44 protein-coding genes and 2 tRNA genes (1 of these 46 running past the window's edge) are annotated in these 57,671 nt (G+C 61.3%); 35 read left to right on the top strand and 11 right to left on the bottom strand.

The genetic code is table 11. The features are described from left to right. The 4 genes from AAAX34_RS02270 to AAAX34_RS02255 all read left to right on the top strand — a co-directional run. A protein-coding gene (locus AAAX34_RS02270) for a U32 family peptidase (RefSeq protein ID WP_349109850.1) crosses the window boundary here: on the top strand, positions 1-1,065 show its 3' portion. Its footprint begins 906 nt before the window's first position; only the last 1,065 of its 1,971 coding nucleotides appear in the window; its start codon lies off the left edge, out of view; it ends in the stop codon at positions 1,063-1,065. A gap of 97 nt (positions 1,066-1,162) precedes the next feature. After that, entirely contained in the window at positions 1,163-2,374 is a 1,212-nt protein-coding gene (gene tyrS, locus AAAX34_RS02265) for a tyrosine--tRNA ligase (protein WP_006235283.1), read from the top strand. Between the two features lie 364 nt (positions 2,375-2,738). Next, entirely contained in the window at positions 2,739-4,559 is a 1,821-nt protein-coding gene (locus AAAX34_RS02260; protein WP_349109849.1) for an adenine deaminase C-terminal domain-containing protein, read from the top strand. A 198-nt stretch (positions 4,560-4,757) separates the two neighbouring features. Then, the gene (locus AAAX34_RS02255) at positions 4,758-5,552 is read left to right on the top strand and encodes a Cof-type HAD-IIB family hydrolase (protein ID WP_349109848.1); all 795 of its coding nucleotides are present in this window, start codon (positions 4,758-4,760) and stop codon (positions 5,550-5,552) included. A 107-nt stretch (positions 5,553-5,659) separates the two neighbouring features. On the opposite strand, the gene AAAX34_RS02250 is transcribed toward AAAX34_RS02255, so the two are convergent. The 3 genes from AAAX34_RS02250 to AAAX34_RS02240 form a co-directional block, all read right to left on the bottom strand. Beyond that, entirely contained in the window at positions 5,660-6,502 is an 843-nt protein-coding gene (locus AAAX34_RS02250; RefSeq protein ID WP_349109847.1) for a Cof-type HAD-IIB family hydrolase, read from the bottom strand. 85 nt (positions 6,503-6,587) lie between these two features. Next, on the bottom strand, positions 6,588-8,006 hold the full coding sequence (locus AAAX34_RS02245; RefSeq protein ID WP_349109846.1) for a citrate synthase: 1,419 nt from the start codon (positions 8,004-8,006) through the stop codon (positions 6,588-6,590). A gap of 77 nt (positions 8,007-8,083) precedes the next feature. Then, a complete protein-coding gene (locus tag AAAX34_RS02240; RefSeq protein WP_006235289.1) occupies positions 8,084-8,371 on the bottom strand; it encodes an ACT domain-containing protein in 288 nt (95 codons plus the stop codon). Positions 8,372-8,676: 305 nt separating this feature from the next. Between AAAX34_RS02240 and rpmE the strand changes: the two genes are divergently transcribed. The 16 genes from rpmE (at position 8,677) to AAAX34_RS02160 (ending at position 27,952) form a co-directional block, all read left to right on the top strand. Continuing rightward, complete coding sequence (gene rpmE, locus AAAX34_RS02235) at positions 8,677-9,102, top strand: 50S ribosomal protein L31 (protein WP_006235303.1); 426 nt, start codon at positions 8,677-8,679, stop codon at positions 9,100-9,102. A 310-nt stretch (positions 9,103-9,412) separates the two neighbouring features. After that, complete coding sequence (secA, locus tag AAAX34_RS02230) at positions 9,413-12,220, top strand: preprotein translocase subunit SecA (protein ID WP_349109845.1); 2,808 nt, start codon at positions 9,413-9,415, stop codon at positions 12,218-12,220. Next, on the top strand, positions 12,220-13,368 hold the full coding sequence (gene prfB, locus AAAX34_RS02225; protein ID WP_349109844.1) for a peptide chain release factor 2: 1,149 nt from the start codon (positions 12,220-12,222) through the stop codon (positions 13,366-13,368). Before secA ends, prfB begins: the two co-directional genes overlap by 1 nt. A 165-nt stretch (positions 13,369-13,533) precedes the next feature. Continuing rightward, the gene (locus AAAX34_RS02220) at positions 13,534-14,424 is read left to right on the top strand and encodes a YitT family protein (protein ID WP_138113002.1); all 891 of its coding nucleotides are present in this window, start codon (positions 13,534-13,536) and stop codon (positions 14,422-14,424) included. Positions 14,425-14,631: 207 nt separating this feature from the next. Further along, on the top strand, positions 14,632-15,462 hold the full coding sequence (locus tag AAAX34_RS02215) for a transketolase (protein ID WP_349109843.1): 831 nt from the start codon (positions 14,632-14,634) through the stop codon (positions 15,460-15,462). Between the two features lies 1 nt (position 15,463). Continuing rightward, positions 15,464-16,405 carry a transketolase family protein gene (locus tag AAAX34_RS02210; protein ID WP_349109842.1) on the top strand — a complete coding sequence of 314 codons (942 nt, stop codon included), beginning with the start codon at positions 15,464-15,466 and terminating at the stop codon, positions 16,403-16,405. A gap of 525 nt (positions 16,406-16,930) precedes the next feature. Beyond that, on the top strand, positions 16,931-18,151 hold the full coding sequence (ftsE, locus tag AAAX34_RS02205; RefSeq protein WP_022094244.1) for a cell division ATP-binding protein FtsE: 1,221 nt from the start codon (positions 16,931-16,933) through the stop codon (positions 18,149-18,151). Further along, positions 18,138-19,058: a permease-like cell division protein FtsX gene (gene ftsX, locus AAAX34_RS02200; RefSeq protein WP_117769462.1), complete on the top strand. Its 921-nt coding sequence runs from the start codon at positions 18,138-18,140 to the stop codon at positions 19,056-19,058. Before ftsE ends, ftsX begins: the two co-directional genes overlap by 14 nt. A gap of 190 nt (positions 19,059-19,248) precedes the next feature. Continuing rightward, a complete protein-coding gene (locus AAAX34_RS02195; protein ID WP_349109841.1) occupies positions 19,249-21,384 on the top strand; it encodes an RNB domain-containing ribonuclease in 2,136 nt (711 codons plus the stop codon). A 176-nt stretch (positions 21,385-21,560) separates the two neighbouring features. Beyond that, positions 21,561-22,166: a recombinase family protein gene (locus AAAX34_RS02190; protein WP_035137411.1), complete on the top strand. Its 606-nt coding sequence runs from the start codon at positions 21,561-21,563 to the stop codon at positions 22,164-22,166. A gap of 107 nt (positions 22,167-22,273) precedes the next feature. Further along, a complete protein-coding gene (locus tag AAAX34_RS02185) occupies positions 22,274-22,852 on the top strand; it encodes a VanZ family protein (protein WP_349109967.1) in 579 nt (192 codons plus the stop codon). Between the two features lie 204 nt (positions 22,853-23,056). Continuing rightward, entirely contained in the window at positions 23,057-23,908 is an 852-nt protein-coding gene (locus AAAX34_RS02180) for a MurR/RpiR family transcriptional regulator (protein ID WP_138340407.1), read from the top strand. 10 nt (positions 23,909-23,918) lie between these two features. Then, positions 23,919-24,842, top strand: a complete 924-nt coding sequence (murQ, locus tag AAAX34_RS02175) for an N-acetylmuramic acid 6-phosphate etherase (RefSeq protein WP_349109840.1) — start codon at positions 23,919-23,921, stop codon at positions 24,840-24,842. A gap of 57 nt (positions 24,843-24,899) precedes the next feature. Next, positions 24,900-26,330, top strand: coding sequence for a PTS transporter subunit EIIC (locus AAAX34_RS02170; RefSeq protein ID WP_349109839.1), 1,431 nt, complete (start codon positions 24,900-24,902; stop codon positions 26,328-26,330). Positions 26,331-26,447: 117 nt separating this feature from the next. Next, positions 26,448-27,500: a MupG family TIM beta-alpha barrel fold protein gene (locus tag AAAX34_RS02165; RefSeq protein WP_349109838.1), complete on the top strand. Its 1,053-nt coding sequence runs from the start codon at positions 26,448-26,450 to the stop codon at positions 27,498-27,500. Positions 27,501-27,592: 92 nt separating this feature from the next. Then, positions 27,593-27,952: an arsenate reductase family protein gene (locus AAAX34_RS02160; protein ID WP_118226386.1), complete on the top strand. Its 360-nt coding sequence runs from the start codon at positions 27,593-27,595 to the stop codon at positions 27,950-27,952. 196 nt (positions 27,953-28,148) lie between these two features. Here AAAX34_RS02160 and AAAX34_RS02155 read toward each other — a convergent pair whose 3' ends face one another. Further along, entirely contained in the window at positions 28,149-28,559 is a 411-nt protein-coding gene (locus tag AAAX34_RS02155) for a hypothetical protein (RefSeq protein ID WP_349109837.1), read from the bottom strand. Positions 28,560-28,835: 276 nt separating this feature from the next. Between AAAX34_RS02155 and AAAX34_RS02150 the strand changes: the two genes are divergently transcribed. From AAAX34_RS02150 to AAAX34_RS02125, 6 genes are all read left to right on the top strand, one after another. Next, positions 28,836-28,909, top strand: a tRNA-Gln gene (locus tag AAAX34_RS02150). A gap of 17 nt (positions 28,910-28,926) precedes the next feature. Beyond that, a tRNA-Glu gene (locus AAAX34_RS02145) sits at positions 28,927-29,003 on the top strand. A gap of 94 nt (positions 29,004-29,097) precedes the next feature. After that, positions 29,098-30,015 (top strand): hypothetical protein, encoded by a 918-nt coding sequence (locus tag AAAX34_RS02140; protein WP_035137397.1) that lies wholly within the window; start codon positions 29,098-29,100, stop codon positions 30,013-30,015. Continuing rightward, the gene (gene smpB, locus AAAX34_RS02135) at positions 30,005-30,475 is read left to right on the top strand and encodes an SsrA-binding protein SmpB (RefSeq protein WP_006235325.1); all 471 of its coding nucleotides are present in this window, start codon (positions 30,005-30,007) and stop codon (positions 30,473-30,475) included. The genes AAAX34_RS02140 and smpB overlap by 11 nt, the downstream gene beginning before the upstream one ends. A 206-nt stretch (positions 30,476-30,681) precedes the next feature. Further along, positions 30,682-31,185, top strand: a complete 504-nt coding sequence (locus AAAX34_RS02130) for a flavin reductase family protein (RefSeq protein ID WP_117746556.1) — start codon at positions 30,682-30,684, stop codon at positions 31,183-31,185. 88 nt (positions 31,186-31,273) lie between these two features. Further along, the gene (locus AAAX34_RS02125) at positions 31,274-31,417 is read left to right on the top strand and encodes a rubredoxin-like domain-containing protein (RefSeq protein WP_035137395.1); all 144 of its coding nucleotides are present in this window, start codon (positions 31,274-31,276) and stop codon (positions 31,415-31,417) included. Between the two features lie 151 nt (positions 31,418-31,568). On the opposite strand, the gene AAAX34_RS02120 is transcribed toward AAAX34_RS02125, so the two are convergent. After that, on the bottom strand, positions 31,569-32,825 hold the full coding sequence (locus AAAX34_RS02120) for an Nramp family divalent metal transporter (protein ID WP_349109836.1): 1,257 nt from the start codon (positions 32,823-32,825) through the stop codon (positions 31,569-31,571). A 522-nt stretch (positions 32,826-33,347) separates the two neighbouring features. On the opposite strand from AAAX34_RS02120, the gene gltB reads away from it, so the two are divergent. The 5 genes from gltB to AAAX34_RS02095 all read left to right on the top strand — a co-directional run bounded on the left by gltB (position 33,348) and on the right by AAAX34_RS02095 (position 43,694). Continuing rightward, positions 33,348-38,045: a glutamate synthase large subunit gene (gene gltB, locus AAAX34_RS02115; protein ID WP_349109835.1), complete on the top strand. Its 4,698-nt coding sequence runs from the start codon at positions 33,348-33,350 to the stop codon at positions 38,043-38,045. 5 nt (positions 38,046-38,050) lie between these two features. After that, the gene (locus tag AAAX34_RS02110; RefSeq protein WP_349109834.1) at positions 38,051-39,532 is read left to right on the top strand and encodes a glutamate synthase subunit beta; all 1,482 of its coding nucleotides are present in this window, start codon (positions 38,051-38,053) and stop codon (positions 39,530-39,532) included. A gap of 353 nt (positions 39,533-39,885) precedes the next feature. Beyond that, positions 39,886-40,593, top strand: coding sequence for a hypothetical protein (locus AAAX34_RS02105; protein ID WP_349109833.1), 708 nt, complete (start codon positions 39,886-39,888; stop codon positions 40,591-40,593). A gap of 373 nt (positions 40,594-40,966) precedes the next feature. After that, on the top strand, positions 40,967-42,028 hold the full coding sequence (locus AAAX34_RS02100; RefSeq protein ID WP_349109832.1) for a hypothetical protein: 1,062 nt from the start codon (positions 40,967-40,969) through the stop codon (positions 42,026-42,028). 295 nt (positions 42,029-42,323) lie between these two features. After that, a complete protein-coding gene (locus AAAX34_RS02095) occupies positions 42,324-43,694 on the top strand; it encodes an amidohydrolase family protein (protein WP_349109831.1) in 1,371 nt (456 codons plus the stop codon). A 133-nt stretch (positions 43,695-43,827) separates the two neighbouring features. Here the strand turns inward: AAAX34_RS02095 and AAAX34_RS02090 are convergent, their stop codons facing one another. The 6 genes from AAAX34_RS02090 to AAAX34_RS02065 all read right to left on the bottom strand — a co-directional run bounded on the left by AAAX34_RS02090 (position 43,828) and on the right by AAAX34_RS02065 (position 51,098). Continuing rightward, positions 43,828-44,301, bottom strand: coding sequence for a hypothetical protein (locus AAAX34_RS02090; protein ID WP_196025247.1), 474 nt, complete (start codon positions 44,299-44,301; stop codon positions 43,828-43,830). 146 nt (positions 44,302-44,447) lie between these two features. After that, positions 44,448-44,720, bottom strand: a complete 273-nt coding sequence (locus AAAX34_RS02085; protein ID WP_022094020.1) for a metal-sensing transcriptional repressor — start codon at positions 44,718-44,720, stop codon at positions 44,448-44,450. Between the two features lie 39 nt (positions 44,721-44,759). After that, complete coding sequence (locus tag AAAX34_RS02080; protein ID WP_195234708.1) at positions 44,760-44,981, bottom strand: heavy metal-associated domain-containing protein; 222 nt, start codon at positions 44,979-44,981, stop codon at positions 44,760-44,762. 147 nt (positions 44,982-45,128) lie between these two features. Continuing rightward, positions 45,129-47,468, bottom strand: coding sequence for a heavy metal translocating P-type ATPase (locus AAAX34_RS02075; RefSeq protein WP_349109830.1), 2,340 nt, complete (start codon positions 47,466-47,468; stop codon positions 45,129-45,131). 411 nt (positions 47,469-47,879) lie between these two features. Further along, positions 47,880-49,964 carry a DUF6273 domain-containing protein gene (locus tag AAAX34_RS02070; RefSeq protein ID WP_349109829.1) on the bottom strand — a complete coding sequence of 695 codons (2,085 nt, stop codon included), beginning with the start codon at positions 49,962-49,964 and terminating at the stop codon, positions 47,880-47,882. 171 nt (positions 49,965-50,135) lie between these two features. Next, on the bottom strand, positions 50,136-51,098 hold the full coding sequence (locus tag AAAX34_RS02065; protein ID WP_349109828.1) for an FHA domain-containing protein: 963 nt from the start codon (positions 51,096-51,098) through the stop codon (positions 50,136-50,138). 588 nt (positions 51,099-51,686) lie between these two features. Here AAAX34_RS02065 and AAAX34_RS02060 point away from each other — a divergent pair. The 4 genes from AAAX34_RS02060 to AAAX34_RS02045 all read left to right on the top strand — a co-directional run bounded on the left by AAAX34_RS02060 (position 51,687) and on the right by AAAX34_RS02045 (position 57,551). Next, positions 51,687-53,963, top strand: a complete 2,277-nt coding sequence (locus tag AAAX34_RS02060; RefSeq protein WP_349109827.1) for a DEAD/DEAH box helicase — start codon at positions 51,687-51,689, stop codon at positions 53,961-53,963. A gap of 621 nt (positions 53,964-54,584) precedes the next feature. Continuing rightward, on the top strand, positions 54,585-55,346 hold the full coding sequence (locus tag AAAX34_RS02055) for a 4Fe-4S dicluster domain-containing protein (protein ID WP_349109826.1): 762 nt from the start codon (positions 54,585-54,587) through the stop codon (positions 55,344-55,346). Positions 55,347-55,579: 233 nt separating this feature from the next. After that, positions 55,580-56,692 carry an IS110 family transposase gene (locus AAAX34_RS02050; protein WP_349109825.1) on the top strand — a complete coding sequence of 371 codons (1,113 nt, stop codon included), beginning with the start codon at positions 55,580-55,582 and terminating at the stop codon, positions 56,690-56,692. A 556-nt stretch (positions 56,693-57,248) separates the two neighbouring features. Then, a complete protein-coding gene (locus tag AAAX34_RS02045; protein WP_349109824.1) occupies positions 57,249-57,551 on the top strand; it encodes a PTS glucose transporter subunit IIA in 303 nt (100 codons plus the stop codon). The last annotated feature ends 120 nt before the right edge of the window (positions 57,552-57,671 follow it).

The raw sequence follows: 57,671 nt of genomic DNA, 5'->3' as shown, positions 1-57,671 counted from the left end.
GAGCTGGGAAGGTCGTTTAACCGTGGGTTTACCGATGCGTACCTGCGAGGACGTTCGGGTGCCGAGCTTATGAGCTTTGAGCGTGCGATCAACCAAGGTGTGCGCGTGGGACGCCTGGTGGCCGTTGGCCACGAAGAGGTGACCGTTGAGCTCGATGCCGCCGTGGCGGCGGGTGACACGCTCGAGATTCGGTTCTATCCGGGTGCCGACGCGCGTCCCGATGTGCCCAAGCGCTGGCCGCAGGTGCCCTGTCCGGTGGATGCCGCGGCGGGGGAGCGCGTCGTCGTGCATTGCAAGCGTAAGGTGGACGCGGGCTGCGAGGTATACCTGATTCGCAGCGCCGGCGTGTTGGATCAGACGGCGGCGGTGTTGGAGCGCATGCGGGCCGAGGCAGATGCGATTGCGCCCGTTGCACGTGCCGTTGAGGTACTGCCCTTTGAGGGCGCCGTGGCTGTTGGCGACGTGCCCGAGGCGGCGTTGACGGAGCCGTCGGAAAAGGGGGCTTCCGCTCGCATGGTTTTTGCCTGGCAGCTGATGGATGCCGACCCGTGTGGCGAGCGCGATCTGTCCGATGCGACCGTGGTGCTCGACGAGGTCTGTCGCACAGCCGATGCCTCGCGTACACGCTCGCTTATGCGGCGTGCTGGGCGCGTCGTCTGCCGTAATCTGGGACAGGTAGCGATGGCGCGTGAGCTGGGCGTGGCGTTTGACGTTGCGGCACCGGTGTTTTGCGCGAACCGGGCTACGCTTGCCTGGCTACGCGGGCTCGGCGCGGGCCGTGTGTATTTGCCTGCCGAGCTTGCCGCCGACGACGCGGAGCGTGTTGCCGAGCTTGCCGCTTGCCCCGGTGTCTTGGGACCTGTCGACGCCGACCGTCCCGAGCTCATGGTGTGCGAGCACTGCTTGCTGACTGCCGAGGGCGCCTGCGCCACGGATGCGACGGGGCAGGTCCGTTGCCGTGACTGCTCGCGCCGTCAACGGGCGCGCTTTTTGGTCGAACGTGACGGCACGCGTTTGCCGGTCGTTATCGACGCGTGCGGCAGGACGAGGATTTTCCTGTCGTAGGTGTTCGGCCGCGCCGTTTTGGTTATTATTAGTGGGTTTATGAACTTCGAGCACCGCCGTATCCGGTGAGGGTGCTATAGCAAAAGGAGGATACCCAATGCTGTCTGTCGACGAGCAAATGCGTATCATCACCTCGGGCGCAGCGCAGATCGTCCCCGAGGCCGACCTTCGCAAGAAGCTTGAGAAGGGCGAGCCCCTCAACATCAAACTCGGCGTCGATCCCACCAGCCCCGACCTGCACCTGGGCCATGCCGTGCCCCTGCGCAAGATGCGTCAGTTCCAGGACCTGGGCCACAACGTCACCCTCATTATCGGTAACGGCACCGCACTGATCGGCGATCCTTCGGGCAAGAACTCCACCCGCCCGCAGCTTTCGCAGGAGCAGATCGAGGCCAACGCCGAGACCTACGTGAGCCAGGCCATGAAGATCCTGGATCCCGAGAAGACCACCATCGTGCACAACGGCGACTGGATCCTGTCGATGGACCTGGCCGGCCTGCTGCAGGTGTGCTCCAAGTTCACCGTCGCCCGCATCCTCGAGCGCGATGACTTTACCAAGCGCTACCAGTCCCAGACGCCGATTGCCCTGCACGAGTTCCTGTACCCCGTGATGCAGGCCTTCGACTCCGTTCAGATTAAGGCCGACGTGGAGATGGGCGGTACCGATCAGCTCTTCAACCTGCTCGCTGGCCGTGAGCTCATGGAGAAGATGGGCATGGAGCCGCAGATTGCGCTCACCATGCCGCTGCTCGAGGGCACCGATGGCGTCCGTAAGATGTCCAAGTCCTACGGTAACTACATCGGCCTGACCGACGCGCCCAAGGATATGTTCGGCAAGACCATGTCCATCCCCGACGAGATGATTGGCAAGTACTACCGCCTGGCGAGCTCGCTCACCCCGGCCGAGGTCGACAAGATCGACGCTGCTCTGGCCGACGGCTCTGCCGATCCCTATGAGCTCAAGCGCGCTCTGGGCCGCGACCTGTGCGACACCTACCACGGCGCCGGTGCCGGCGACGAGGCCCAGGCCGAGTTCGACCGCGTGTTCAAGGAGGGCCAGCTCGCCGACTTCCCCGAGAAGCATGTTGAGCTGACTGTTAACGACGAGGGCCAGATCTACCTCGCCGGCCTGCTCAAGGACCTGGGTCTTTCAGCCAGCGCCGGCCAGGCTCGTCGCGATATCGACGGCGGCGGCGTCAAAATCAACGGCAAGGCCGTGGCTCCCAAGAGCTATAACATCGATCCCAGCGCCCTCAAGCTGGGCGACACCCTCTCCGTGGGTAAGCGCAAGGGCTTCAAGTTGATTTAGTTCCGCCGTTCTACCGAACGGCGGACCGGCCGACGCTGCGCGGGCCGCATTTGGACAATCTGACGTTCAACTTCAAGGGCGTGACCAGAAAGTCAGCGCCCTTTCGTTTCACGTCACCTTGTCTCAAATGCGACCCGCTCGCTGGCGATGCCAAAACATCGGCGTTTTTGTTGTCGGGACGGCAGTTAGTAGTCGTCGAGTAGTCATTGGTGCTCAGCGGCAGTCCCCATTGCGCCAAGTGGCGTGTGCCGTTAAGCGGAGAGGCGTATTGTTGACCCATCGTTTGGGCATACAATGGCTATTGACTTGCTGCGGTGAAGGCCTGTCCGCTCCGCAGCTGTTTTCTACGGTTAAAGGAGTATGTATGTCCGTTGAGGTCATGAGGTCTGTGATCGATGCTGCCGAGGGGCGCGTGCCCGTCGACACGCTGTTTACCAATGCGCAGATCGTCGACGTGTATGGCCAGCGTGTGGCGCCCGGTAGCGTTGCCGTCAAGGACGGTGTGATCGTCGGCGTGCTCTACGATGGTCGCGACGATGCCGCTGGCGCCTACGAGGCAACTGAGGTCATCGACTGCCAGGGTCGCTATCTCGCTCCCGGTTTTATTGACGCGCATCTGCATATCGAGTCTTCGAACATCCGTCCTGCCGAGTATGCTCGCATGGCCGCGACGCGCGGTACTACCACCGCCATTGCCGACAGCCACGAGATTGCCAATGTTGCCGGTCTCGACGGCTTGCGCTTTATGATTGAGGACGGCCGCCGCGCACCCATCTCCATCAAGTACATGATGCCTTCGTGCGTGCCCGCGCTGCCCGACGAGCAGGCCGGTGCCGTTATTTCGGCTGCCGATATGCAGGCGTTTTTTGCCGAGCATCCAGGCGACGTTTTTGGCCTGGGCGAAATGATGAACCTGCCGGGCGTCTTTATGGCCGACCCCGAGACCTGTGCTCGCATCGACGCTGCCAACCAGACGCCGTCCAAACAGGTTGACGGCCACGCGCCGCTCGTTGCCGGTAAGGACCTCAACGCCTATGCCGCAGCGGGCATTATCGCCGACCACGAGTCGACGATTCCCGAGGAGGCACTCGACAAGCTGTCTCGCGGCATGTATGTGATGCTGCGTGAGGGCACGTGCAGCCACGACCTGGCCAATTTGTCCCCGATGCTGCTGGAGAATCCTGCCCGCGCCCGCCGCTGCTGCTTTGCGACCGACGACCGCGCTCCCTCCGATGCGCTTTCGACCGGCATGATCGACAATGCCTGCCGCGTGGCTATCGAGGCCGGTATCGACCCCGTGGTTGCCATCTCCATGGCGTCCCTTTCTACGGCTGAGGCATTTGGCCTGGACCACGGCTGCCGCGACCCGCACGAGCTCCGCGGCGCAATCGCCCCGGGCAAGCGCGCCGACCTGCTGGTACTCAACGACCTGACGTTTGCCACGGCCCCGCATCGCGTATATGCCGCCGGTGCTCTGGTGGCGCAGGACGGCACCTTTGTGGGCGAGATTGCACCCGAGATGGCCGAGGTTGCGGCCCTTGCCGATGAGCTGCGTGTTTCCGTTAAACTTCCGAAGCTATCGCTCGACGTGTTCGACTATGCCTTTAAGCCGGGCGAGGCCGTGATCGACGTGGTGCCGGGTAAGGCCATCACGGGTATGGCTCGTCCCGAGAGCGCCGAGGGCCTGCGCCGCATTATGCTGATTGAGCGCCACGGCCGCGGCGTGTCACTGCAGGCCGAGGGCGCCGACGGCGATGGTCCTGCGGGCCTGGGCCTGGTTGGCAAGCATATCGGTCGCGGCTGGGTGCGCGGCTTTACCATCACGGGCGGCGCTATCGCCTCGACGATCGGCCACGACTCGCACAACGTGTGCGTGGTGGGCGACAATGCGGCGGATATGATGGCTGCCGTTGAGGCCGTGGGCCAGGGCGGCCACGTGCTGGTGCGCAACGGCGAGGTCGTGGCTCGTATTCCTCTGGCGCTCGGCGGCCTGATGAGCGAAGGCACTGCCGAAGACGTCGCGGCGCAGCACGACGACTTTATGGTCAAGGCGCGCGCCATGGGTATTGAGCCGCCGCTCGACCCCATCATGGGCATCATTTTCCTGCCCCTGCCGGTTATCCCTACGCTCCGCATCCGCCCCGAGGGCATGTTCGACGTCACGACCTTCACCTACGCCGACTAGTCATCGGGGACGTTCTTAAACGACTGGCCGTCGGGGTGGCGTGTCGCCTGACGCCGCGACCGTAGGACCTCTGGCATGTGTGAGCTATTTGCCGGATCCTTGTAACGTTTACGCCCGCGGAGTCTTATCTGAGCTCCCTTTGGGTACGTTGGAATCGGATACGCGTTCGATTCCAACAAGCCCGAAGGGAGCTTTTCTATGTTTAAACTGATTGCATCCGATATGGACGGCACACTGCTTGACGAAAACGGCCAGGTGCCTCCCGAGACCTACGAACTGATTCTGGCGCTACACGAGCATGGCGTGCATTTCGCCGCATCGTCAGGTCGTCGCTACGATCGCCTGTGCGAGTTCTTTGCGCCCGTTCGCGACAAGATGGACTTTGTCGCCGCTAACGGCGCCCAGGTCTACGCCGACGGCAAGATGGTGGACCGCGAGGTGTATTCGCACTTGGCGATTCGAAAGCTCGCCCAAGCCGTCAGGACGTTTCCCAATCTGCATCTTGCGCTCTTTGACCGAACCAAGTCCTTTCTGCTCGATGACGAGTGCAAGTTCGTGCGCGAGGTCGATAAGGACCTTCCCAATGCCGAGCGCATTTGGGAGCTGCCCGATCCCAGCGTAAATATCATCAAAGCGAGTATCTTTTGCGACGACAGTGCGGTTATGGACAGTGCGTACGTGCTACAGCGCGAACTTGGTCAGCTCTTTACTTTTGCGCCTTCGGGCAACGCGTGGATCGATGCCATGCAGCCTGGTGTGTCGAAGGCCTCGGGTATCGCGCAGCTCGCGGAGCATTACGGCATTGGACGCGACGAGGTCATGGCGTTTGGCGACTCGATGAACGACTACGAGATCATTCGCTTTGTCGGCACGGGCTGCGCGATGGAAAACGCGCGTCCTGCGCTTAAGGCGGTGGCCGATCGCGTCGTAGGCTGCAACCGCGACCACGCCGTTCAGCATGAGCTCCGTCGCGTGCTGGAGAGTCTCTCCTAATCCGGCAGATGGGGACGTTCCCTTTCTGCCGACAGTGGGGGACAGTCCTTGCAGCTTTTTGCGAAGAGTGTCCCCAACGACTAGTCGTTTAAGAACGTCCCCAATGACTAGGCAAGGGCGGCCATGATGGTGCGGGCAACGCCGTCGTGGTCGTTGTCGTATTCGGTGATGGCGTCGGCGGCCTCGCGATCTTCGGGCTCGGCGTTGATCATGGCCATGCCATGGCCCGCTGCCTGCAGCATGGGGATGTCGTTGATGTTGTCGCCGAACGCCCAGGCGTCGGCGAGACGCTCGCCCAGATGCTCGCATAACCACGTGAGGGCCGTTCCCTTGGTGGCGCCCTCACCCATGACCTCGATATTCATGGCGTACGAACGCGTGACCTCAATGCCTCCGAGCGTGTCGAGCTCTGCTGCGATGGCGTCGCGATCGGCCGGGTCGTGCCAGTACATGGCGATGCGTTCGAGCGTCTCGACCTCGTCGATCTTGCTGTCGATATCCATGTCGATCGGTGTTCGTGTGCGCTTGAGCGAAGCCGCGATGTGGGGGTCACCGCCGCAGAACTCATCCAGGCGCCCGTAAAGCGAGCGGGGGAGGAAGCACTGTCCATCCGCGAAGATATCGAAGGTCACATCGTGGCCGGCGGCAATGCGATGGATGCGGTGGGCAATGCCACGGTCGAGCGGACGGCTCAAGATGCGCGTGGCGCACGAGGCGTCGGTGGGCACATCGTCGTCGAGCTGCCAGACGCTGGCGCCGTTGGCACAGACCGCGTAATGCACGGCGGGATGGGCGAGAATGGGCTCAAAGATGCCCGACAGCGGACGCCCCGTGCAGGGGACAAACTCGATGCTACGATGTGCGAGCTCGTCGAGCATTGCCCAAGTGGCGTCGCTCATCTGCTTATCGCTCGTCAGCAGCGTTCCGTCCATATCGGAAAACACAATCATTTGATGCAGCCCTTTCTACTGGCAAAAAAGCGTGGCCAAGGGCTTGGGTCCCTGGCCACGCTCAAGATCTATAACGGTCCGCGTCCTATCGGTCGGCGAGTGGCTTGTACTCCAGCGGCTCGATAACCGGGCGGTAGGCGGGGCGGATGATGCGGTGCGCGCAGAAGAGCTCTTCCATGCGGTGTGCCGACCAGCCGGCCATGCGGGCGACGGCGAATAGCGGCGTAAAGAGCGTCTCGGGCACGCCGAGCATCTTGTAGATAAAGCCCGTGTACAGGTCGATGTTGGCGCAGATAGGCTTGGTCATGCCGTGGTCGCGCATGACCTGGGGTGCCAGGCGCTCGATGCGCTCGATGAGCGCGAACTCTTCGCCCAAGTCCTTCTTGGCTGCCAGTGAGCGCGCGTAACGGCGGCAGACCTCGGCGCGCGGGTCGCTGAGCGTATAGACGGCGTGGCCCATGCCGTAGATGAGGCCTGTGCCGTCGAAGGCCTGCTTGTCGAGGATCTTGCCCAGGTAGGCCGCGACCTCGTCCTCGTCCTCCCAGTTGGAGACATGCGCGCGGATGTCCTCGTGCATAGACACGACCTTGGCATTGGCACCGCCGTGGCGCGGGCCCTTGAGCGAACCGATAGCCGCGGCGTAGGCGGAATACGGGTCGGTGGCCGAAGATGACAGCACGCGGCAAGCGAAGGTGGAGTTGTTGCCGCCGCCGTGCTCGGCATGCAGCATGAGCATAACGTCGAGCAGCATGGCTTCGTCGCGGGTGAACGCCATGCCGCCGCGCAGGACCTGCAGGATGGTCTCGGCGGTGGAAAGACCGGGCGTGGGGTGCGGCACGTGAACCTCGGAGCCGCGAAGCTTGGCGACCGAGGCCATGTGTGCGAAGGCGGCAATGCGCGGGAGACGTGCGAGCATGGAAATGGCGACGTCGATTTCGTGCTCAGGCGTGATCACGTCTGGTTCGGCATCGAAGGCGTAGAGCAGCAGTACGGCGCGCTGGAGCACGTTCATGATGCTCGACGACACCGTGGTCATAGGGAACTCTTTAACGTACTCGTCGCTCAGATGTCTAAAGGCGCCCAGGCGCTCGCAAAAGCCGTCGAGCTCTTCCTTGTTGGGCAGCGAACCCGTGATAAGCAGATAGGCGACTTCTTCGTAGCCGTAGCGATTCTCGGCCTGGGCATTGTTGACCAGATCCTCGATGCTGTAGCCGCGAAGCGTGAGCTTGCCCTGATCGGGCACGACCTTTCCGTCGACCTTGTTGTAGCCGTGCACATCCGAGATACGAGTGAGGCCCGCGACCACGCCCGAGCCGTCGGCATTGCGCAGGCCGCGCTTGACATTGTGCTCGACAAACAGGTCCTCGTCATAAGGGTCGGTCGGCAGGCCGTGGTAGAGGCTTTCGCTCTCAGACGAAATCTGGCGGCTTGCTTCGTAATCCAAAACCAGTCGGCTCAAGTGGTCATCGAAGCGGTAATAGATTTTCTTGGCGTCGTAGGCCATGCGCGCTCCTCTCCGGGCCGCATCGGGGTGGCTTGCATGGGCATGCGCGCGTCAGGCTATCCCCAGCGGCTTGCTCGCTACAGGCGGTACATAAAGTTAAAGACGTCCTCGCGCTGGATGGACACGTTGACGCCCGAAAGCTCGCCGGCCTCGGCCAGGGCCTTCTGCAGCTCGGCGAAGTCGAGCTTGGACTCGGCGGTATCGGCCAGCATGGTCATGGTGAAGATGTCCTCGATAATGGACTGCGTGATGTCGCGGATGTCGACGTTGGCCTCGCCCAGGACACGGGTGACGCCGGCGACGATGCCGGGGCGGTTCTTGCCAAGGACGGTGATGACGATACGGGAGGACGAGATCTCGGCCATGGGAAACCCTTTCGCGTGGTTGCGGCGCGCGGGGGCGCTCCGCTACGGTACAGTGTTCATCATTGTACCCGTCTGGCGCCAAAAGGGGTGTGCTTACTGCGGCGTTACACGTCTGCAACATGGGCGAAGGGGCGACAGGGTGCGTGTTCGCCGCGGTTGGCCACGCCGCGTTACGCAAAGACCGTGAACCTTTTGTGGGACGCGCGGCGCCGTGGTACCATAGCCAAGTTTGTTGTCTTGGTCGGAAACCAAGACGCCTTATGCGCTGATCGGTAACCAGCGCCTGACTAATAAGGAGTCCTACCATGAAGCAGGGTATCCATCCCCAGTATGTCGAGTGCACGGTGACGTGCTCCTGCGGCAACACCTTCAAGACGCACGCTACCGTGTCTGAGATGAAGGTCGAGCTTTGCAACGAGTGCCACCCGTTCTACACCGGCCAGCAGAAGTTCGTCGACACCGGTGGACGCGTCCAGCGCTTCGCCGACAAGTTCGGTGGCGCCGCTGCCGCTCAGCTCAAGAAGGCCGAGGAGGCCAAGGCTGCCAAGGCCGCCAAGGCTGCTGAGGCCGAGGCCGCTCGCAAGGCCGCCGCTGAGGCCAAGGCTGCCGAGAAGGCTAAGCGTGCTGCTAAGTTTGCCGAGGAGGCTGCCAAGCAGGCCGCCGAGGCTCCCGCAGAGGCTCCTGTCGAGGAGGCCGCTGCCGAGGCCGAGACCACCGAGGCTGCTGAGTAAATAGCTCGCCGCGGAATCGCTCGCATTCATGGCATGAGGGCCGTGCATCCATTTGGGTGCGCGGCCCTTTTTCTTTTTAAATTAGTGCAAACTAACCTGTCCCCATGGCACCACATGGCAGAGAGGCAGCGTTTGCCCAGATAGACCTGCCAAAATTAACTTGTCCCATTGTGGCAGGTTGGTCGTAGTTATTACGTGGCGGTCGAGCTCGACCGTATAGGCCGCGCCTTGTTTGGCTAAAGTACAATCATCTGTGTTTAACTCGCCCGCAGCTGCACGGCGTGGGCGATGGCCAAAAAAGGAAAACTACATGGGATTCATGTCAAAGCTGCTGTCCTTTGGATCCGATAAGGACCTTAAGCGCTACTACAAGATCGTCGACCAGATCAACGGTCTTGAGCCCCAGTTTGAGAAGATGACCGAGGAGGAACTCCGCGCCCAGACCGATAAGTTCCGCGAGCGTTACGCCAACGGTGAGTCGCTCGACGACATGCTTCCCGAGGCCTTTGCCACCGTGCGTGAGGCTTCCAAGCGCACCATGGGTATGCGCCACTTTGACGTGCAGCTCATTGGCGCTATGGCACTGCACGAGGGCCACATTGCCGAGATGAAGACTGGCGAAGGTAAGACCCTCGTCTCCACGTTGGCCGGCTATCTCAACGCTATTGCCGGCAAAGGCGTGCACGTCGTTACTGTCAATGATTACCTTGCCAAGCGCGACTCCGAGTGGATGGGCCGCATCTATAAGTACCTGGGCATGACCGTCGGTCTGCTCCAGAACAACATGCCGCTCGAGCTCAAGCGCCCGGCCTACCAGGCAGACGTCACCTACGGTACCAACTCCGAGTTCGGCTTTGATTATCTGCGCGACAACATGGTTACCCGTCCCGAGCAGCGCGTGCAGCGCGGCCACAACTACGCCATCGTCGACGAGGTTGACTCCATCCTGATCGATGAGGCCCGCACCCCGCTGATCATCTCGGGCGCCGGCACCAAGTCCGCCAGCACCTACAAGGACTTCGCGCGTGCCGTGCGCGGCCTTGAGCGCGGCGAGGACGTGTCGCATGACATGCTCACTGCCACCGAGGATGTGGAGCCCACGGGCGACTACGTCATGGACGAGGCCAAGCACACCATTGCCGCCACCGAGCGCGGCCTTAAGAAAATTGAGCGCCGCCTGGGTATCGATGACATCTATGCCGATCTCTCCGGCCAGCTGGTCAACCACCTGCAGCAAGCGCTGAAGGCCCAGTACATGTTCCACCGCGATAAGCAGTACGTGGTCACCAACGGCGAGGTCAAGATCGTCGACGAGTTCACCGGCCGCATCATGGAGGGCCGCCGCTATTCTGAGGGCCTGCACCAGGCCATCGAGGCCAAAGAGGGCGTGCTCGTACGCGAGGAGAACCAGACCCTGGCCACCATCACCCTGCAGAACTACTTCCGTCTGTATGACAAGCTCTCCGGCATGACCGGCACGGCACTTACCGAGGATGCCGAGTTCCGCGAGATCTACAAGCTGCCCGTCGAAGTCATCCCTTCCAACAAGCCCGTGCAGCGCGTGGATCACGAGGACCTGGTGTACCGCACCATTCAGGCCAAGTACAACGCCGTCGCCGACGATGTCGAGCGACGTCACGCCAAGGGGCAGCCGGTCCTGGTGGGCACCGTCTCCATCGAGAGTTCCGAGAAGCTGTCCGCCGCCCTTACCAAGCGCGGCATCGCACACGAGGTCCTCAACGCCAAGCACCATGAACGCGAGGCCCACATCGTTGCCCAGGCCGGACGCTACGGCGCCGTGACCATCGCTACTAACATGGCTGGTCGTGGTACCGACATCCTGCTGGGCGGCAACCCCGACGAGCTGGTGCGCGAGCGCCTGGAGTACGAGGGTCTGACCATGGAGGATGTGACGCCCGAGCAGCTCGAGCAGTTTAACGCCGAGGCCAAGGAGACTTGCAAGGCCGAGCGCGAGCGCGTGCTTGCCGCCGGCGGCCTGACCGTCATCGGCACCGAGCGCCATGAGTCCCGCCGTATCGACAACCAGCTGCGCGGCCGTTCCGGCCGTCAGGGCGATCCAGGCGAGACCCAGTTCTACCTGTCGCTCGAGGACGACCTCATGCGCCTGTTCGGCGGCGACAAGATGGACCGCGTCTCCAAGATGATGGTCACGGCCGACATGGGCGACGACATGCCCATCCAGCACAAGATCATCTCCAAGGCCGTCGAGAGCGCCCAGCACAAGGTCGAGAGCATCAACTTCTCCATGCGTAAGAGCGTCCTTGAGTACGACGACGTCATGAACAAGCAGCGCCAGGTCATCTACGCCGAGCGCAATAAGATTCTGGACGGCAAGGACCTGACCGACCACATCACCGAGGTCATGCACGACACCGTGTACCGCTGCGTGCAGGAGTTCTGCACCAAGGACAGCCACGAGGGCGAGCGCGATCTTGAGGGTTTGCGTAAGTGGGTTGTGGAGCTCACCGGCCACATCGATACGCCGAAGTTCCCCGACGAGGATTATGAGGCCCTGGCTGCCGATGTCCTGGCTTACGTAGAGAAGTGCTACAACATGAAGGCCGAGCGCTTGGGCGAGGACCTGATGCGCGAGCTCAACACCCAGGTCATGCTGCGCGTCATCGATACCCGCTGGATGAACTACCTGCAGGAGATGGACTACCTCAAGACCGGCATCGGCCTGCGCGGCTTTGGCCAGCGCGACCCGCTGGTCGAGTACAAGACCGAGGCCTACGGCGCGTTCCAGATACTCGTCGATACCATGTATGAGGATTACCTGCGCACGGTTCTGCGCATCGAGATCAAGGCTGCCCCGCGTGCCGTGGAGCACAAGGAGGAGCCCGCGCTCGAGGGCGCGCGCTTCTCCGGTCCTGCCGAGGTCGATGGTGACAACGGCGACTCGGTGCTGCGCAAGCAGGCGCAGGTGCAGGCCCGCACGGCTGTCCAAGGCGGACCGGCTGCCGTCAACAACGGTGGCAAGGTGACCACCTATCGCAAGTCCGAGAGCGACGATCCGTACGTCAACGTGGGCCGCAACGACCCGTGCCCCTGCGGTAGCGGCAAGAAGTTTAAGTACTGCCACGGCAGGAATCGTTAATGGCTGAGGCTTTAGAGGTAACGCCCGCCGAGCTGGACGCGTTCGCGGACCGGCTCGGCGAGGTCGAGTCGTATCTCCACCTGGACGAGAAGCGTACCCGCGTGTCCGAGCTCGAGGCCAAAAGTGTTGCCCCTGGCTTTTGGGATGACGCCGACGCCGCCCGTGCCACCATGGAGGAGATTGCGCGCACCAAGGAAGATATCGCTGCCGTGGACACCGCGCGCGGCGAGCTTTCCGATGCCCGCGCCGCGCTGGAGCTTGCCGAGGAGATGGGGGATGACCCCGACGCCGTCGCCCTTCGCGAGGAGGCTACAGCCACGGCTGAGCGCCTGGCCCGTGCCATCGATGAGCTTGAGCTTTCGAGCTGGTTTACCGGTGAGTTCGATCACGGCGATGCCATTGTGACCATCAAGCCCGGACAGGGTGGCCTGGAGGCCCAGGACTGGACCTTCATGCTCTTTAAGATGTACATGAAGTACTGCCAGCGTCGCGGCTGGAAGGTCACCATCAACGACTGTCCTGCGGCCGAGGTCATCGGCATTGACCGCGCGACCTTTACCGTCGAGGGCAAGGACGCATTTGGCATGCTGCGCGCCGAGGCCGGCGTCCACCGCTTGGTGCGCATCAGCCCCACCGACGACAAGAAGCGCCGCCAGACCACGTTTGCCGGCGTCGAGGTCATCCCCGTGCTACCCGATGATATCGACATCGAGATCAGTCCCGACGACATCCGCGTGGACGTGTACCACGCGAGCGGCCCGGGCGGTCAGGGCGTCAACACCACCGACTCCGCCGTGCGCGTGACGCATTTCCCCAGCGGCATTGTGGTCACCTGCCAAAACGAGCGCAGCCAGATCCAGAACAAGGCCGCGTGCATGCAGATTCTCAAGGCCCGTCTGTACGAGATCGAGCTCGAGAAGCGCGCCGAGGCGCTCGACGAGATTCGTGGACCCAAGACCACGATCGGTTTTGGCAACCAGATTCGCAGCTATGTGCTCTACCCGTATCAGATGGTCAAGGACCTGCGTACGGGCGTGGAGACCAGCAACGTCGAGGCCGTTCTCGACGATGGCGATCTGGATCCGTTTGTGATTGGCTACCATCGCTGGGCCACCGGCAACGCCGATGCAGAAGGCTCGGAGGTCTAAAACATCGGGCAGTTTCAAGCCGATGCTAAGCCCAACGGTTGGACGGGTTTGTATCCAGAATAAACCCTGCGCAGGGGTGGTTTTTGTCCGGCGAATCGGTAGAATCGAATACAAGAAGAAGTTCAAAGCGCATCCGTTTGGGTGCGCTTTTTTGAGGGAGGCAGCATGGCATATCGTCTGGACATCAAGCGCATTCTTTCGATGAACTTCTTTCACGATCTGCCCCAGATCATGTTGGGGTGCGCTCTGGCCGCTATTGCGACCGACCTGTTTTTGATTCCCAACGGCCTTGCTGCCGGTGGCGTTACGGGCCTTGCCACCATTATCCAGGCGGTCGGCGCGACGCGAGGCGTGTCGCTTCCCGTCGGTATCCAGACCATCGTGATGAATGCCTTGCTGCTGCTGGTCGTTATGCGCGAGGGCGGCATGTTCTACGTGGTGCAGACCGCGACGGGCTTTGTGCTGCTGGGCTTCTTTACCGATCTGTTCGCCCCGTTTGTAGCACCTCTGGCGGATGCGGACCTGATGCTTCCCGCTATGTGGGGCGGCATTATTACGGGCATCGGTTACGGCATGGTGTTGCGCGCCGGCGCCAACACCGGCGGCTCGGACACGATTGGCCAAATCATCTCGCGTAACACCTCACTGCCGGTGGGCTCGACCGTCATGGCGATCGATGTTGCCGTATGCGCGCTGTCGGCTCCGGTCTTTTCAATCGAAAACGCACTATATGCAGGCCTTTCGATGGTCATTAGCGGCTACGTGATCGATGCCGTGGTCGATGGTGGCAACAAACGCCGTATGGTACTCATCATCTCGGACAAGTTCCCTGATATCGCTGCCGATATCATGTATGGCCTGGGTCGTGGTTGTACCAAGTTTAAGGCGACTGGCATGTATTCGGGTGCCGAGAAGCCAGTGATTATGGTCATCGTGAGCCGTCGAGAGCTCAATACCCTCAAGACGATCGTGCGCGAGCGCGATCCTCATGCCATCGTGACGGTTGCCGACGTTACGGAAGCCTTCGGCGAGGGATTCAAGGACATTAGCGCGTAGGGTCGATCGCGTTCCATCCAAAAGACGTTCACATTGATAAACCGTTTCATCAGCGGTTCTGCCTGCTAAATTGTTCAAATAATGATAAAAACTCTGGTAAAGCCATCAGTTTCCAGCATAATGAATGACGTACGTGCATTGCGGCTGTGTTGGGATTACCTTCGGTGCCGTGCGCATTTTGTCTAATGAGGATGAAAGGAAGGCACAATGAGCGACGAAGAGCTCAAAAAGGTTGCCAACGAGGTAAGGAAGGGCATCGTCACCGGCGTGCACGCTGCCAAGTCCGGCCATCCGGGCGGTTCGCTCGGCGCTGCCGACATCATGACCTATCTGTACTTTGAGGAAATGAACGTCGACCCGGCCGATCCCCGCAAGGCCGATCGCGACCGTTTTGTGCTCTCCAAGGGCCATTGCGCTCCGGGCCTGTACGCCGTGCTCGCCGAGCGTGGGTTCTTCCCCAAGGAGGATCTCGAGACGCTGCGCCATATCGGCAGCCACCTGCAGGGTCATCCCAACATGAACGACACCCCGGGCGTTGACATGTCTACCGGTTCGCTCGGCCAGGGCATCTCCGCCGCCGTGGGCATGGCGGTTGCCGCCAAGCACTGGGGCGATACTTACCGCACGTACGCCCTGCTGGGCGATGGCGAGAGCGAGGAGGGCCAGGTCTGGGAGGCCGCCATGTTTGCCGGCAACCAGCAGCTCGATAACCTCTGCGTGATCGTCGACCACAACGGCCTGCAGATCGACGGCCCCGTCGAGGAGGTCAACGACCCCATGCCGCTCGCCGACAAGTTCCGCGCCTTTAAGTTCCACGTGGTGGAGCTCGCCGACGGCAACGACTTCGACCAGATCCGCGCCGCCTTTGCCGAGGCTCGCGCCACCAAGGGGCAGCCGGCCGCCATTATCGCCGAGACCATGAAGGGCAAGGGCGTTTCCTTTATGGAGAACCAGGTTGGTTGGCACGGCAAGGCCCCCAACGATGAACAGTTTGAGCAGGCCATGGCAGAGCTCACGGCCGCCGGAGAGGAGCTCTAGGATGGCAGACGTCAAGAAAATCGCCACGCGCGTAAGCTACGGCGAGGCCCTCGTCGAGCTCGCCAACGAGCACGATGACTTTGTGGTCCTCGACGCCGACCTGGCCGCCGCCACGCAGACCGGCAAATTTAAGGCCGCTTGCCCCGACCGCTTCTTCGACGTGGGTATCGCCGAGAGCAACCTGATGGGTGTTGCCGCCGGTATCGCGACCACCGGTCGTGTTGCCTTCGCGAGCACCTTTGCCATGTTCGCTGCCGGTCGCGCCTTTGAGCAGGTCCGTAACTCCATCGGCTACCCGCACCTTAACGTTAAGATCGGTGCCACGCACGCCGGTATCTCGGTGGGCGAGGACGGCGCCACGCACCAGTGCTGCGAGGATATCGCCCTGATGCGCGTCATCCCTGGCATGACCGTGATTGTTCCCGCCGACGACGTCGAGGCCCGCGCCGTGACGCGCGCCGCCTACGAGTGCGACGGTCCGGTGTACATGCGCTTTGCCCGTCTGGCCTCGCCGGTTATCAACGATCCAGAGACCTACAAGTTCGAGTTGGGTAAGGGTATTGTCATGCGCGAGGGCGCCGATGTGACCATCATCGCCTGCGGCCTGATGGTCGGCGAGGCTCTCGAGGCCGCCGAGCAGCTCGCTGCCGAGGGCATCGACGCCGAGGTCATCAACATGCACACCATCAAGCCCGTCGATGCCGACCTGATCGTCAAGAGCGCCACCAAGACCGGCCACGTCGTGACCGTCGAGGAGCACTCTGTGATCGGTGGCCTGGGCAGCGCCGTTGCCGACGTCCTGTGCGAGCAGTGCCCGACGCCGCTCAAGAAGATCGGTGTCAACGACACCTTCGGTGAGTCTGGCCCGGGTGCCGAACTCTTGCACAAGTATGGCCTGGACGCCGCCAACATCGTGGCGACCACCAAAGAGTTCTTGGGCTAAAGCAAGACGGATTTCAAGGACTGCTTCGCCAGAACTATAAAACTGTTTCGCCAGTACTATGGAAACCCGGCAGGGGCGCTCTCTTGGAGAGCGCCCCTGTTTCAGTTGCGGTGAAATAAGGACTGTTTTGCCAGCTTAAAGGCTCAACAGTCCCTATTTCACCGCAACTCATGAAGACGCCCCTCAAGCACGGTCCCATCAGGAAAAAGGGCATATATCGACAAAGCGCAATTCAGACCCTTCCAGCTTTGTATATGCAGCACCTCAAGATAAACGCGGCGACCCCTTAGTTATCGCAGGCCGGGCACAGGGTTACTCTCCAAATCTTTCCGCAGGACGGAGGAGCCCCCGCCGCGCGAAGCGCGCAGCGGGGGCTCCGACATGTCCGAGGACGATTTGGAGAGTAACCCTGTGTCCGGCCGACGGGATCCCTAACCACGCCATGCTTCTTATGTGCAGCAAAGCTAATGCTGCTAAAATACAAAGCGCTCATGTAGTTTAAACGCACGACGATAAGGAGCACCAGTGGGTAACCACTTCCGTACCTCCGGTGCGGGCGATGATGCCCCCAAGACGCAGGCAGGCGTCCAGGGCAGTCGTTTCGCCACTCCGGATTCAGAGGGCCAGCCTGTTGCTCAGGCCCCCGCTCAGCCGGCAGATCAGGCACAGCCGGCATCCGATCCCTTTGCCTACAATCCAACCAGCGATGTCGCGCTTTCCGGCACGGCGGGTTTTGAGCCCGTTCAGGCCGTGACCGCTCGCGTGGAGCAGCCTCAGGCTGGTGCCGCCACGCCGCAGCCTACCATGGCCGGCATTCCCGACCCCTTGGCCCCTGCGACGCCGGCTCCTCAGCCTGCGCAGTCCGGTCTCTTTGCCGCTATTCCCGACCCCACGCAGCCTGCTGCCCCGGTGGTCGAGAGCGATCAGGCAGCCGAGGTCGCAAGCCTCGATAACGCGCTCAACAACCCCGATTTTACGTCGGTGTTTGCGCCCATCGATCCGCAGGCCAGCCGCAAGAAGATGGCCAAGCAGGCCGGTGTCGAGCCCGTCATCCTTATGGAGCATGTCACCAAGATCTATCCGGCACAGCCCAACAAGCCTGCACTCGACGACATCAACATCGAGATCTATCCGGGCGAGTTCGTCTTCCTGGTCGGTCACTCCGGCTCGGGTAAGACCACGCTGCTGTCGACGCTCAACCGCGACGTCAAGCCGACGAGCGGCCGCATCCTGGTTGCCGGTCAGGACCTCATGAAGATCAAGAACCGCAAGGTTCCGTTCCTGCGCCGCCAGATTGGCGCCGTGTTCCAGGACTTTAAGCTTCTGCCGCAAAAGACCGCCTACGAAAACGTGGCGTTTGCCCTGCAGTGCATCGGCAAGCCCAAGGGCGTCATTCGCAGCCAGGTGCCCGAGGTGCTGCGCCTGGTCGGTCTGGCCGATCAGATGGACTCGCTGCCCGACCAGCTTTCCGGTGGCGAGCAGCAGCGCGTTGCCGTCGCCCGTGCTATGGTCAACCGTCCGCCGCTGCTGATCTGCGACGAGCCCACGGGCAACCTCGACCCGGCGATCTCGCTGGGCATCATGAAGCTGCTTGAGCGTATTAACCGCACCGGCACCACCGTGATCGTCGCCACGCACGACCGCGAGATGGTCGATAGCATGCACCGTCGCGTGATCGCCCTCGAGGGCGGCCACGTCATCCGCGACCAGGAGAGGGGAGGTTACGGCAACTATGGCACCAACTAACGTGGGCTACTCCTTCAAAGAGGCAATCAGCCACTTCTTCCGTAACTGGACTACCTCGCTCGGCGCCGTCATCACGATCTTCCTTTCGCTGTTTATCATCGGCCTGTTCATCATGGGCTCTGCGATGCTGAACTCCGTGATCGGCACCGTCGAGGATCAGGTTGTCATCAACGCGTTCATTAGTGATGACGCCGATCAGGCCGATGTTCAGGCTTTTGAGGCCGAGCTTAAGACGTGGAATAACGTCAAGTCCGTGACCTATAAGGACAAGGACGACGCGCTGGCCGAGTATACGAGCAAGATGTCGGGCAACGCCGACGCCACCATGAGCGCGCTCGATGGCCAGAACCCGCTGCCGGCTTCCTTCGCTATTGAGATGGACGATCCGTCCAAGGTCGAGAGCACGGCAAAGAAGCTCAAGAAGGATGCCGATTTCCAGAAGATCGCGGATGACGGCGACGTCAACGCGAGCGTGCTGTACGGCCAGGAGGAAGTGAGCCGCCTGTTCCAGGTGACCAACTACATCCGCATCGCCGCCGTGGTGCTCGTTGGTCTTCTGACCTTTATCGCATTCATCTTCATCAACAACACGATTCGCCTGTCCATCACGGCGCGTCGTCGTGAGATTGCGATTATGCGTCTGGTCGGCGCCAGCAACGGCTTCATTCGTGGCCCGTTTATCACCGAGGGCGTGCTGCAGGCCATTTTGGGCTCGCTGCTTTCCATCGGCGTTCTGGAGCTGCTGCGCAATTTGATGATTCCGCGTCTGCAGGAGAGCATCGGCTGGATGTCGTTTGCCCTGCCGATGCAGTACTACCTGGTGACCTATGCTGCGCTGATTCTGGTCGGCGTGATTATCGGTCTCTTTGGTTCTGCCATCGCCATGCGCCGCTACCTGCGCGTGTAAGCATGCCTGGAATTCACCCCTTCCAACGGGTCGTCTCTTATGGGGCGGCCCGTTTTTTGATCCCTAGGGGACGAAGGAAACGAATCATCGTAGCGCTGGTCTATCTATGTGATCCGTTTTCCTTCATCCCCTAGGGATCATTTGGGTAGACTCTTGGGATGTAAACGGCAATCGATAGTTAGGAGGCGCCATGGGGCGCAATAACAAGCATAAGCGTGGAGCTCGCAATAAGCGCGGGCCGGTGCGCAGCGAACGCCGTCCGAGCCTGACCGGGCGCGTGCAGCTCCATGAGCATAGCGCCTACGTTGTAACCGAAAACGGCGACTACAAGGTCATGGGCCGCGGTAAGCGCGAGATCATGGATGGCGATACCGTTGCCGTGAGCATTAAGAACAGCCCGCACGGTGAGCGGCGCGCCGTGATCGAAAGCGTGGTTGAGCGTGCAGCCATAAGCGTGGTGGGCACGTACCAGACCGCCGGTCCGCTCGGTGTGATCGAGCCGCTCGATTCGCGTCTGAAGGCCGACTTCTTCATTCTGCCCGAGGATACCTCGGCGGATCGTCTGGGTGTCCACCCGGGTGATGCTGTTGTCGCGCGCATTTTGACCTACCCGACGCGCCTGGAATCGGGTACCGTGACGATCGAACGCCGCATTGGCGGAGATGACGCGCCCGATTTGGGCGTTCAATATGTGATGGCGCGTTACGGCTATACCGATAGCTATCCCGAGGCCGCGCTGGACGAGGCCGAGGGGCTTTCGCTCGATGTGTCCGCGGCGCTTAAGGACCCGCTCCGCCGCGATCTGCGCGACCGCTTTGTCATCACGATCGACCCAGTCGACGCGCGCGACTTTGACGACGCCATTTCGCTGGAGCGCACGCCCGAGGGTGGCTACAAGCTGGGTGTGCATATCGCCGACGTTTCACACTATGTGGCTTGGGACGGGCATATCGATCTTGAGGCTCGCCATCGTACGACATCGGTGTATCTGGCCGATCGCGTGCTTCCCATGCTGCCCAAACGCCTGTCCTGTGACCTGTGCTCGCTTCGCCCTGACGAGGACCGTCTTGCGTTTACCGTCGATATCGAGCTCGATGCGCAGGGTCGCGTGCGGCATTACGATTCGTATCCCAGCGTGATTCGCTCGCGTGTGCGTATGGACTATGACGGCGCCGAGGCGCTGCTGGTACGTGCCGGCGCGGTGGAGTATTCGGTGCTGGAGGGTGCGGCCGAGGATGTTGCGGCTGCTGAGGCCTCGCGCGAGGAAGCGCTTGAGCGCGGTCTTGCGTGCGAGGAGGCCGCCCGCGGCTACAACGTCGACCTCGGCGATTTCCTTGTCGCCGCCAACGAACTCGCCGAACTTCGCCGTCGTATTCGTCGCGCCCGCGGCTCAGTCGATTTTGACACGGCCGAGATTCGCGCTCTATTGGATGAGGACGGAGTGCCCGTGCAGATTGTGGCGCGTGAGCGTTCGTGTGCCACGTCGCTTATCGAGGAAGCCATGCTGCTCGCCAACGAGTGCGTTGCAGAGTGGCTGGCAGACCGTGATATCGAGGCCTGCTATCGCGTGCATGAGGATCCGAGCCCCGATAGCCTGCACGGTGCCGCCGTTGCGCTGGCGCAGCTAGGCATCATCGACGATCGCCGTGCTGCCGGTATTGCCCTGGGGAGCCCCGATGAGCTGCAGGCTGCAGTCGATGCTGCCGCCGGTACGGCCAACGCACCGCTCGTCAACACGCTGCTTCTGCGCAGCATGCAGCGCGCGCTGTACAAGCCGCGCAACGAGGGCCACTTTGCGCTCGCCGCGCCGTGCTACTGTCACTTTACGAGTCCCATCCGTCGCTACCCCGATCTGGTGGTGCACCGCGTGCTCAAACTGCAGTTGGCCTATGAGCGGCTTGGCGGCAAGGACGCCTTGGTCCGTACGCCGCGGCTGATCGGCAAGGGGCGCGAGTCGCTGCCACGCATTCTGCCGCAGATCTGCCGCGCATGCAGCGATGCCGAGCGCGCGGCAGATGCCGCCAGCCATGCGACGCAAAAGATCAAGATTGCCCAGTACTATGAGGACCGTCTGGGCGAGCGCTATGCCGGAACCGTCTCGTGGGTTAGCAGCATGGGCCTCTTTGTGCGCTTGGACCTAACGCAGGTCGAAGGCTTGGTTTCGATCAAGAGCCTGGGCAACGAGTGGTTCGAGTTTGACGAGGACGCGCTTACGCTGACGGGCGCCGACACGGGGACTCGCTATGAACTGGGTCAGCGCGTGATTGTCGAGGTCTCGCGCGTCAATACCACGCGTGGGCACTTGGACTTTAAGCTTATCCATTAGCCAAATCCCGACTCATGGTGGGGGAGCGGAGGGCGGCCTTTCGGGACCGCCCTTCGCATTTGAATCGTGGCTACCTTGCCGTCTGCTCGGCCGCCCGCTTACCTGCTATTTGAGAGGTAAAACCTACCAAAATAAACCTGTCCCTTTTGGCAGGTTTACAAGAAAGCGGGGATGAGATGGCGACGGTGTACGGTTATGCGCGGGTGAGTTCGCGCGATCAGAACCTTAATCGGCAGCTGGATGCGCTGGGCGCCTATGGCGTGGGCTCGGCGAATATTTATGCCGACCATGCGAGCGGCAAGGACTTCGATCGACCGCGTTATCGCGAGCTGCTGCACGTCCTGGGAGACGGGGACGTACTGGTGGTGCTTTCTATCGACCGACTTGGCCGTAATTACTCCGAGATTCTTGAGGAATGGCGACGCATTACCAAGGAGCTCGGGGTTGCCATTGTGGTGTTGGACATGCCATTGCTTGACACGCGCGTCAGGGCCAGCGGCGCGCCGGATGTGACCAACACCCTGATTGCCGATATTGTGCTGCAACTGCTGAGCTACGTGGCGCAGGTGGAGCGCGAGAATATCCATCGGCGCCAGGCGGAGGGGATTGCAGCGGCGCGAGCGCGAGGGGTCCGTTTCGGTCGACCTCGCAAGCCGTGCCCTCCTCAGTTTGAGCTGGTGCGCGATAGCTATGAGGCAGGCGATATTACCCGCAGCCAGGCAGCAAAGTGCCTGGGCGTGTGCGTGGGGACGTTCGATCGCTGGATGCGCGAGGCGGGGTAGGGGTTTGCGTCGCTTTGTCGCTTCCTGTTGCGATTCAAATTTTGATACGGTGACGATGCCATTTGGGGCTACACTCGCTGATATTCAAAAAAGGAGGTTGGCCCTTGGTGCGCGTAAAACAAATAATCGGATGGACCGCGATTGTTCTGTTCGTTGCAACGCTGGCGGGCATCTGGGTGCTGACGGAGCAAAACGCGGTGCAGACGTCGTTGCTGAGCGAGTCCACCGCGCGTGTGGTGGAGGGTCAGACTACGGGCGTTCAGGCTGCCGATGCCACGGGTGAAGCCCAGGCAGAGAACGGAATGACCGGAGGCGCCGATTCGGCTGCCTCGAATGTCCGGTCTGGCCGACTTGCTTCCATTCGCATGCGGGTGGGCGCAAACGTCCGTCGCGTTGCCCATACCGTAGAGTTTTTCTTCGACGGATTATTCGCCTCCGTGGTCGTGGTTTGCTTTTCCAGGCGTCCGTGGAGCGTATGCTCCCGTTGCGTGCCCGTATTGCTCTTTTGCGCCGCCTGCTCCGTTGGCGATCAGGTACATAAGATCTTTGTTCCCGGCAGGCATTTCGACGTTATCGATTTAGGATTCGATGCTGCGGGCTATGTCACCGCCATGCTGTCGGTATTGCTGGCGGCGGCGTTAGTGCGCCATGCGACTCGGCCGATCGGCGCCCATGCGAGGCGCTAGCCGGTAACAAACCCGTTTCTGATAATGCGACCTTGTTGAATTATTTTGTGTCGCGCGTATTTCCGAGCGGTCGGATTTGAGGGGCGAGCGGTAGAACGCTCGCCCTTTGTGCGCCACGATGCGGCACAATGTACCGCAAAAGCTGTTTGTATCCGGTACGAATCGTTCGTTGGTCTTTAATTCTTCTCAACGGAGGTGTTTGAGATGGCAAACGGATTGCTTTTGCGGCTTCGCGAGCGTGAGCTCAGCGCGAGCCCGGCGGAACGCAATGTCATCGCATATGTAAGCGCTCATCCGCACGAGGTGGTCGGGCTGTCCGTCCGCGGTCTTGCCGATGTCACGTTCTCCTCGCCCTCGAGCATTTTGCGCTTTTGCAAGCGTTTGGGTTTTGCGGGCTACAAGGAGTTCCAGCGCGAACTGATTGCCGAGCTGGCGCTCTTAGGTGACAAGAAAGACATAGCCCTCGAGGACATCTCCATGGATGACAGCGTCGAACGTATCGTGGGGAAGGTGATGAAAAGCAACGTGCGCACAATCGAGGCGACGGCGCGAACGCTCGATTACACCGTCTTGGAGCGATGCGCGGCCCGTCTTAAGCGGGCACGCGCGGTCAATCTGTTCGGTATTGGTGCCTCTCGTTTGGTCGCGCACGACCTGGCGCAAAAGCTCATGCGTGTCGACAAAGAGTGCCATCTGTACGACGACTGGCATGATCAGCTCTTATGTGCCAAGAACATGCATGAGGGCGATATGGCAATCGCCTTTAGCTACTCGGGCTTGACGCAAGAGGTGCTGGACTGCACCGCCGAGGCTCAACGTCACAACTGTCCCGTTGTGGCCGTTACCAAAGTAGATGGATCATCCAAGCTTGCCACCATGGCCGATGCCGTGCTCGGCGTCGCTGCGAGTGAACCCTTGGTCCGCAGCGGTGCCATGGCTTCGCGTATGGCCCAGCTTATGGTTGTCGATGCCCTGTACGCTGCTTACGTTGCCAGCGACTACGAACGGGCGACGCATGTCATAAAGCAAAACTACATCGAGAAACAGGAAAGATGAGGTGAATGAAATGCTCGATTTAACAAAATTCACGACCGAACAGCGTAATCAAAGGTCAATGGACCTCGATACGATGACATCGCTGCAAATCGTCACGACGATGAACGATGAGGATCTTCGTGCCGTCCAGTCGGTCACGAAAGTGTTGCCCCAGGTTGCCATGGCAATCGACTGGGCTGCTGAGACACTCGAGCGCGGCGGGCGCGTCTTTTACATGGGCGCAGGCACCAGCGGTCGTCTGGGCGTACTCGACGCTTCGGAGTGTCCGCCCACGTTTGGCGTGTCACCCGATCTGATTGTCGGGCTCATTGCCGGAGGCGAGACGGCGTTTATCAAGGCTGTCGAAGGTGCCGAAGACAGCGAGGAGCTTGGCGCGAGCGACCTGCGGGAGCGTGGACTCTCGGACAAGGATCTTGTCGTTGGCCTGGCGGCAAGCGGCCGTACTCCTTATGTGGTGGGCGGCCTTGCGTACGCCAAGGCAACTGGGTGCAAGACCATTGCAATTGCCTGCAACCAAGGGTCGAAGATCGGGGAGAGCGCAGATCTTGCCATTGAGCCCGTGCCCGGTCCCGAGGTGCTGACCGGCTCAACGAGGCTCAAGGCGGGAACGGTTCAAAAGCTCATTCTCAACATGATTTCGACCGGTGCCATGGTCAAGATTGGCAAGGTGTACCAAAACCTGATGGTCGATGTGCAGCAGACGAACGAGAAGTTGGTGGTGCGCGGCCAGAACATCGTGATGGAAGCGACCGACTGCACGCGCGAGCGCGCTGTTCAGGCGCTTGCGGATGCCGGCGGCCACGTAAAAACCGCTATTGTCTCGGTGCTGTTGGACTGCGATGCCGAGCAGGCTGCGGTAGCTCTTGAACGGGCGCACGGCCATGTCCGTACTGCGGTGAGTGGCCATGAGAAGAGCAATGCCGATGTCCAATAGGTGCACGGCGTGAGCTGATATGACATCTAGACGAGATACCCAATACAAGGAGGAGTTATGACGAACAAAGAGCTGGCCCAAAAGCTGCTGGACCTTTTGGGCGGTAAAGGCAACGTGCTCGCAAACGCGGCGTGCATGACGCGCCTGCGCGTGACCGTCAAAGACACGGGCAACGTCGACACGGAGGGTATTAAGGCGCTCGACGGCGTGATGGGCCTGGTCGAGGACGACACGATGCAGATCGTGCTGGGTCCGGGCAAGGTGAATAAGGTGCTCGAGGAGTTCTCCAAGCTCACCGGCCTTGCGAAAGGCGTTGCTGACGAGAGCGTGGTTGACGCTGCGGCCACAAACAAGGCCGCGCAGAAGGCCAAGTACGAGTCTAAGCCGGTTCAGGCCTTCCTCAAGAAGATTTCCAATGTCTTCGTCGCCCTGCTTCCCGGCATCATTGCGGCTGGCCTCATCAACGGTATCTGCAACGTCATTAACGTCTCGACGGCAGGCGCGCTTGCAGGCGAGTGGTGGTACCAGGGCATTCGTTCCATGGGCTGGGCCCTGTTTGCCTATCTGCCCATTTTGGTGGGCTATAACGCGGCACGTGAGTTTGGTGGCTCCGCTGCGCTGGGCGGCATCGCCGGCATGATGTGTATCGCCAACAGTGCCATGCCCCTGCTTGCGCCTGGCGCGGCTGATCCTGCCACTGCCATTCTGCTGCCGCTCACCAGTGCGCAGTACAACCCCGCAGCGGGCGGCATGATCGCGGCTCTCATCGCTGGCGCATTTTTTGCCTGGATGGAGCGTCAGATTCGCAAGGTTATGCCCAACGCACTCGACACGTTCTTGTCCCCGCTGCTGGTGCTCATCATCGGCGCCTTTGCTCTGATGCTCGTCATCCAGCCGGTTGGCGCATGGCTGACGACTGCCATCTTTAGCGTTTTGACCTTTATCTTCGAGAAGCTGGGCGTCCTGGGCGGCTATATCCTGTCGGCAGGCTTCTTGCCGCTGGTGTCCGTCGGCCTGCATCAGGCGCTCACGCCGATCCACGCTATGCTCAACGATCCCGACGGCGCTACCAAGGGTATCAATTACCTGCTTCCCATCCTTATGATGGCTGGCGGCGGCCAGGTCGGTGCCGGTTTGGCGCTGTACTTTAAGACCAAGAACGCCAAGCTCAAGAAGTACGTCGCAGAGTCCATTCCCGTTGGAATCCTGGGTGTGGGCGAGCCTCTGATGTATGCTGTTACGCTGCCGCTCGTTCGTCCGTTTGTGACGGCCTGCCTGGGTGCCGGATTTGGCGGCGCGCTCGCGGCGCTGCTTCACATCGGCACGGTTTCTCAGGGCGTTTCCGGTCTGTTTGGCCTGCTGATCGTCGTTCCTGGCCAGCAGCTCGGCTACGTTGCCGCTATGCTGCTTGCCTATGCCGCCGGCTTTGTCCTGACGTGGTTCTTTGGCGTCGACGAGCAGAAGATCAACGAGTTCTTTGGCGAGTAGTTTGATATCGCGAGCCGTGTTGCTCGGGGTTCGCGGCGCGCGGCAGATTTCTTGATGTTATGGTTGTGCCGGCGGGGCTAGCTGCTCCGCCGGCCTTTTTTAAAGGAGCTTTGAAGCGTGAAAACGGGTATTTCAATTTATCTTTCCAGCCCTTTGCAGGATATTGAGCGGACGATTGAGCGTGGCGCCGCGGCGGGTGCGCGCTACGCGTTCACCTCGCTGCATATTCCCGAGGATGGGGGAGCGGCGTATGCCGATAAGGTCCGTCATGTGCTGTCGCTGCTTTCCGCCCGCGGCATTGCGCTCATTGCCGATGTGGGGCCTCGCACGTGCGATTTGCTCGGGCTTGAGCGCATCGAGGACCTGCGCGATCTGGGGTTGGAATACCTTCGTTTGGACTATGGCTTTAGCGCCCAGCGGGTCGCGGAGCTGTCCGGTGTATTTCGCATTGTGGTCAATGCATCGACGGTGAGTTCTGATGAAATCGCATCGTGGCGTGAAGCCGGCGCCGATGTGACTCGTTTTGCCGCCTGCCACAATTTTTACCCCAAGCCTTATACCGGTTTAGCTCTTGAAGATGTTGCTCGGACGAATCTTCGTCTTGCGGCGCTTGGATTCGAAATCATGGCTTTTGTGCCGGGTGATGCTAACGTTCGCGGGCCGGTATTCGAGGGACTGCCGACGGTCGAGGCGCAGCGCGGTCGCGCGTCAAAGGTTGCTCTCAATATGCTTGAGCTTGCACATGGCGCCGATTGCGACATTGTGTTGGTCGGCGACCCCGATCTTTCCGATGCGGGCTGGGCGCAGTTTGCTCAAGTTTCCGCCGGATACGTGGACCTGCAATGCGAGCTTGAGCCCGGTTATGCCTATGTGCGCGGGCAGATTCATCACGACCGGCCCGACTCGAGCGTCCTCATTTTTAGGTCTCAGGAGTCACGTACGAAGCTTAAGCCGGATTCCGTGCCGACGGATGTCGGAGCCGGCCTGCCGCGAAAGGCGGGGTCGATCGCTGTGAGCAATAGCGGATATGGGCGCTACGAAGGCGAACTTGAGATTGCGCGGGTCGATCTTCCCGGTGACGAGCGCATGAACGTTGCGGGCCATATCACGCCCGAGGCAATGGAGCTGCTGCCGTTCATTAAACGCGGATTCGGGGTACGGTTCGTTTAGCGTGTGACCCGTGGGCTACAATTGGCCCATCATACGAAGGCGCCTCGTGTGGCGTGTGCCTGCGTTGGCCGATCTATATTCGGAGGATTCCCATGACCGTACTGTTTGTTGAATATCCCAAGTGCTCGACCTGTAAGAAGGCCAAGGCATGGCTGGACGAACATGGGGTAGAGTATATCGATCGCGATATCGTTTTGGACAATCCCACGGCTGATGAGCTTGCGACCTGGATTGCTCGTTCGGGGCTGCCGGTGCGGCGCTTCTTTAATTCGTCGGGCATGAAATATCGAGAGCTGGGCCTGAAGGCGCGTCTGGATGCGGGCATGACGGATCGGGAGTGCTACGAGCTGCTGGCGACCGACGGCATGCTGGTCAAGCGTCCGCTGCTGGTGGGCGACGACTTTGCGATTCCCGGCTTTAGGGAATCGGCTTGGGCCGAGGCGTTGCTGTAGCGGCTGCGGAAAGTGCGTCCCGGAATTCGCTTCCAGAATGGGATGCACTTTCCCAAAGTGGCCGGTTGCGGAAAGCACGTCCCATTCTGAGCTTCGATTGCGGGACACGGTTTCCGGTTGAGGACTCGACGGGAAAGTAGGGACCAGTTTGAGCTTGAAATCTGGGACGCACTTTCCGCCGGCGGGCCTGCCCCAGTCAGTCCGCCAGCTGTGCCCATTCGTGCGGATCGTAGACCTTTACGTGTTTGTTGGGCTTGCCGCTCCAGTACTCCTCGTCCATAAAGGGCAGATATGCCTGAACGCCAGGGCAGATAAAGGGAATCCGCTGCTGTTGCAGTCGCTCACGCTGGCGCTGCTCCAGGTGTGCCTCGGATATGACGGTCGGCATACCGGACAACTCGACGAGGCTTGCCTGGATTCGCTTAAGGTCGGGGAGTCCCGCGTGCCATGACATCCGCATGATCAAAAAGGATGCACGGCGGTATTTTGCCTGCACTACAGTAATGGCGGGGCGCAGTGTGGGATGGATTTTGTCCCGTTCGGGCCAAAGGTCGGCAGTGATCTCAAGGCTCAGGGTCTCCCGTAGGTAATCAAGCTCTTCGTCCATGGCGCCTCGATATCTACGCGATCATTGATACTTCGATTGTGTTGCCTGGTGCTATCGTTTTCGCGGTAGAATCTGCCAACGGTTGACGGCTACCGCTCGCGGCGTTTTGCCCTTCGTGTACAGCGGTCGGCTTCACAGGTCCTTCACGGGTTGGACTAAATTAGGCCAATTTGACTGAATTTCAAAAAAGTCAAAATTGGGGCTTGCGTCACGGCGAGACTTCCAGTATATTTCTTTCTTGCGCAAAGGCACAGCCGAGCGCAGCGATGCAGTCATTGGGATGTCGTCTAATGGCAGGACAGCGGATTCTGGTTCCGTCAATGGGGGTTCGACTCCCTCCATCCCAGCCATTGCATTTGCTACATATGGCCCGTTCGTCTAGCGGTTTAGGACGCCGCCCTCTCAAGGCGGAGATCACCAGTTCGAATCTGGTACGGGCTACCAAAATTGAACGCCCGGGCCTCGTAAGAGACCCGGGTTTTGTGTATTGACCGTATATACGGCGCCTGCCGTGTTTCGCTCAGATCGAGGAGTAGCCATGGATCTGCCCATCAGCTTGCAAGACATCACGTATGCCGAGAACTATCTGGCGCAGGGCGACCTGGCTACGGCGACGCCGCTGCTGGAGCGTCTGGTGGAGCTCGCCGAGGAGTATATTGATGCTGAGTGCAAGACGGAGGAGAAGCGTCAATACTTTAGCTTCGATAGCAAGTTTGAGCGCTTGGCCTATCGCCGCGTGGAGAAGGATCCGCGCGAGCTCGTGCAGGTCGAGGTGCCGTTTGACCGCCTGTACTCTGACATGGCGTTTGCCTACATTCGCCAGCAGGATTATGTAAGCGCTCGTAATGCCCTGATGCAGGCTGTGCGTTGGGACCCCATGAACTGCAACTATCGCTTGGATTTGGCCGAGCTGTTCCGTGCACTCGAGGACAAGCAGGAATGGGCATCGCTCTCGTTCTCGGTGCTGGAGCGTGCAAGCGATGGCAAGTGCGCCGCCCGCGCTTACGCCAATCTAGGTCAGTACTTCTTGGAGCCCGAGACCGAGAACGTTTCGGCTGCCGTGGGCTGCGCGCGTCTGGCGCTGCGCCTGGCGCCCAACGATGCGCATACGACGCGCCTGCTCAACAAGATCCATACCACCTATCCGGATGCCGCTGATGAGAGCGACGACCACGTGATGGGTGAATTGGCCCTGCAAGGCGTGCCGACCTCGCCTTCGGCCGAGATTGCCATCTGCCTGATTATGTGCGCGACCGATGCTGCAAGCGACGGCGACAAGCAGGAGGCGACGCGCCTGACGGTACGTGCTCGCGACTTGGTGGGCGAGGAGGCCTGCGCGGCGATTATCAAACTGGTGCGCGAGAGCGATGCCGAGCTCAATGCCGAGCGCAAGGCAAAGCGCGAGACTGCGGGCTCAAACGCCGATGGAGCCAAGGAGGCCGGCGATGCCCAGTAAGCGCGAGCGCAAACTCATTTCCAAGAATCGCTCGGCACATCACGAGTACTTTATCGATGAGACGTTTGAGTGCGGTATTGAGCTGAGCGGCACCGAGGTCAAGTCGATTCGCGAGCGCGCCTGTCAGATCACTGACACTTTTGCGCTGATTCGTGGCGGCGAGTGCTGGCTCGTCGGACTGCATATCCACCCTTATAGCCATGGTGGCGTGTGGAATCGCGATCCCGACCGTCGGCGTCGTCTGCTGCTGCACCGCAAGGAGATCGACTTTCTTGACGGCAAACTTCGCAACCGTGGTTATGCGCTGGTTCCGTTGGAGCTCTACTTTAATACCGACGGCCGCGTAAAGCTGCTGCTGGGTCTGGGTCGCGGCAAGAAGCTCTACGACAAGCGCGAGGACATGGCCAAGCGTGATGTCCAACGCGAGATCGACCGCGCCCTTAAGGAACGCAACCGCTAGGCACTCTGTATAAGTTGCGGTGGAATACGGACTGTTTTGCCTGTTTGAGGGGCTATTCAGTCCCTATTTCACCGCAACTGCGGGCGTCTTATCTTTCTTACTGTTCTGACACATATGTCTCAAAGGCGGCGTCCGTTATGGGTGCCGCCTTTTTTGTGGGTACATACATTCATGAGGTTCCAATCCGAGCTAGGGGAGTGATCGTTATGGACAAAACTGCGTTCTTTACCATGCCGAGTGGCCTGTACGTGGTGAGCGCCGCGGCAGACGGGCTGCGCGCCGGCTGCGTCATCAACACTGCGGTGCAGGTGACGTCCATGCCGCCGCGTATTTCGGTTGCCGTGAACAAGGACAATGTCACCTCGGGCGTCATCGCATCGGCCAAAGCGTTCGCGCTGACCGTGATCGATCAGACCGCCGACATGCTCTACATCGGTAACTTTGGGTTCCGCACCAGTAGCGATTATGACAAGTTTGCCAAATACGAGACCCGCGAGACGGCTCTGGGCATGCCCTATGTGCCCGAGCACGCGGCGGCCCTGTTTAGCTGCCGTTTGATCGACACTGTGGATGTGGGCACGCATCTGCTGTTTATTGGCGAGGTCGAGGATGCCGAGCGCCTGAGCGACGAGACGCCGCTGACGTACGACTACTATCACAAGGTGCTAAAGGGCAAGACGCCGCCCAAAGCCTCGTCGTATCAAGGCTAGAAATGTTCTAAAAATACTTGCATTATACTATTGAGAATATATACTAATAAGTAAGTACACCAGCAGTCACGTTCGAGAGGAGAACATCATGGCTGAGGAAAAGAAGACGTATAAGTTTGTGTGCACCGTTTGCGGTTACGAGGTTGAGGTCGACACGCCCGAGCTGCCCGAGGATTACGTGTGCCCGGTGTGCGGCGTCGGTCCCGATCAGTTTGAGCTCGTCGAGGAGTAACTCGCAGGCACACGGCGAAAGCCGAACATAGCTCTGTCCAAGGGTCCCGGTCGAATTCTCGGCCGGGACCCTTTTGATTTATCTGACGGTTTAAAACGGTCTCACGTGTTACAGATTAAGACGTTATATCTGGACAGTCACGCCATCTCAATTACATTCCCGTTAGCAGCACGATGTCGAGAATCGTCACGATGACGCCGATCCCTACGAGCAGCGCGTTGAGCGGGCGCGAGTTGGCGTATTTGCCCATAACGCGGGGCGAACTGGTGAGTCGTATGAGCACAAAGACCGTAATCGGCAACTGAAGCGACAGCAGCGCCTGACTCCAGATGAGACCCTCAAAAGGATTCGGGACGATCAGGCACGCCGCCACTGCGCCGACGAAACAGACCGCCACCCCGATCGAGGAATGTCGGTCGTGGATGTCGTATTCCTCGTCGAACATGCCCGCGGTGATGGTTCCCGCCGCCATGCCCGCTGTCACGCTGCTCGATAGTCCCGCGAACAGCAGCGCTACCGCAAAGATGGTCGAGCTCGCCGGGCCCAAGATGGGGGAGAGCGTGGCCGCTGCGACGGCGAGGTCGTCTACGACAATGCCGTGCGCAAAGAAGGTCGTTGCGGCCAGGATGACCATGGCCGAGTTGATTGCCCAGCCCACGCCCATCGAAAAGAGCGTGTCGAAGAGCTCATAGCGCAGACGCTCTTCGATAACCTGCTCGCCTTGGCCTTCGAAGTGCATGGATTGGATGACCTCGGAGTGCAGAAAAAGGTTGTGTGGCATAACGACCGCACCCAGGACACTCACGATAATCGCGGCAGAGCCAGTGGGCATACTGGGCGTGATCCAGCTTGCGGCGGCTTGCGGCCAGTCGACCTTGACCAGCGCAAGCTCGGCCAAAAACGAGAGTCCTACCACGCCGACGAAGGCGATGATCCAGCGCTCGGCACGCTTGTAGGAGTTCGTCATGAGCATCGCCATCGATACTGCCGCCACGATGACGCAGCCCGCGCGCACGGGCAGCCCAAAGAGCATTTGAAGGGCAATCGCGCCGCCCAGGACCTCGGCCATGGCGGTGGCGATGGTCGCGAGATAGGCGCTGCCGAGCACGGCGCGTCCCACGATGCGGGGGAGAAAGCGGGTCGTGGCCTCGGCGAGACAGGCGCCCGTGGCGATACCCAGGTGCGCCGCGTTGTGCTGCAGCACAATGAGCATAATCGTGGACAGCGTGACGATCCACAACAGCGCGTAGCCAAACTGCGAGCCCGCGGCCATATTGGAGGCCCAGTTGCCCGGGTCGATAAAGCCGACGGTCACGAGTAGCCCGGGGCCGATGTGCCGGGCGATATCCAGACCTCCGTGGCCTCCGGTGCGGTGCGAGCCAAAGTGTTGTTTGAGATGGTTGAGCATGGTGCGCTCCTGCGTGCCGTTTGCCTGACGCCGCAAAGGATACCCGTTTTAGACTCAAAAGTTAACCACGACTAACAAAATTGTTGTATTTGAATGGGAAGGTGAAAGGGGATTGCCGAAATGTCTTGATCTGTAACAACTGGGGATGGAAATTGGGTCTAGGTGTTACAGATCAAGACAGGAAGAAATGGTCCTGTGGAAAATCTCGATCTGTAACAGCTGACCGCCAAAACCGGCCCTTCGTGTTACAGATCGAGACATTCGGAACCGTCTCTCGAAAACATCTCAATCTGTAACAGTTAGTCGTCGAAATTGGGTCTTACTGTTACAGATTGAGATGTTTGAAGCGGTGAGTTTACAGGTCGAACTTGGGGCCCTTGTTGCCGTCCTTGAGGTCGGCGGTGTCCACTCGTAGGGCGTGCGTTACGCGATTGTTTCGAAACGGGCGGGAAACACAACGGGCCGGTGATGCTCCTAGTATGCCTATTCAACTGATTGTCTAATATCTAGGGGAGGATCGCGATGCAGGCAGATTCCGCTCAGCAGCAGGGCCTTTATCGCCCCGAATTCGACCACGATGCATGTGGCATCGGCGCGCTTGCCGATATCAACGGTGAGCGCCATCACCAGATTTTGGACGATGCGCTGTCCATTCTGGTCAACTTGGAGCACCGCGGTGGCACGGGACTCGAGAAGAACACCGGCGACGGCGCTGGCATCCTGTTCCAGGTTCCGCATCACTTTTTCCGTAAAGAGGCTCAAAAGTGCGGCCAGATTCTGCCGGCAGAGGGCGACTATGGCGTGGCCATGCTGTTCTTCCCGCAGGACGACAAGGGCGTAGAGGATGCCCGTCGCGTGTTTGAGGAGGGCTGCGCCGAAGCCGGCGTTCCGCTGCTCTTTTGGCGTGAGGTGCCGGTCGACCCGCACGACCTAGGCGAGACAGCCCGCGCCTGCATGCCCACCATCTTGCAGGCTTTCCTGGGCCGTCCGGACGACACGCCCGCCGGCGACGCCTTCGAGCGCCGCCTGTACGTGTGCCGCCGCACCATCGAAAAGAAGGCCGACGCCGAGTTTGCCCTGCGCGACAAGATCTTCTATGTGTGCTCCATGAGCTCGCGCACCATCGTGTACAAGGGTATGCTGGTCGCCACGCAGATGCGCCGCTTCTTCATCGACCTCAACGACGCCGCCGTCAAGACGGCCGTGGCGCTCGTCCACTCGCGCTACTCCACCAACACCACGCCCAGCTGGGAGCGCGCACACCCCAATCGCTTTATCATCCACAACGGCGAGATCAACACCCTCAAGGGCAACGTCAACTGGATTCGCGCCCGCGAACCCAACCTGTACAGCCCCGTGTTGCAGCATGATCTTGAGCGCGTGATGCCCATCATCAACCGCGAGGGCTCCGACTCCGCGATTCTGGACAATGTGCTTGAGTTTTTGGTCATGAACGGTCGTCCGCTCACGCGTGCCGCATCCATGCTGCTGCCCGAGCCGTGGGACCACAACGACAGCCTGAGTGAGGAGCGCCGCGCCTACGATGCTTACCAGTCCATGCTCATGGAGCCGTGGGATGGCCCGGCGGCCATCGCCTTTACCGACGGTCGCACGCTGGGTGCCGCCCTCGACCGTAACGGCCTGCGTCCCGCCCGCTACTATGTGACGCGCGACGGTCGCTTTATGCTGGCGAGCGAGGTGGGCACCATCGAGGTGAGCCCCGAGAACATCCTGACGAGCGGCTGCCTGGGACCGGGCCAGATGCTCGAGGTCGACTTTGCCTGCGGGCGCGTCATCTACAACGATGAGCTGCGTGCCCGTTACGCCAAGGAAAAGCCCTACCGTGATTGGATTGCCGAGGAGACGCTAACCGTTGACGCGCTCGATGAGCCCGTTGCGGCAACGCCCGCCGAGGACGCCGAGGTGCCCGCCGCCGTGCGTATGGCCAAGCTCGGCTACCACTGGGATGACGTCGACGAGGTCGTGCGCCCCATGGCCCAGCAGGGCAAGGCCCCGCTCGCCTCGATGGGCATCGACGCGCCGCTGGCTTGCCTGTCCAAGAAGACGCGTTCGTTCTTTGACTACTTCTATCAGCTGTTCGCTCAGGTCACGAACCCGCCCATCGATGCCCTTCGCGAGCATATGGTGACTTCGACCACGCTCTACCTGGGCAACCACGGCAACTTGCTCGAGGATTCCCGCACGGCCTGCCAACTGGTGCGCTTGGAGCGCCCGTTGCTCAACGAGGAGGAGTTTGACCGCATCTGCGCCATCGATCGCGTGGGCTTTAAGACTCGCCGCTTCCGTGCCGTCTACCGCCGCGACGCCGGCGAGGGCGCACTGCAGGCTGCGCTCAAGCAGCTTGCCGAAGACGTCGAGGCTGCGGTCCGCGACGGCGTGAACATCGTGGTGCTGAGCGATCGTGCCGCTGCGGGCGAGGTGCCCGTGCCGTCGCTGCTCGCCGTGGGCTGCGTGCACAACCACCTGATCCGTGCCGGCGTGCGCACCTTTGCCGATATCGTGGTGGAGTGCGGCGATGCCGTGTCTCCGCACGACTTTGCGGCGCTGGTGGGCTACTCCGCAAGCGGCATCTACCCGTACAACGCGCATGCGTGCATCCGCAATCTGGCGGCACGCGGCGACCTGGACGTGACGGCCGAGCAGGGCATCGCCAATTACAACAAGGCCGCGACGGCGGGCATCGTCTCCATCATGTCCAAGATGGGCATCTCCACGGTGCAGAGCTACCACTCCGCGCAGATCTTCGAGGCCGTTGGCTTTACGCCGGAGTTCGTCAACGCGTACTTCGCCGGCACGGTGAGCCGTGTGGGCGGTATGGGTGTCGAGGACGTCGAACGCGAGCAAAATGAGCGCTATGACGCCGCGCTCGCTATCCTTAAGAGCCCGGCTCCCGATCAGCTGCCCACGCTGGGCCTGACCAAGTGGCGCCCGCTCGGCGGCGAGGACCACCTCATTGATCCGCAGACTGTCTACTTGTTGCAGACCGCCTGCCGTGAGGACAGCTACGACACCTTTAAGGAGTACAGCGCCCGCCTGCACCGCACCGGCCGTGCCGTGCGTCTGCGCGACCTGCTCGACTTTGATGCCAGCGGCCGCACTCCGGTGGCACTCGACGAGGTCGAGCCCGCGCTCAACATCGTCCGCCGCTTTAACACCGGTGCCATGTCGTACGGCTCCATCAGCAAAGAGGCACACGAGTGCATGGCCATCGCCATGAACCGCCTGCACGGCCGTTCCAACTCGGGCGAGGGCGGCGAGGACCCGCGTCGCGAGACCCCGCTGGCCAACGGCGACTCCAAGAACTCCGCCATCAAGCAGGTGGCAAGCGCGCGCTTTGGCGTGACGAGCCGCTACCTGTGCAGCGCCTTCGAGATTCAGATCAAGATGGCCCAGGGCGCCAAGCCCGGCGAGGGTGGCCACCTGCCCGGTAAGAAGGTCTACCCCTGGATCGCCGAGGTCCGTCAGTCCACGCCCGGCATCGGCCTGATCTCGCCTCCGCCGCACCACGATATTTACTCTATCGAGGACCTGGCAGAGCTGATCTTTGACCTTAAGAACGCCAACCCCGGCGCGCGCGTGTCGGTCAAGCTGGTCAGCGAGGCCGGCGTCGGCACCATCGCCACTGGTGTTGCCAAGGGCGCTGCCGACAAGATTTTGATCAGCGGCCACAACGGCGGCTCGGGTGCCGCTGCTCGCGATTCCATTTGGCACGCCGGTCTGCCGCTGGAGCTTGGCCTTGCCGAGGCCCAGCAGACGCTGCTGCAAAACGGCCTGCGCTCGCGCGTGGTGCTCGAGGCCGACGGCAAGCTCATGGACGGCACCGATGTTGCCGTCGCCTGCTTGCTGGGTGCCGAGGAGTTTGGCTTTGCGACCATGCCGCTCATCTCCATGGGCTGCCTCATGCAGCGCGACTGCCAGCAGGACACCTGCCCCGCCGGCATCGCTACGCAAAACTGCCGCCTGCGGCGCGGCTTCCGCGGCAAGCCCGAGCACGTTGAGCACTTTATGCTCTTTGTTGCCGAGCAACTGCGCGAGGTCATGGCGGGCCTGGGCTTCCGCACCGTCGACGAGATGGTCGGCCATCCCGAGTGCCTGCGCCAGATTGAGGTCCCGGGCAACCGCAAGGCTAACCTGCTCGATCTATCACCCGTGCTGGCGAGCGCGACCTGTGAGTTTGGTGCCCACATCCCGGGTGCCGACGGCCGTCACTTCCTGCCCCAGATGGCTGCGGACAGCGAGCTCGACAAGACGCTCGACTCCACGTTGTTTGTGCCCTATACGGCCGATGCCCGTGCACACCTGCGTCCGATTCGCTTCCGCGCCGATATCGCCAACGTCAACCGCTGCGTGGGCACCATCCTGGGCAATGCGGTGACCAAGGCACATCCCGAGGGTCTGCCCGCCGGCTCCATCACCATCGATTGCGATGGTTCGGCCGGTCAGAGCTTTGGCGCCTTCCTGCCGCGCGGCATTACGCTCAACGTGTGCGGCGACGCCAACGATTACTTTGGCAAGGGTCTTTCGGGCGGCGAGGTGTCGGTGCGCCCCAACCCGCATGCGACCTACAAGTTCGACGAGAACATCATCGTGGGCAACGTTGCGTTCTTTGGCGCTACGAGCGGTCGCGGCTTCATTAACGGCCTTGCCGGCCAGCGTTTCGCCGTGCGCAACTCCGGTGCCACGGTGGTGGTCGAGGGCTGCGGCAACCATGGCTGCGAGTACATGACGGGTGGTCTGGCGCTCATCCTGGGCGAGGTCGGGCAGAACTTCGCCGCCGGCATGACGGGTGGCGTGGCCTATGTCTTTGACCAGTACGGCACGCTCGATGCCCGTGTGAACCACGAGAGCGTTGAGCTCAAGGCCCCGACGGCCGGCGAGCTGGCGCAGATTCGTGCGCTCATCCAGGAGCACGTGGACGCGACGCAGAGCCCGCGCGGCATTAAGCTGCTCTACAGCTTTGAGACGATGAGCAAGCACTTTGTGAAGGTCATTCCGACCGAGTACGAGCGCGTGCTGGCGATTGTCGCCGCCGCCGAGGCCGTCGGCAAGACGCATGCGCAGGCCGAGGAGCTGGCGTTTGACATTGTGACCGGTCGCGCGAGTGACGCGGATGTTGCTCGCTTCGATGTTGCGGGCGGTGCTGCGGATGCTGCGTCCGTGGCTGCCAGCTCTGTTGCTTCGACCAAGAAGGAGGCGTAAGTGCCATGGGTAAGCCCGGTGCTTTTCTTGATATCGATCGCGTGACCCATGAGCTGCGCCCCGTGGAGGAGCGCAGCCGCGATTTCGATCCGCTGTACGTGGAGCTCGACGACGACGCGCGCCGTGCCCAGGCGAGTCGCTGCATGATGTGCGGTGTGGCGTTTTGCCAGATGGGCGCGAGCTTTGGTAAGGCACGCCCGAGCGGTTGCCCGCTGCACAACCTGATTCCCGAGTGGAATGAGCTGGTGTACCGCGGCCACTGGGACGAGGCTGCCGAGCGTCTGTCGCTCACCTCGCCCATGCCCGAGTTTACGAGCCGTGTGTGCCCGGCGCTGTGCGAGGCCGCGTGCAACCTAGGTTCGGTCGACGGTCAGCCCACGACGATTCACGATAACGAGCGCGCGATCAGCGACCACGAATGGGAAAACGGCGGCCCGCGCCGCTTTGAGCCGGCAGGGGAGGACGCACCCACGGTTGCCGTGGTGGGCTCCGGTCCTGCTGGTTTGGTGGCTGCATGGGAGCTCGCCCGTCGTGGCGCTCGCGTGACGGTGTTTGAGCGTGACGACCGTCCGGGCGGCCTGCTCATGTACGGCATTCCCAACATGAAGCTCGAGAAGTCCGTGGTCGAGCGTCGCGTGGCGCTTATGCGCGAGCTGGGCATTGCGTTCGAGCTGGGTGCCGACGTGAGCGATCCTAAGGTTGCTGCCAAGCTCGATGGCTTTGACGCCGTCGTGGTGGCTGCTGGTGCCCGCGCCCCGCGTGGGCTTTCGGCTGCGAACATCGATGCGCCCGGCGTGGTGTATGCCGTGGACTATCTGACGGCTTCGACCGTCTCGGTGCTCGATGGCGGCGAGCCCGCGGTGAACGCGCGCGGCCTGGACGTTGTGGTCATTGGCGGCGGCGATACCGGTAACGACTGCGTGGGCACCGCGGTACGTCAGGGTGCGCGCAGCGTGCGCCAGTTTGAGTTCTTGCCGGCGGCGCCTGATGCGCGCGCGGCGAGCAACCCCTGGCCGCAGTGGCCCAACGTGAAGAAGACCGATTACGGCCAGCAGGAGGCCATCGCTGCCATGGGCGGCGAGATGCGCGCTTGGGGTGTGGATACGCTCGAGGTACTGTTGGACAAGAAGGGCGCGGCCGCGGGCCTGCGCGTGGTCGATCTGGATTGGTCGGCTGGCAAGTCCGAGCGCATCGCGGGCTCCGAGCACGAGGTGCCGGCCCAGCTGGTGCTCATCGCCTGCGGCTTTACGGGTCCCGAGCATGGCGTGTTCGACGCCGTTGGCGTGCCTGTTGCCACCGCTGGTCGTCCGCTGCCGGTGATGGCTGCCGGGGGCTCGCATCTCGCGGCTCGCACGGAGGGTGTCGCCGCGGATGCCGCGCCGGTGTATGTTGCCGGTGACGCTCGCAACGGCAGCTCGCTCGTGGTGAACGCCATGGCCGATGCCCTGGCCTGCGCGGCCGAAGTCGCCGATGCGCTGGAGCTGTAAAGTAGTTATTTAAGAACGTCCCCAATGACTAGTCATTTTTTGTCTAGTCGTTGGGGACACTCTTTGCGAGCGATTTGCCCGTTTGTCGACGCGCGAGTGTTCATTTGTCGACTTCTTGGGCTGTGGTCACCTGTTGTTTCTGTGGTGGCTGTGGGTATCTGGCTCAAAAGGGCGGGTTGGCTGTCTATGTTTACCTGCTGTTTTGTTGCGGTGCGCATTTTCGGTCAAGCTTTTCGTCAAGTGTTTGGTCAGCATCTGGTTTGCAGCCGGAGGCCTATTTTGCCCGCGCTGGTCGTGGCTGCCCACCCTCCTCGTAAGCTCAAATTGAGGTCCATCAGTTTGAGGAGGATGCCATGACTGACCACGCTTTAGATCGAGCGCAGCTGGCCGAAGCCGTCGGCAACGATATTGCCGACATGGCCCATTTTTGGATGCTGCGGAAGTTCCAGTTTTTGGAGCCGACGCGCGAACAGTTCGAGATTATCGTCGATCCGTGGCTCAGCTATTGCGAGGAACCTTCTCAAAACGAAATCATGGCCTACAACATGGCATTTACCGATTGGCTGCTCTTCGAGCGTCCCTATCGCCATGACAAGACGCTGCTCGAGCTGTATGTTGACGAGCCGCCGGCATCGCTTTCGCCTGCCTCGCTCAAGCGGCTCGAGCAGGTACGCGACACGCAGTATTTCTCGCGCTTTGGCATTTTGGACAAGGATCCTGCGACTGGTATGGTCGCGCTGAAGGACACGCGCACCGGCTGTCGCTTTGATGTCTACGACCCGCATATCGTGCAAAAGGAGCATTGGAGCGACGGGGCGATTGCGGTGCGCCTCGCCTGCGTCGACGATGTCTGGCTGACGGCGGGACAGCTCTACCTGTATGACATCGCGCGGCTGAGCGATACGGCGGTCGACGGGCCGGGCGCGGTGCATCCGGAGGACCTGCAGGACGGCTTTGACACCTCGTGCATCAGCTTCTTCTTGCGTCTGGTCCGCGACATCATGGGCGCCCAGGGGCGGTACGTGAAGTCGCTTAATATCTACGAGCAGGAGTGGGAGTAGGGGATGGGCAGCTGTCGCCTGTCTTGCCTTCTGCCTTTTATGTCTCGATCTGTAACGTTTAGGGACAAAAAACCGGTCTACCTGTTACAGATCGAGACGAATGCTTGGGCGCCGCTGGTTTGTCTAAATCTGTAACGTTTGGGGGCCTGGAGAACGTCTAACTGTTACAGACCGAGACGTTTGGCACCTGGTTGGGGGAATGTCTCAATCTGTAACATCTACAGGCCCAAATTCGACCTACCTGTTACAGATTGAGACGGAAGGTTGGCGGCTGCCGAAAGATCTTGTTCTGTAACAACTAGAGGCTCAAAGACTGTCTTCCTGTTACAGATCAAGACATTTGCCAGCGGAGGCAACGGTGACGATGGTCCATTTGTCTGACGTGGTGGTGATGAAAGTGTCTAATACCGTTCTCAAACACAAACATGCGACTCGCAACACGTTGGCGCGGAATAGGATGCTCGCGCGGCTCACGGAGACGGCCAAGCAAGGTGCGCTGCTCGCAACGCATGACAATACCGAGCTCATGTGGCTGCGACGCCATGTTGGAACCGACGATATCGCGGAGCCCGAGCCGTACCTGTTCTGTTTTCAGCATGATTGGGATGCATTGACGCCTGCAGAGCGAGCGCTGAGGACTATCAAAGGGCTTGCGGAATTTCATCCCGATTGGGCGTTTTGGGGTTATGACGCGGCACTTTTGTGGGGTCTGGAGGTGCCGAATGATCTGCTCGGGCCGCGTTTTCTTGTTAAGACGGGTTGTTCGGTGACGTTGAGCAGCGGGTGCAGGTTGTTGCGTCCTCAGATGGCGGGAGCGCTTGAGCGCGTCGACGGCGTGCGGGTGACGTCGTTTTGGCGCACGGTGGAGGATTGTCTGCTGCGTGCGCCGTTTTCGTATGGTCTGGCGATCGCCGATTCTGCATTGCGGGCGAAGGGCGTATCACGTGGGGATTTGTGCGAGCGCCTCCGCGCCGATTGCGAGGGCAGGCGAGGGTATCGCAGGGCACAGGCGATTGCGTCGTATGCGGACGGGCTGTCCGAAAACGGCGGCGAGTCTCGGTTCCGAGCGTTCTTTATTGCGTACGGCTTTCCGGTTCCGGAGCTGCAGGCGGAGTTTCGCGACCCGCTCGATCCGAGCCAGGTGTTTCGCGTCGACTATTTTTGGCGGCTCGAGGACGGGACGTGTGTCATCGGCGAGCTCGACGGAAAGGTGAAGTACACCTTGCAGAACGGCGAGGGCCGGGAGTCGGTCGACCCATTCGTGGCAGAACGTCAACGGGAGTCTCATCTGACAATGCTCGGGCACAAGGTGCTTCGGTTTACGTTTGATGAGCTCAAGAATCCGGGGAAGCTGGTTGAGAAGATGAGGTTGGCGGGTATTCCGCGACGGCCCGATTTGGCTGAGGAGTGGAGACGTCAGTGGTATGGGCGCTGAGAGGTTTTGTCTCGATCTGTAACGTTTAGAAGTTGTTTGAGTTCGTAATTGTTACAGATCGAGACAAACCGGTGAAACGTCGACCGAATGTCTCGATCTGTAACATCAAGGGGCCCAATAACCCTGTATCTGTTACAGATCGAGACATTCCCCTGATGTTGCTGGGGTGGGACTGCAACGTATTCCGTCCCCCACATCCCCTCTTCCCTCCGTTAACCGATATGTCTGTGGCAATCGGGCTACACTGGATAATAATGGACAGATGTTCAAGTTTTCTGAGGGGGAGGAGCTCGATATGGCGTCTGCCGATCGTTCCACGTTGTTTATCAATGCGACCGTTCTGGACGGTTCGGAACATATGGAGCCGCAGCCCGACACGGCCGTGGCCGTTGAGCGCGGTGTCATCACGTGGATGGGGCCCAGTGCTGTGGCGCAGGCGCCTGCAGGTGCCGAGGTCATCGACCTGGCAGGTGCGTATCTCATGCCAGGCCTCATCAATATGCATGTGCATCTGTGCGGTTCGGGCAAGCCGGTTTCGGCGGGCGATGCGGGCGCGCTGATGAAGAAGCTCGATAATCCCGTGGGGCGCGCCATCGTGCGCCATATTCTTAAGGGCAGCGCCCAGCAACAGCTGGCAAGTGGCGTGACCACGGTGCGCGGTGCAGGCGACCCGCTGTTTGCGGATCTTGCCGTGCGCGATGCTATCGATGCCGGCAAGTATCAGGGTCCTCGCCTGGTGGCGCCGGGAACGGGCGTCACGGTGCCGGGTGGCCATGGTGCGGGCTTGTTCGCCCAGGTGGCCAACAGTCCCGCCGAGGCAGCCGAGCAGGTGCGCGACCTGTATGCGCGCGGTGCCGACGTCATTAAGCTGTTCGTAACGGGCGGCGTGTTCGACGCGACCGAGGTGGGCGAGCCGGGTGTGCTGCGTATGCCGGTGGAGGTTGCCGCGGCGGCATGCAAGGCGGCGCACGATATGGGCCTTCCGGTTATGGCCCATGTCGAGAGTACCGAGGGCGTGAAGGCCGCGCTTGAGGCCGGCGTCGACACAATCGAGCACGGCGCTCCGATGACCCCCGAGATCCTGGAGCTGTATCGCGGTGCCGCGGGAACACAGCTCGAGGGGCGTGCGCCCAGTGTTACCTGCACTATCAGCCCGGCGCTGCCGTTTGTATTGCTCGACCCGGAAAAGACCCATTCGACCGATACGCAAAAGAAGAACGGCGACATCGTGTGCTCGGGCATTATCGAGAGCGCCCGTGCGGCACTGGAAGCTGGCGTTAAGGTGGGCCTGGGCACGGACTCGAGCTGCCCGTTCGTGACGCAGTACGACATGTGGCGTGAGGTGGCCTATTTTGCCAAGTATGTCGGCGTGAGCAACGCCTTCGCACTGCATACGGCCACGCAGGTCAATGCCGAGCTGCTGGGGCTGGGCGGCGAGACCGGCACAATCGAGTGCGGCAAGGCCGCCGATATCCTGGTGACGCGCGAGAACCCGCTCGATGACCTGTGCGCTCTGCGTGAGCCGATGCACGTGATGTGTCGCGGCGATCTGGTACGCAAGCTCAAGGTGAAGCGCATTCCCGAGGTTGATAACGAGCTCGACGCGATTATGGCCATGCCGGCCGAGGCGTTGGCCGAGGAGCTCGCCCGCGACGGCGTGGCGTAGATGTGACAAAGGGACAGCTCCGTTGCCGCATACAAAAAGCCGAGGTCTCAACACGAGGCCTCGGCTTTTTTATCGAACAAATACTTAAGATTTGGGACAAACAAACCTGATTAATTTGTCCCGCGTGCGGGCGCTAGGAGCGCGTCTCCATCTTGGCGTGGCACTTGGGGCAGGTGACGCGGATCTTGCCCTTGCCCTTGGGGACGGAGAGCATCTGGCCGCAGTTGGGGCACTTGAGATAGGCCGTGGTCTTGCGGCCCTTCCACATCTTCTTGGCTGTGCGCTTGGCACGTTCAAAGTCTTCCTTGCTAGTACCGGCTGCGCGCGAGGCGTTGGCCGCTGCAGCTCCGCCGCCCAAGCTGGCGACGAACTTGCCCAAGCCGGGAACATTGGCGGTCGTGGCGACAAAGGCCTCGTTCTCCTTGCGACGTGCGTCGATATTTTTGGACAGGCCGCGCAGCACGCCAATCACGATTACGGCGATGGCGATCCAGCTGAGCCACTGGATGCGGGCTATCGATCCGATCATCGCGATGACGATGCCGGCAAAACCCATCACGATGGTGAGCTCATCGGCACCATTGCGACCCTTCATAAAGTCATTCATGCAAATTGCCTTTCGTTCGATATGCTGCACGCCTTTATACCCGATTTAGAGCAAGGGGGACAGGTTAATCTGCACCAATGTGGTGCAAACATACCTGTCCCCGGAATACCAAGACGGTGCAAAGAAGTCTGTCCCCAATGCCCCAATTACTTGGAGAGCTTGTCGACGACGCGTTCGATCTCGGCGAGCTTGGCGGCTTTGAGGTCCTCGTCGCCCGATTCGATTGCCGAAGTCACGCAGCCCTCGATATGCGCCTTGAGCACGTCGGCGTTGATGCGCGCGAGGAGCGCCTGTGTTGCCATGAGCTGCGTGGAGATGTCGACGCAGTAACGGTCCTCCTCGACCATCCGTAGGATGCCGTCGATCTGGCCGCGTGCCGTCTTGAGCATGCGGGTCACCGATTTATGGTCTGCCATCATGGCGGGTCCTCGTTTCTGGTCGGGGGTACGTGCGGGTCGTTATGCGGCGGTCACCGAAAGGGCGTGGAACTTCTCGCCGGCGCCCTCGACAGCGGCGGCGAGCTGCTCGGGGGTCACGGTGTCGGCGCACTCCACCTGGACGGTCTGAGTCTCGTGGTCGGCGTCGGCGTCGGTTACGCCCGCAACGTTGAGCAGCGCGGTCTCGACGGTGGCGTCGCAGTGGCCGCACATAAGGCCGGAAGTCTTAATTGTGAAACGCATGGGTATTCCTCTCTGTTGTGTCGGCTTTCCCAGGCACCCGACCTTGACCTTCAAACCGTCGCTCGCGTACCAAAGTACGCGTCGCTCCTCTTTCAGGTCAATCTCGGGCACTTGGAAAACCCGTTCTAAATGGACTTAATGGTGAGCCTATTTTGCCACTTTAGGCTTAAAGGATTTCAAACGCAGGGCATTGGACACGACGCACACGCTCGACAGGCTCATGGCCGCGGCGCCAAACATCGGCGAGAGTTGCCATCCGGTGAGCGGGAAGAACACGCCCGCCGCCAGCGGAATGCCGATGCCGTTGTAGAACAGTGCCCAGAACAGGTCCTGCTTGATGTTGCGGATCGTGGCGCGCGACAGCTCGATGGCGCGGGCGACGTCCATGAGGTCGCTGCGCATGAGCACCACATCTGCCCCTTCTTTGGCGATGTCGGCGCCGGTGCCGATGGCAAGGCCCACGTCGGCGCGCGCCAGGGCGGGGGAGTCATTGATGCCGTCGCCCACCATGGCGACCTTGCCGCCCGCATCCTGCAGTTCGCGCACGTGGCGTTCCTTGTCGGCGGGGAGAACGTCGGCGATGACCTGTTCGCTGCTCAGCCCCACGCGGCGGGCGATCGCTTCGGCGGTGACGCGGTTGTCGCCGGTGAGCATGCGCACGTCGACGCCAAGCGAGCGCAGCGCGGCGATGGCCCCGGCGCTCGTCTCCTTGACCTCGTCAGCCACGGCAATGGTGCCGGCAAGCTCGCCGTTCTTGGCAAAGAACAGCGGCGTCTTGCCCTCGGCGGCAAATTGTTCGGCAAGACCCGCGGGCACGGTAACGCCCAGCTCGTCCATCAGGCGTACGTTGCCGGCTGCAATGGCGTTTTGCCCTTCGCGCGCCGTAACGCCTCGTCCGGGCACGGCCGCAAAGTCCTCGACCATGCGCGCGACGATCCCGCGTGTCTCGCACTCGGCCATAATCGCCTCGGCCAGCGGGTGCTCGCTCTGGCGTTCCAGCGCGGCGGCCAGCTTGAGCAGCGCCTTTTCGCTCATGGCGGGCGAGCCGTCAGTGCGCGTGGCTACTACGATATCGGTCACGGCAGGCTTGCCGCGGGTGACCGTGCCCGTCTTATCGAGCACCACGGTGCCCACGCTGCGCAGATTCTCCAGCGCCTCGGCGCTCTTAAACAGAATGCCCATCTCGGCGCCCTTGCCGGTGCCGACCATAATGGCGACGGGCGTGGCCAGGCCCAGCGCGCACGGGCAGCTGATCACCAGCACGGCGACGGCGGAGGTAAGCGCCTCATTCACGTCGCTGGTCAGTGCCATCCACACCACAAAGGTCACGGCCGAGATCACGAATACCACGGGCACGAACACGCCGGCGACCTTGTCGGCCAGTCGAGCAATGGGTGCCTTGGTGGCATTGGCGTCCTCAACGAGCTGGATAATCTTGGAGAGCGACGTGTCAGCGCCCACACGCGTAGCGCGGAAGGTAAACGATCCGGTGCGGTTGACGGTGGCGGCGTTGACGGTGGCGCCGGCGGTCTTCTCCACGGGGATGGACTCGCCGGTCAGTGCACTTTCGTCCACGGCCGAAGCGCCCTCGAGTACCACGCCGTCGACAGGGATGGACTCGCCGGGGCGCACACGCAGCACCTGGCCGGGCAGAATGGCATCGACATCGACGGTGGTCTCGGTACCGTCGACGGCCACGATGGTCGCGGTCTTGGGCGCCAGGTCAATGAGCGCCTCGATGGCGCCGCCAGTCTTGGATTTGCTGCGTGTCTCGAGATATTTGCCTACGGTGACGAGCGACAAGATCGTGCCGGCGCTCTCAAAATACAGGTTGTCCATGCTCGTCATCATGGCCTCGTGGACCTGACCCGCGGCTAGCTGGTCGGCCATGATGAACATGGCGTAGAGCGACCAGGCGATGGACGCGGTGGCGCCGACGGCGATGAGGGCGTCCATGGTGGGCGCGCCGTGCGTGAGCGATTTAAACCCGTTGATAAAGTAGGCGTCGTTGACGTAGACGATGGGGATGAGCAGGACGAGCTCGGTGAGTGCGAGCGTCATGCTGTGGGTGTGGTCGGTGAAGATGCCGGGCAGCGGCCAGCCGAGCATGTGCCCCATGCCTATGTAGAACAGTGGGATGAGGAATACGATCGAGACGATGAGGCGGGTGCGCATGGCAGAGGCGGCGGCCTCCAGCTTTTTGGTGGGCGACTCCATATGGGCGGCGCCGGACCTGGCTCGCGTACTGCCGTTTTGGGCGGCGTCGGTGCCCGTGCTGACGGGCGAGGCCGAGTAGCCAGCGCGATCGACAGCGCTGCAGATATCGTCGGGGGAGACCTGCGCGGGGTCATAGTCGACCATCATGGAACCGGCGAGCAGGTTGACCGCGACGCTTTGGACGCCGTCGAGCTTGCTCACGGCACGGTCCACGTGCGCCTGGCAGGCGGCGCACGTCATGCCGCCCACATCGAACTTATCTTGAGCCATGGCTTCTCCTTTCTGTGACGTAGTGTCGGAAATGTTAACCATCCGATACTATACACCCATACCCCCTGGGGGTGTCCAGTACAGAAAGAAATATATGAGTTTTTATTACAGATGAAGGTGGTTGGTTGGCCGATGGGCCGTCCCTGCCAAACATCTCAATCTGTAACGTCTGGACCGGTTTTTGAACCATAGCTGTTGCAGATTTAGACAAACATTTCAGCCGAAAACTAACGTCTCGATCTGTAACAGCTAGACCCCGTTTTAACGAGTATTTGTTACAGATCAAGACAAACAGTTGGCAGGAAACTTAATGTCTCAATCTGTAACATCTGGCGGGAAATATGACCTCTAACTGTTACAGATTGAGACAATTGCCGGGGAGGGGTCCCGTCACGGCAAGACGCCCGCTCTCTAGATACAGAATCCGGGGATCACGCAGGTTCGTTTGTTTGGCTTGTCCGCAGGCGTTGCGTACGTAAAGGCGTCGCCGTCGTGGCCCACACGGTTTATGTAGAGCGTGCCTTCGGTCTCCGATGAGTCGGGGCTCACCGTGCGCTCCCACCAGCAGGTGTCCTTGCCCTTCCACTGACGGACCATCGCCTCGTTCGTGGAATACGGGCTCACCTTGAGCTCGCGGAAGAGTTGGTACTCCTTGCCCTCGCTGTTGTAGATGTCTGCCAGGTAGTGATAGTCCTTGGCAAACGAATCGGGCGGTTGCGTACCGCACAGCTCGACCATGGCGGGCAGCCAAAGGGTTGCGGGCAACTCGCTCAGACACGATGCACTGTTGGCTGCGCCCACATTGTTCGAGACCTTCTTGACCCCTTTAATGAGTGCGCGCAACTCGTTGGGCAGCAGCTTAAGGCCGTCGCCGTCGAGCCATTCTCGCAGCTCGCAATCTGCCCAGCCGGCGCTCGGCGGTTCAGCCGCAGCGTTGCGCTCGGCAATACCTGCGTCGAACATAAACGTCAGCCCGGCCTTGCCCGTCCCGTCCAGAAGCTCATCGTGACGGATGCCCACAAGCTGCGCACCGACCTCCAACCCGTTGGTGAGTTTCACGCGCTTGGTACACGGATAGGGGATATGCCCATCGGCATCGAGCAGGTGGTAGCGCTTGGCAATCTCGCGTGCCTCGCTACGGGTCTCGGCGGCCTTAATCTTGAGCGAAATCTCCTGCAGCTGATCCCAGGTGTAGTCGTCAAGAGAGCTGCGGATGCCATCGAGGTAGTCGGGGATGCCAAAGCCATGGGTTGCCGCCCCAATGACGCTGAGCCCCGCAACGGCTGCAACGACGCCACCGATAATAAAGCGGCGGCGGGTCATGGCATCGTGTCGGGCCTGCTCCAGAATCTCTCGCGCGCGCTCGCCGGCGACGTTGACCTTAAGGTGCGTACCGGAGTCGATGTCGATTGCGGCGTCACTGCCTGCGCCCTCGCGGCCCTCGGATTCGGCGTCGGTGAGGTATGTCGAGAGCACCTCGAGCATCTGCTGCTCGGTAGGGCGATCGCATTGCTCGACTGAGAGACCCTTCATGATGATTTGGGCGAGCGCTTCATCGCCCTCGCAGCGCGGCTCGAGCGGTGTCGGCTTGGTCTTGGTCTTTACGAGATAGAACGAGCCGGTTGCAGCGGCGTCCGTCGACTCAAAGTCAAACGGTTTGCGACCGCTGTAGAGCTGGTACAGAATGCTCGAAAGCGCGTAGACATCGATTGCCGGCGAACGGCGAAGGGCCGCGATGCCTTCGATATCCTGCGTGAGCATCTCGGGCGCGGCGTATGCGGGCGTGGCAAAACGCCAGATGTCGGCGCGCCGGGTGATCGTGTCGTCGCCGAGAGCCATGGTCGCGGAGCCCATGTCGATGAGGCAGGGGTCAAAGGAGCAATCGGCAATCTGCTGCTCGAGCGTTCGGCTGGTGGTGCGGAACATGATATTGGCAGGCGACAGGTCGCGATGGACGACCGGATTCACGAGCCCCTGGGTCATCAGGAGTGCGCGAAGCACGGCGTTTCCGACGGCGGCGACCATCTGGGTGGTCAGCCCGCCCGAGGCGTCGTGCGGAAGCAGGGGCAGCGCCTGCTTGAGCGAGGTGCCCTCGACCCACTCCATGAGGATGAGAGGGTCATCCTCGCACGATCCGTAGCCATAGACGCGCAGAAATCCGCGCAGGTGCGAGACGGTACACAGATGACGGTACTCCTCGAACAGCGCGGCGGTGCTGGCCAGGTGCGCTGCCGATTGCTCGGCGGAGCGGTCGGGGGCTTGGCCGGAAAGGATGGCGTTGTCCTTGAGTAGCTTGACGGCAAAGACCTCGCCGCTCGTGTTGGTCGCGCGCAGCACGTGTCCGATGTTGCCGTTGTTGCGGTGGGCCGTCTGGAGAATAAGCGTCATAAACCGACGCTTGGCGTCGTCCTCGGCGCTGGGGTCGACCGCCACGGCGGTGTTGAACGTGTCAAGACGGATGAGTTTGTCGCCATAGGCGCTATCGGTAGTATCCATGGCGTTCCTTTGTCTGGCATGGGTTGCCGCGCGTATACGTGAGCAGTGCGGATATCGGTAAAGTACCATGATAGCCGCACTGCCCACGTATACCGCTGAGCATTGTCGTTTACGACGCAGAAGGTAGCAGACGAAAGACGGACGGCGACCGTCTTTCGATCGCCGTCCGCGCTAGTCCACAATGACAAGGAATGTCGTGTAGAGACCCAGATGGAGCCTGTCGCTGTTTTCGATTTCCACTGGGGGATAGATCTTGCCGGGCTCGCGTTGGTCGCGCGGCGGCTCAATCATAATATCGCCGCCGCCTGCACCCGATTCGAGCATCGTGCCGTTGGTCGATCCAAGGCCCTGGGCGTACCAGTGCTCACCCTCAAGCCAAATGCGAAGATGCTCGCGCGATGCGTCGGCGCCCACATCGGTGATGCTGGGCGAGGTTTTGGGCAAAGAACCAATCACGGTGCCGTGCGGATCGCGTGTGAGGGGATGGATTTGCATGTCGGCGCAGTTGTCGGCATGGGTTCTGAGCAGACCGAGGTTGGGGGCGACGGTGCGCGGCTGCTCCAGGCTGCTCATAAAGCCACGTCCGACGGTAGTTTCGGTGGTGCCAAAGTGCTCGCCCGTCTTGCTGTCGCAAAAGCGCTCGACGGTGGCCACGCCCTGAACGGGATCGGCGAGCGCCCCCGTTGCCACAAAGAGCATAAGGTAAAGCGTGCTTTTCTCGCGCACGGCATTGCCGTCAAAGTTGTCGATGCGATTGAGGGCATTTGCATATAGGCGGCTGTCCAGCTTGTAGCTGGCGAGAGCCGACATCATTTCGTTGGCGGCCGGACCGTGATAGTGCTCGGCGATTGCCCGATAGGCGGACTCGCCGCCGCCGAGCTTGCTGCAGATTGCCGAGGAAAGGTTGAGCGTGGTGACGGTAAAGTCGCTGTAGATGGAGGGCGCGCACTGGTCAGGCTTGCGATGGACGATGTAACGGGTGAGATACGAGCGGTTGGAAGAACATTTCTCGAGCAGGGTACTGCCGAGATAAGAGTTTCCATTGATGAGCATTCGGGCGATCTCGAGATGTTTAAGACCGCCGAACGAGCGAATATCGTTATAGAGGACCGAGCAAGGCGTCTCTGCTGCCACGGATACCTCCTTTGATTGCTTCCTAGCCAATATGGCGATAGGAATTAATGGCCCCCGGTGGGCGACGTATTAAATGGCTGCGCAATATATAGCGTAACCAAAGCAACATTATAGGCCACATGTTCGAAATTGCAGGAAGACCGAGAGATTTGGTTTGGACTGGACGGAAATCCCCCTCTGTCTTGATCTATAACAATTAGGACCGATTTTACTCGTTAACTGTTACAGATTGAGACGTTTGTGAACCGTGTCGACCGTTTGTCTCGATCTGTAACACGTAGAGGAAGATTTGCCCTGTAGATGTTACAGATTGAGACAATCAGCCAGGCCCGCCCCGTCCGCCTCGTCATCTGTGGTTTACGTGGGGGCATACGGAGTGCGGGTATACTAACCGGCGGCGAATCTGCTCCATCGCTTAGAGCTGCTGCGTCTGGACGGCGTGTGATAGGGCTGCCAAAGCGATCGCCAGCGTGCTGAGCAACGTCCTCTCTGTGCGCACCTGTTTTTGTATGTATTAGCGCACTACCAAGCACGCCCGCGCGGCCGCACGCCGTGCCCATTGCGCGTGCAGATAAGGAACAACAACATATGCGTAATTCTGTATCTGACGTCACCGACGCCGAGATTCTGGACGAGACCCGCGAGGCCATGACCCAGGCTGCCTTCGATGCCGCCGATGAGGCCAATGCCGCCCAGGCCGTCGAGTCCGCTACCGAGAGCCTGCCCGCCTTTGACGAGCTGGGCCTCTCCGACGAGATGCTCCGTGCTATCGAGAACCTGGGCTACACGGCGCCCACGCCCGTGCAGGCCGGCTCGATCCCCGTAGTGCTCGAGGGCCGTGACCTGCTTGCCGCCGCTCAGACCGGCACCGGCAAGACGGCCGCCTTTTTGCTGCCGACTATGAACAATCTGGAGCACATCGCTCCTCCCAAACCCGTGCGCGAGCGTGGCGGCCGCAACCGCCGTCGCGGTGCTAAAAAGCCCGAGGGCAACGGCCGTGGCCCCGTGATGCTCGTCATCACCCCCACGCGCGAGCTTGCCCAGCAGATCGACGAGGTCGCAAGCAAAATCGCCGACGTCACGGGCCACGTTGCCGTGACCGTCGTGGGCGGCGTGAGCTACAAGCCGCAGACCGCGGCACTCAAGTACGGTTGCGATATCCTAGTTGCCACGCCGGGTCGTCTGGTCGACCTGATCGAGCAGGGCGCCTGCCACCTGGACGAGGTTAAGGTCCTGGTGCTCGACGAGGCCGACCGCATGCTCGACATGGGCTTTTTGCCCGCCGTCCGCCGCATTGTGCGCGAGACGCCGGCCGAGCGCCAGACGCTGCTGTTCTCGGCGACGCTCGACGAGGAGGCCGTGGGCGAGATCACCGACCTGGTGAGCGACCCGGCCCGCGTGGAGATCGCGCCGGCCACGTCGACCGCCGACACCGTCGACCAGTTTGTGTTCCCGGTGTCCATCGAGGCCAAAAACAACCTGCTGCCCGAGTTCCTCAAGAAGGAGGGCCCGGAGCGCACTATCGTCTTTATGCGCACCAAGCACCGCGCCGACAGCTGCTGCCGTCGTCTGGAGCGCAAGGGCATCAAGGCCGCCGCGATTCACGGCAACCGCAGCCAGGCCCAGCGCGAGCGTGCCCTTTCGGCCTTCCGCGACGGTACCGTTGACGTGCTGGTGGCAACCGACGTGCTTGCCCGCGGCATCGACATTAGCGACGTGCGCTACGTCGTGAACTTTGACGTGCCGGCCGAGCCGACCGACTACATCCACCGCATTGGCCGCACGGGCCGCGCCGGCGAGCTGGGCTGGGCCATCACGTTTGTGACCGAGCAGGATGTCGACGAGTTCTACGAGATCGAGAAGCTCATGGACAAGACCGCCGACATCTACGAGGCCGGCGACCTGCATGTGGGCCCCAATCCGCCCGCGGTTGACCCCGAGCGCGATCCTGCGGCCTTTAAGGTTAAGAAGAAGACCAAGCGCGGCAAGTCCAAGAGCAAGAAGAAGCTTGAGCAGGCGCGTCGCGACGGCAAGCGCAACGGCGACGATTACGGCGATGTGGCCGGTCGTTCCAACCGCGGCCGCGACGAGCGTCGAGGCGACGGCGAGCGTCCGAGCCGTCCCAAGCGCGGCGGCAAGACCCGCGTGCGCGAGGGCGTTCAGGCTCGCGTGGACGAGGCTGTGGAGAGCGTGGCCCGCGAGGTGGCTGCCGAGGAGCGCGGCGGTGCTGACGCCGTCAAGCAGGCCCCGCGTGGCAACCGTGCCGAGCGCCGTGCCAAGCAGTTCCAGGGCGAGGCGCACCGCCGTCGTCGTGAGGACGAGGACCGTGGCGGCCGTCGCCGTGTTGAGCGCGAGGACGAGGGCCGCGGTTCGCGCGGCGGCAAGCGCGGTTCGGGTGACCGTCGTCGCTCCGGTCGTAATGACGAGCGCGGTGGCCGTGATGAGCGCCGTGGCGGCGAGGGCCGTGATGAGCGCCGTGGCGGCGAGGGCCGTGGTGAGCGTGGTGCCCGCGGCGGTGAGTCCCGTGGCGGCAAGCGCTTTGATGAGCGCGGTGGCCGTGGCGGCGAGCATCGCGAGGGCACTCGTGGCAATGGCAGCCGCAGCGGTGCTGGCCGCTCTAACGAGTCACGCGATCGCCGCGATCCGCGTGCCAGCCGCGATCGTCGCGATGACTGGCGCAACTACGACGATACCCGCGAGGAGCGTCGTGGCGGCTATCGTGGCGGGCGTGGCGGCAACCAGGCCGGCTCCCGCGGCGGCCGTGCCGGCGGTCGCGATAATCGTGGTAGCTATGGCAATAGTCGTGGCGGCAAGCGCGGCGGCAGCTCCCGTCGCCCCGGTGACGGCGGCGGCAAGCGCAAGTAACATACGCATCGCCCGCTAGAGCGAGGTGAACCAAGGGCCCCGAGCAACTACGCTCGGGGCCCTTTTTGTTTGCCGTATCCGATCGCTAGTTCAAATGTGATTTCCTCGGGAATGCATCTAGAGGATGCCGTGGGCCTGTTTCCTACCATGCGGCAATGGGTCCCATGGGGTGCGCCGTGCATTTTTTGGAGTATTCTGCAGTTCGAGTTGTCTGCATATGATTTGACGTCGCCAACGGTGGCTTTCGGATATCCCTAGCGAGCGTTCTGAGTCAGATTTCGTCGTTTTCCGGAGCAGGGGCGCGTCATTCTCGCCATGTCGGAACCCAAAATGACGCAGCGCCCTAAAGGTTTGCCCGCTCGGGGTATTGCTGGCGCGGTCACGTTGCAGAATACTCCGTTTTTTGCACGGGCCAGGATGGGGTACCTCGGGAGAACACGGCGGTATCCCGTAAATATATACAATCTGTACCGTAATTTATACAAAACGAAGAGGTAGACAGCGTAGGGTTGGTGCATTGGGGTGCTTGATGCACCAAAATGGGGATCCCACGTGCCGTATACTCTGGCTGGATGTGAAAACGGCTTGACGCGTTGCCAGACGTAGGGGGAGGGTGTCTCGATGAGCGTATTCGAAATTGTGTTTAGTCCGACGGGTGGAACGCAGAAGGTGTCTGGCCTTGTGGCCGGGGCACTGGACAAGAATACCGTTACCGTCGATCTGACCGATAGCGGGCTAGATTTCAGCGCTGTCTCGATGACTGAGGACGACGTGGCCGTAATCTCTGTGCCGGCGTATGCCGGTAGAATCCCGGCTGTGGTGGCTGACCGGTTGGGCATGGTTCACGGCAACGGAGCGCGGGCCGTTCTGGTGTGCGTCTACGGAAACCGCGCGTTTGAGGACACGCTCGTAGAGCTGGAGGACGTTGCGAAGCATGCGGGATTCCGGGTGATTGCGGCAGTTGCGGCCATTGCAGAACATTCCATTGCGCGACAGTTTGCTGCCGGTCGTCCGGATGCGCAGGATGCGGCGCAGCTTGCTGAGTTTGCTCAGCATATTCAGCAAAAGCTGTTGGCTGAGGATGCGTCCGAGCCCTCTATCCCCGGCAATCGTCCTTATAAACAAGCTGGAGGTCACCGCATGGCGCCCGAGGCAACAGAGGATTGCGTCTCCTGCGGTGCATGCGCCGCGGCGTGCCCCGTTTGTGCTATCGACAAGGGTGACCCCAAACGAGCAGCTGGCGAGGCGTGCATCTCCTGCATGCGCTGCATCGCCGTATGTCCGCGAGGTGCTCGCAAGCTTGATTCCAGCAAACTATCCGCTGTTTTCCAGATGCTGAGCAAGGTTTGCGTCGTGCGGAAGGAATGCGAGCTCTTCATCTAGCGCATACGAAATTGGCGCAATGGGGCCAGGTTAATCTGCACCGACCTGGTGCAAACAAACCTGTCCCCAATGCACCAGAGCAAGGAGTGTCCCCGGGTGCCGGCAGAGACGATATGAGCAGGACATAAAAACATTGAGAGCCCCTGCTGCATGAAAGACCGCGGATTAGGCCGACAATGGTGAGTGTCTAATCCAACCGTGGCGGCCACGCCGCATTCATGGAAGGGGCTCCCATGCTCGATACTACCACCTTCGTCGGCCTCGACGTCCACGCCCGCTCGATAAAGGCCGTCTCCCTCGACGTCATGACCGGGGAGGTGCGCTGCGCGACCTTCGGCTACGACGCCGGCGCCGTCGCGGAGTGGGTCCGTTCCGTGGACCCCAGGGCCAGGTGCGTGTACGAGTCCGGGGTCACGGGCTTCGACCTGCAGAAGAGGCTCTCCGGCCTGGGGGTCGACTGCGCGGTCGGCGCCGTCTCGAAGATGATCAAGCCCAGCGCGGACAGGCGCAGGAAGAACGACCGCAACGACGCCGAGTTCCTCGCCCGCATGCTGTCGGTCGGCAACGTGGTCGAGGTGTGGGTCCCCGACGACGAGTGCGAGGCCGCCCGCGACCTGACCAGGGCGCTCGAGGACGCGAGGGACGACCTCTCGCGCTCGAAGCAGCGGCTCTCCAAGTTCCTGCTCAGGCACGGGCTCGTCTTCGACGAGAGGACGCCCACCGGCCGCAGGAAGGGCAACTGGACCCGGGCGCACTGGTCCTGGATCGAGTCGATAAGGTTCGCGGAGGGGGCCGACAACGACGTGCTCGCCTACTACGTCGACGCGGTCAGGCGGGCGGCGGAGGACAAGGCGAGGCTCGAGGGGCTCGTCGAGGCCGAGGCCCGCAAGCCCAGGTGGAGGAAGAGGGTCGACTCCCTCCGCTGCCTCAAGGGCGTAGACACCGCGTCCGCCGCCGACCTCGTGTTCGAGGCCGGCGAGTTCTCGAGGTTCAGGAACGCCCGCTCGTTCGCGGCGTGGGTCGGCCTGACGCCCTCCGAGCACTCCAGCGGGGAGAGCGACCGCAGGGGCGCGATCACCAAGGCCGGCAACAAGCACCTGAGGAAGACGCTGGTCGAGGCCGCGTGGCACTACCTGACGTGCTCGGGGCGGCCGAAGGACCTCGCCAAGGGCCAGGCCCCGGACCGGGGCGCCCGGAGGCATGCCGCCAAGGGCGTGCGGAGGCTGGTCGAGAGGCGGGAGGCGCTGCTCGCGCGCGGGGTCCACGGCAACAAGGCGAACGTGGCCACGGCGCGCGAGCTCGCCTGCTGGGTATGGGCGGTCGGCCTCATGGCCGAGGAGGCGTAGGGGGGCGGTCCCCCGCACATAAGCCAGTCACCCCGGAAGCGGTTCGATCCGAAGCCGTTGAGGCGAACCTCAGGTCCCTTTTCTGCGAGCGCCCAGGGCGCCACACGCGTGCACAGACTGTCGGTTCGACGTAGAAGCCTCAGCCGTAGCAACGGATTGCCCAGCGAGAGATCGCCGCGGGCGGATATTAAACTGCAAAGACGAGCGTCGGTAAGACACGCCGAGGTCGCCGCGGACGGGCTGATATAGGGAGAGGGCCTGACCCCATATCGTTGGGGCCAGGCCCGATTTTGCCTCTTGACAATGTCCTGCTCATATTAAAAGGAACGTCCCTAAGTACCGCATAAATACCGTTTATCGAAGAAAAAATACCGTTCATCGGTCATAATGGTTGTTCCGGCTTTGGGCTTGTCTACAATAGCTCCCGTAAAAAGAAATGCGGAAGGTTACCGAGTCCCTCGGACGTGGGCCTAACCAAAGTCTTTGAACGGGTGTGTCTCTATGGATGCATTCGCTTGATTTTGGTTGGGCTATATTTATGAAGGGACATACCACCATGGGTTTCTTTTCTCGCCTGATGGGCGGTTCGGATGAGCAGAAGACTGCAGCTTCCGAGTTCGAAATCCTCGCTCCCGTTTCCGGCGAGCTTGTTCATCTAGAAAATACCAATGACCCCGCTTTTAGCAGCCGTGCTGTGGGCGATGGCGTTGCCGTGGTTCCCCAAGAGGGAACGGTGTGCGCTCCTGTTTCCGGCACCGTTGCGGCGCTGTTTCCGACTGAGCACGCGCTGGGCATCATGTCCGACGACAGCTCTGCTCAGGTGATGCTGCATATCGGAATCGATACTGTTAAGTGTTAGCGCTAATCTAAAATTGACCACTTTCGCAAACGCATCTCGCCGAATGCGCTAACGCGATTTCGCCGACCCCGCTAACGTACTTTCACCAACTGCGCTAACGGAACTATGCTCCGATCGGGT

It is taken from the genome of Collinsella sp. CLA-ER-H4 (assembly GCF_040092395.1).
GTDB lineage: Bacteria > Actinomycetota > Coriobacteriia > Coriobacteriales > Coriobacteriaceae > Collinsella.
Note: the sequence above shows the minus strand (reverse complement) of the source record. Positions and strands in the feature narration are given on the sequence as shown.

Coding starts and splice junctions, on each gene's coding strand:
- tyrS (WP_006235283.1), top strand. CDS start 1,163: ATGCTGTCTGTCGACGAGCAAATGCGTATCATCACCTCGGGCGCAGCG.
- AAAX34_RS02260 (WP_349109849.1), top strand. CDS start 2,739: ATGTCCGTTGAGGTCATGAGGTCTGTGATCGATGCTGCCGAGGGGCGC.
- AAAX34_RS02255 (WP_349109848.1), top strand. CDS start 4,758: ATGTTTAAACTGATTGCATCCGATATGGACGGCACACTGCTTGACGAA.
- AAAX34_RS02250 (WP_349109847.1), bottom strand. CDS start 6,502: ATGATTGTGTTTTCCGATATGGACGGAACGCTGCTGACGAGCGATAAG.
- AAAX34_RS02245 (WP_349109846.1), bottom strand. CDS start 8,006: ATGGCCTACGACGCCAAGAAAATCTATTACCGCTTCGATGACCACTTG.
- AAAX34_RS02240 (WP_006235289.1), bottom strand. CDS start 8,371: ATGGCCGAGATCTCGTCCTCCCGTATCGTCATCACCGTCCTTGGCAAG.
- rpmE (WP_006235303.1), top strand. CDS start 8,677: ATGAAGCAGGGTATCCATCCCCAGTATGTCGAGTGCACGGTGACGTGC.
- secA (WP_349109845.1), top strand. CDS start 9,413: ATGGGATTCATGTCAAAGCTGCTGTCCTTTGGATCCGATAAGGACCTT.
- prfB (WP_349109844.1), top strand. CDS start 12,220: ATGGCTGAGGCTTTAGAGGTAACGCCCGCCGAGCTGGACGCGTTCGCG.
- AAAX34_RS02220 (WP_138113002.1), top strand. CDS start 13,534: ATGGCATATCGTCTGGACATCAAGCGCATTCTTTCGATGAACTTCTTT.
- AAAX34_RS02215 (WP_349109843.1), top strand. CDS start 14,632: ATGAGCGACGAAGAGCTCAAAAAGGTTGCCAACGAGGTAAGGAAGGGC.
- AAAX34_RS02210 (WP_349109842.1), top strand. CDS start 15,464: ATGGCAGACGTCAAGAAAATCGCCACGCGCGTAAGCTACGGCGAGGCC.
- ftsX (WP_117769462.1), top strand. CDS start 18,138: ATGGCACCAACTAACGTGGGCTACTCCTTCAAAGAGGCAATCAGCCAC.
- AAAX34_RS02195 (WP_349109841.1), top strand. CDS start 19,249: ATGGGGCGCAATAACAAGCATAAGCGTGGAGCTCGCAATAAGCGCGGG.
- AAAX34_RS02190 (WP_035137411.1), top strand. CDS start 21,561: ATGGCGACGGTGTACGGTTATGCGCGGGTGAGTTCGCGCGATCAGAAC.
- AAAX34_RS02180 (WP_138340407.1), top strand. CDS start 23,057: ATGGCAAACGGATTGCTTTTGCGGCTTCGCGAGCGTGAGCTCAGCGCG.
- murQ (WP_349109840.1), top strand. CDS start 23,919: ATGCTCGATTTAACAAAATTCACGACCGAACAGCGTAATCAAAGGTCA.
- AAAX34_RS02170 (WP_349109839.1), top strand. CDS start 24,900: ATGACGAACAAAGAGCTGGCCCAAAAGCTGCTGGACCTTTTGGGCGGT.
- AAAX34_RS02160 (WP_118226386.1), top strand. CDS start 27,593: ATGACCGTACTGTTTGTTGAATATCCCAAGTGCTCGACCTGTAAGAAG.
- AAAX34_RS02155 (WP_349109837.1), bottom strand. CDS start 28,559: ATGGACGAAGAGCTTGATTACCTACGGGAGACCCTGAGCCTTGAGATC.
- AAAX34_RS02140 (WP_035137397.1), top strand. CDS start 29,098: ATGGATCTGCCCATCAGCTTGCAAGACATCACGTATGCCGAGAACTAT.
- smpB (WP_006235325.1), top strand. CDS start 30,005: ATGCCCAGTAAGCGCGAGCGCAAACTCATTTCCAAGAATCGCTCGGCA.
- AAAX34_RS02130 (WP_117746556.1), top strand. CDS start 30,682: ATGGACAAAACTGCGTTCTTTACCATGCCGAGTGGCCTGTACGTGGTG.
- AAAX34_RS02125 (WP_035137395.1), top strand. CDS start 31,274: ATGGCTGAGGAAAAGAAGACGTATAAGTTTGTGTGCACCGTTTGCGGT.
- AAAX34_RS02120 (WP_349109836.1), bottom strand. CDS start 32,825: ATGCTCAACCATCTCAAACAACACTTTGGCTCGCACCGCACCGGAGGC.
- gltB (WP_349109835.1), top strand. CDS start 33,348: ATGCAGGCAGATTCCGCTCAGCAGCAGGGCCTTTATCGCCCCGAATTC.
- AAAX34_RS02110 (WP_349109834.1), top strand. CDS start 38,051: ATGGGTAAGCCCGGTGCTTTTCTTGATATCGATCGCGTGACCCATGAG.
- AAAX34_RS02105 (WP_349109833.1), top strand. CDS start 39,886: ATGACTGACCACGCTTTAGATCGAGCGCAGCTGGCCGAAGCCGTCGGC.
- AAAX34_RS02095 (WP_349109831.1), top strand. CDS start 42,324: ATGGCGTCTGCCGATCGTTCCACGTTGTTTATCAATGCGACCGTTCTG.
- AAAX34_RS02090 (WP_196025247.1), bottom strand. CDS start 44,301: ATGAATGACTTTATGAAGGGTCGCAATGGTGCCGATGAGCTCACCATC.
- AAAX34_RS02085 (WP_022094020.1), bottom strand. CDS start 44,720: ATGATGGCAGACCATAAATCGGTGACCCGCATGCTCAAGACGGCACGC.
- AAAX34_RS02080 (WP_195234708.1), bottom strand. CDS start 44,981: ATGCGTTTCACAATTAAGACTTCCGGCCTTATGTGCGGCCACTGCGAC.
- AAAX34_RS02075 (WP_349109830.1), bottom strand. CDS start 47,468: ATGGCTCAAGATAAGTTCGATGTGGGCGGCATGACGTGCGCCGCCTGC.
- AAAX34_RS02070 (WP_349109829.1), bottom strand. CDS start 49,964: ATGGATACTACCGATAGCGCCTATGGCGACAAACTCATCCGTCTTGAC.
- AAAX34_RS02060 (WP_349109827.1), top strand. CDS start 51,687: ATGCGTAATTCTGTATCTGACGTCACCGACGCCGAGATTCTGGACGAG.
- AAAX34_RS02055 (WP_349109826.1), top strand. CDS start 54,585: ATGAGCGTATTCGAAATTGTGTTTAGTCCGACGGGTGGAACGCAGAAG.
- AAAX34_RS02050 (WP_349109825.1), top strand. CDS start 55,580: ATGCTCGATACTACCACCTTCGTCGGCCTCGACGTCCACGCCCGCTCG.
- AAAX34_RS02045 (WP_349109824.1), top strand. CDS start 57,249: ATGGGTTTCTTTTCTCGCCTGATGGGCGGTTCGGATGAGCAGAAGACT.